At 46.5% G+C, this 57,421-nt stretch carries 61 protein-coding genes, 1 tRNA gene and 1 pseudogene (1 of these 63 cut by a window edge); 49 read left to right on the forward strand and 14 right to left on the reverse strand.

From position 1 onward, the window contains the following. The first annotated feature begins 711 nt into the window (after window positions 1-711). The 11 genes from guaB (at window position 712) to ACXX53_RS19265 (ending at window position 10,185) form a co-directional block, all read left to right on the forward strand. Window positions 712-2,175, forward strand: coding sequence for an IMP dehydrogenase (gene guaB / locus ACXX53_RS19215; protein ID WP_458570305.1), 1,464 nt, complete (start codon window positions 712-714; stop codon window positions 2,173-2,175). A gap of 109 nt (window positions 2,176-2,284) precedes the next feature. Next, the gene (locus ACXX53_RS19220) at window positions 2,285-3,703 is read left to right on the forward strand and encodes a D-alanyl-D-alanine carboxypeptidase family protein (protein WP_458570306.1); all 1,419 of its coding nucleotides are present in this window, start codon (window positions 2,285-2,287) and stop codon (window positions 3,701-3,703) included. Between the two features lie 110 nt (window positions 3,704-3,813). After that, window positions 3,814-4,695, forward strand: a complete 882-nt coding sequence (gene pdxS / locus ACXX53_RS19225) for a pyridoxal 5'-phosphate synthase lyase subunit PdxS (protein WP_458570307.1) — start codon at window positions 3,814-3,816, stop codon at window positions 4,693-4,695. A gap of 52 nt (window positions 4,696-4,747) precedes the next feature. Then, window positions 4,748-5,341 carry a pyridoxal 5'-phosphate synthase glutaminase subunit PdxT gene (gene pdxT / locus ACXX53_RS19230; protein ID WP_458570308.1) on the forward strand — a complete coding sequence of 198 codons (594 nt, stop codon included), beginning with the start codon at window positions 4,748-4,750 and terminating at the stop codon, window positions 5,339-5,341. Window positions 5,342-5,496: 155 nt separating this feature from the next. Next, complete coding sequence (gene serS / locus ACXX53_RS19235) at window positions 5,497-6,780, forward strand: serine--tRNA ligase (RefSeq protein WP_458570309.1); 1,284 nt, start codon at window positions 5,497-5,499, stop codon at window positions 6,778-6,780. Between the two features lie 64 nt (window positions 6,781-6,844). Then, window positions 6,845-6,933 (forward strand) — tRNA-Ser (locus ACXX53_RS19240). 139 nt (window positions 6,934-7,072) lie between these two features. Beyond that, entirely contained in the window at window positions 7,073-7,432 is a 360-nt protein-coding gene (locus tag ACXX53_RS19245) for a hypothetical protein (protein WP_458570310.1), read from the forward strand. Between the two features lie 25 nt (window positions 7,433-7,457). Beyond that, window positions 7,458-7,622, forward strand: a complete 165-nt coding sequence (locus ACXX53_RS19250) for a hypothetical protein (RefSeq protein ID WP_458570311.1) — start codon at window positions 7,458-7,460, stop codon at window positions 7,620-7,622. Window positions 7,623-7,657: 35 nt separating this feature from the next. After that, complete coding sequence (locus tag ACXX53_RS19255; protein ID WP_458570312.1) at window positions 7,658-7,816, forward strand: small acid-soluble spore protein P; 159 nt, start codon at window positions 7,658-7,660, stop codon at window positions 7,814-7,816. Between the two features lie 206 nt (window positions 7,817-8,022). Further along, window positions 8,023-8,946 (forward strand): YitT family protein, encoded by a 924-nt coding sequence (locus ACXX53_RS19260; RefSeq protein WP_458570313.1) that lies wholly within the window; start codon window positions 8,023-8,025, stop codon window positions 8,944-8,946. Between the two features lie 186 nt (window positions 8,947-9,132). Next, window positions 9,133-10,185, forward strand: a complete 1,053-nt coding sequence (locus ACXX53_RS19265; RefSeq protein WP_458570314.1) for a DUF6612 family protein — start codon at window positions 9,133-9,135, stop codon at window positions 10,183-10,185. Between the two features lie 82 nt (window positions 10,186-10,267). Here the strand turns inward: ACXX53_RS19265 and tadA are convergent, their stop codons facing one another. Further along, window positions 10,268-10,783, reverse strand: coding sequence for a tRNA adenosine(34) deaminase TadA (tadA, locus tag ACXX53_RS19270; RefSeq protein ID WP_458570315.1), 516 nt, complete (start codon window positions 10,781-10,783; stop codon window positions 10,268-10,270). Window positions 10,784-11,121: 338 nt separating this feature from the next. Between tadA and ACXX53_RS19275 the strand changes: the two genes are divergently transcribed. Continuing rightward, window positions 11,122-13,452, forward strand: coding sequence for an ATP-binding protein (locus ACXX53_RS19275; RefSeq protein WP_458570316.1), 2,331 nt, complete (start codon window positions 11,122-11,124; stop codon window positions 13,450-13,452). Between the two features lie 83 nt (window positions 13,453-13,535). On the opposite strand, the gene ACXX53_RS19280 is transcribed toward ACXX53_RS19275, so the two are convergent. Together ACXX53_RS19280 and motA are read right to left on the reverse strand one after the other, a co-directional pair. Next, window positions 13,536-14,360 carry a flagellar motor protein MotB gene (locus ACXX53_RS19280; RefSeq protein WP_458570317.1) on the reverse strand — a complete coding sequence of 275 codons (825 nt, stop codon included), beginning with the start codon at window positions 14,358-14,360 and terminating at the stop codon, window positions 13,536-13,538. After that, complete coding sequence (gene motA / locus ACXX53_RS19285; RefSeq protein WP_458570318.1) at window positions 14,353-15,147, reverse strand: flagellar motor stator protein MotA; 795 nt, start codon at window positions 15,145-15,147, stop codon at window positions 14,353-14,355. Before motA ends, ACXX53_RS19280 begins: the two co-directional genes overlap by 8 nt. Window positions 15,148-15,394: 247 nt before the next feature. Here motA and ACXX53_RS19290 point away from each other — a divergent pair, with 247 nt between their 5' ends. The 3 genes from ACXX53_RS19290 to ACXX53_RS19300 all read left to right on the forward strand — a co-directional run bounded on the left by ACXX53_RS19290 (window position 15,395) and on the right by ACXX53_RS19300 (window position 17,409). Next, window positions 15,395-15,694, forward strand: coding sequence for a hypothetical protein (locus ACXX53_RS19290; protein ID WP_458570319.1), 300 nt, complete (start codon window positions 15,395-15,397; stop codon window positions 15,692-15,694). A 33-nt stretch (window positions 15,695-15,727) separates the two neighbouring features. Beyond that, window positions 15,728-16,612, forward strand: coding sequence for a sulfurtransferase (locus tag ACXX53_RS19295; protein ID WP_458570320.1), 885 nt, complete (start codon window positions 15,728-15,730; stop codon window positions 16,610-16,612). Window positions 16,613-16,911: 299 nt separating this feature from the next. Next, entirely contained in the window at window positions 16,912-17,409 is a 498-nt protein-coding gene (locus ACXX53_RS19300; protein ID WP_458570321.1) for a DUF3267 domain-containing protein, read from the forward strand. A 161-nt stretch (window positions 17,410-17,570) separates the two neighbouring features. Here ACXX53_RS19300 and ACXX53_RS19305 read toward each other — a convergent pair whose 3' ends face one another. The 3 genes from ACXX53_RS19305 to ACXX53_RS19315 form a co-directional block, all read right to left on the reverse strand. Continuing rightward, window positions 17,571-18,569: a ketoacyl-ACP synthase III gene (locus ACXX53_RS19305; RefSeq protein ID WP_458570322.1), complete on the reverse strand. Its 999-nt coding sequence runs from the start codon at window positions 18,567-18,569 to the stop codon at window positions 17,571-17,573. 142 nt (window positions 18,570-18,711) lie between these two features. Further along, window positions 18,712-19,071, reverse strand: coding sequence for a hypothetical protein (locus ACXX53_RS19310; RefSeq protein WP_458570323.1), 360 nt, complete (start codon window positions 19,069-19,071; stop codon window positions 18,712-18,714). Window positions 19,072-19,758: 687 nt separating this feature from the next. Next, window positions 19,759-20,184: an exosporium protein C gene (locus tag ACXX53_RS19315; protein WP_458570324.1), complete on the reverse strand. Its 426-nt coding sequence runs from the start codon at window positions 20,182-20,184 to the stop codon at window positions 19,759-19,761. A 415-nt stretch (window positions 20,185-20,599) separates the two neighbouring features. Between ACXX53_RS19315 and ACXX53_RS19320 the strand changes: the two genes are divergently transcribed. From ACXX53_RS19320 to ACXX53_RS19345, 6 genes are all read left to right on the forward strand, one after another. Further along, on the forward strand, window positions 20,600-21,661 hold the full coding sequence (locus tag ACXX53_RS19320; protein ID WP_458570325.1) for a suppressor of fused domain protein: 1,062 nt from the start codon (window positions 20,600-20,602) through the stop codon (window positions 21,659-21,661). 25 nt (window positions 21,662-21,686) lie between these two features. Then, window positions 21,687-22,484 (forward strand): hypothetical protein, encoded by a 798-nt coding sequence (locus tag ACXX53_RS19325; protein ID WP_458570326.1) that lies wholly within the window; start codon window positions 21,687-21,689, stop codon window positions 22,482-22,484. Window positions 22,485-22,563: 79 nt separating this feature from the next. Further along, the gene (locus ACXX53_RS19330) at window positions 22,564-23,238 is read left to right on the forward strand and encodes a hypothetical protein (protein ID WP_458570327.1); all 675 of its coding nucleotides are present in this window, start codon (window positions 22,564-22,566) and stop codon (window positions 23,236-23,238) included. Between the two features lie 71 nt (window positions 23,239-23,309). After that, window positions 23,310-23,669: a hypothetical protein gene (locus tag ACXX53_RS19335; protein ID WP_458570328.1), complete on the forward strand. Its 360-nt coding sequence runs from the start codon at window positions 23,310-23,312 to the stop codon at window positions 23,667-23,669. A gap of 103 nt (window positions 23,670-23,772) precedes the next feature. Continuing rightward, entirely contained in the window at window positions 23,773-25,005 is a 1,233-nt protein-coding gene (locus ACXX53_RS19340) for a DUF1963 domain-containing protein (RefSeq protein ID WP_458570329.1), read from the forward strand. A 59-nt stretch (window positions 25,006-25,064) separates the two neighbouring features. Then, a complete protein-coding gene (locus ACXX53_RS19345) occupies window positions 25,065-26,732 on the forward strand; it encodes a DUF6138 family protein (RefSeq protein ID WP_458570330.1) in 1,668 nt (555 codons plus the stop codon). Between the two features lie 152 nt (window positions 26,733-26,884). Here ACXX53_RS19345 and ACXX53_RS19350 read toward each other — a convergent pair whose 3' ends face one another. Further along, complete coding sequence (locus ACXX53_RS19350) at window positions 26,885-27,361, reverse strand: hypothetical protein (protein WP_458570331.1); 477 nt, start codon at window positions 27,359-27,361, stop codon at window positions 26,885-26,887. Between the two features lie 62 nt (window positions 27,362-27,423). Then, entirely contained in the window at window positions 27,424-27,885 is a 462-nt protein-coding gene (locus tag ACXX53_RS19355; protein WP_458570332.1) for a hypothetical protein, read from the reverse strand. Window positions 27,886-28,112: 227 nt separating this feature from the next. Here ACXX53_RS19355 and ACXX53_RS19360 point away from each other — a divergent pair, with 227 nt between their 5' ends. Further along, complete coding sequence (locus ACXX53_RS19360; protein WP_458570333.1) at window positions 28,113-28,997, forward strand: YwqG family protein; 885 nt, start codon at window positions 28,113-28,115, stop codon at window positions 28,995-28,997. Window positions 28,998-29,037: 40 nt separating this feature from the next. Then, window positions 29,038-29,484: a DMP19 family protein gene (locus tag ACXX53_RS19365; protein ID WP_458570334.1), complete on the forward strand. Its 447-nt coding sequence runs from the start codon at window positions 29,038-29,040 to the stop codon at window positions 29,482-29,484. A 31-nt stretch (window positions 29,485-29,515) separates the two neighbouring features. Here the strand turns inward: ACXX53_RS19365 and ACXX53_RS19370 are convergent, their stop codons facing one another. Continuing rightward, complete coding sequence (locus ACXX53_RS19370) at window positions 29,516-29,980, reverse strand: DUF2691 family protein (RefSeq protein ID WP_458570335.1); 465 nt, start codon at window positions 29,978-29,980, stop codon at window positions 29,516-29,518. Window positions 29,981-30,115: 135 nt separating this feature from the next. Between ACXX53_RS19370 and ACXX53_RS19375 the strand changes: the two genes are divergently transcribed. From ACXX53_RS19375 to ACXX53_RS19405, 7 genes are all read left to right on the forward strand, one after another. After that, window positions 30,116-31,009 (forward strand): AraC family transcriptional regulator, encoded by an 894-nt coding sequence (locus ACXX53_RS19375; RefSeq protein ID WP_458570336.1) that lies wholly within the window; start codon window positions 30,116-30,118, stop codon window positions 31,007-31,009. Window positions 31,010-31,028: 19 nt separating this feature from the next. Further along, a complete protein-coding gene (locus tag ACXX53_RS19380; protein WP_458570337.1) occupies window positions 31,029-31,541 on the forward strand; it encodes an AAA family ATPase in 513 nt (170 codons plus the stop codon). Then, complete coding sequence (locus tag ACXX53_RS19385; RefSeq protein WP_458570338.1) at window positions 31,538-31,987, forward strand: GNAT family N-acetyltransferase; 450 nt, start codon at window positions 31,538-31,540, stop codon at window positions 31,985-31,987. The genes ACXX53_RS19380 and ACXX53_RS19385 overlap by 4 nt, the downstream gene beginning before the upstream one ends. Before the next feature lie 231 nt (window positions 31,988-32,218). Further along, a complete protein-coding gene (locus ACXX53_RS19390) occupies window positions 32,219-32,665 on the forward strand; it encodes a hypothetical protein (RefSeq protein ID WP_458570339.1) in 447 nt (148 codons plus the stop codon). Between the two features lies 1 nt (window position 32,666). Next, window positions 32,667-32,897 carry a helix-turn-helix transcriptional regulator gene (locus ACXX53_RS19395; protein ID WP_458570340.1) on the forward strand — a complete coding sequence of 77 codons (231 nt, stop codon included), beginning with the start codon at window positions 32,667-32,669 and terminating at the stop codon, window positions 32,895-32,897. Window positions 32,898-32,899: 2 nt separating this feature from the next. Further along, the gene (locus tag ACXX53_RS19400) at window positions 32,900-33,601 is read left to right on the forward strand and encodes a DUF4386 domain-containing protein (protein WP_458570341.1); all 702 of its coding nucleotides are present in this window, start codon (window positions 32,900-32,902) and stop codon (window positions 33,599-33,601) included. Between the two features lie 33 nt (window positions 33,602-33,634). Beyond that, window positions 33,635-34,552 carry an NAD(P)-dependent alcohol dehydrogenase gene (locus ACXX53_RS19405; protein ID WP_458570342.1) on the forward strand — a complete coding sequence of 306 codons (918 nt, stop codon included), beginning with the start codon at window positions 33,635-33,637 and terminating at the stop codon, window positions 34,550-34,552. Between the two features lie 403 nt (window positions 34,553-34,955). Here ACXX53_RS19405 and ACXX53_RS19410 read toward each other — a convergent pair whose 3' ends face one another. After that, window positions 34,956-35,984, reverse strand: a complete 1,029-nt coding sequence (locus ACXX53_RS19410) for a phosphotransferase (protein WP_458570343.1) — start codon at window positions 35,982-35,984, stop codon at window positions 34,956-34,958. Window positions 35,985-36,202: 218 nt separating this feature from the next. On the opposite strand from ACXX53_RS19410, the pseudogene ACXX53_RS19415 reads away from it, so the two are divergent. The 4 genes and pseudogenes from ACXX53_RS19415 to ACXX53_RS19430 all read left to right on the forward strand — a co-directional run bounded on the left by ACXX53_RS19415 (window position 36,203) and on the right by ACXX53_RS19430 (window position 41,068). Further along, a pseudogene (locus ACXX53_RS19415) lies at window positions 36,203-36,942 on the forward strand (Bax inhibitor-1/YccA family protein). A gap of 144 nt (window positions 36,943-37,086) precedes the next feature. Further along, window positions 37,087-39,828, forward strand: coding sequence for a DEAD/DEAH box helicase family protein (locus ACXX53_RS19420; protein ID WP_458570344.1), 2,742 nt, complete (start codon window positions 37,087-37,089; stop codon window positions 39,826-39,828). A 30-nt stretch (window positions 39,829-39,858) separates the two neighbouring features. Then, the gene (locus ACXX53_RS19425; RefSeq protein ID WP_458570345.1) at window positions 39,859-40,272 is read left to right on the forward strand and encodes an NUDIX hydrolase; all 414 of its coding nucleotides are present in this window, start codon (window positions 39,859-39,861) and stop codon (window positions 40,270-40,272) included. Window positions 40,273-40,288: 16 nt separating this feature from the next. Continuing rightward, on the forward strand, window positions 40,289-41,068 hold the full coding sequence (locus ACXX53_RS19430; protein WP_458570346.1) for a class I SAM-dependent methyltransferase: 780 nt from the start codon (window positions 40,289-40,291) through the stop codon (window positions 41,066-41,068). 521 nt (window positions 41,069-41,589) lie between these two features. On the opposite strand, the gene ACXX53_RS19435 is transcribed toward ACXX53_RS19430, so the two are convergent. Further along, window positions 41,590-42,552 carry a GNAT family N-acetyltransferase gene (locus ACXX53_RS19435; RefSeq protein ID WP_458570347.1) on the reverse strand — a complete coding sequence of 321 codons (963 nt, stop codon included), beginning with the start codon at window positions 42,550-42,552 and terminating at the stop codon, window positions 41,590-41,592. Between the two features lie 321 nt (window positions 42,553-42,873). Between ACXX53_RS19435 and ACXX53_RS19440 the strand changes: the two genes are divergently transcribed. The 12 genes from ACXX53_RS19440 to pheA all read left to right on the forward strand — a co-directional run bounded on the left by ACXX53_RS19440 (window position 42,874) and on the right by pheA (window position 52,657). Further along, window positions 42,874-43,932: a serine hydrolase domain-containing protein gene (locus tag ACXX53_RS19440; protein WP_458570348.1), complete on the forward strand. Its 1,059-nt coding sequence runs from the start codon at window positions 42,874-42,876 to the stop codon at window positions 43,930-43,932. Between the two features lie 203 nt (window positions 43,933-44,135). Continuing rightward, window positions 44,136-44,735, forward strand: coding sequence for an ECF transporter S component (locus ACXX53_RS19445; RefSeq protein WP_458570349.1), 600 nt, complete (start codon window positions 44,136-44,138; stop codon window positions 44,733-44,735). Between the two features lie 41 nt (window positions 44,736-44,776). Then, on the forward strand, window positions 44,777-45,544 hold the full coding sequence (locus ACXX53_RS19450) for an energy-coupling factor transporter transmembrane component T family protein (protein WP_458570350.1): 768 nt from the start codon (window positions 44,777-44,779) through the stop codon (window positions 45,542-45,544). After that, window positions 45,541-46,437: an energy-coupling factor ABC transporter ATP-binding protein gene (locus ACXX53_RS19455; protein WP_458570351.1), complete on the forward strand. Its 897-nt coding sequence runs from the start codon at window positions 45,541-45,543 to the stop codon at window positions 46,435-46,437. Before ACXX53_RS19450 ends, ACXX53_RS19455 begins: the two co-directional genes overlap by 4 nt. Then, a complete protein-coding gene (locus tag ACXX53_RS19460; protein ID WP_458570352.1) occupies window positions 46,430-47,236 on the forward strand; it encodes an energy-coupling factor ABC transporter ATP-binding protein in 807 nt (268 codons plus the stop codon). The genes ACXX53_RS19455 and ACXX53_RS19460 overlap by 8 nt, the downstream gene beginning before the upstream one ends. 130 nt (window positions 47,237-47,366) lie before the next feature. Continuing rightward, window positions 47,367-47,798, forward strand: coding sequence for an NUDIX hydrolase (locus ACXX53_RS19465; RefSeq protein WP_458570353.1), 432 nt, complete (start codon window positions 47,367-47,369; stop codon window positions 47,796-47,798). Between the two features lie 60 nt (window positions 47,799-47,858). Further along, entirely contained in the window at window positions 47,859-48,737 is an 879-nt protein-coding gene (locus ACXX53_RS19470) for a MerR family transcriptional regulator (protein WP_458570354.1), read from the forward strand. A gap of 30 nt (window positions 48,738-48,767) precedes the next feature. After that, complete coding sequence (locus tag ACXX53_RS19475; protein ID WP_458570355.1) at window positions 48,768-49,310, forward strand: AAA family ATPase; 543 nt, start codon at window positions 48,768-48,770, stop codon at window positions 49,308-49,310. Between the two features lie 197 nt (window positions 49,311-49,507). Then, window positions 49,508-50,041, forward strand: coding sequence for a sigma-70 family RNA polymerase sigma factor (locus ACXX53_RS19480; RefSeq protein WP_458570356.1), 534 nt, complete (start codon window positions 49,508-49,510; stop codon window positions 50,039-50,041). Continuing rightward, window positions 50,028-51,320 (forward strand): hypothetical protein, encoded by a 1,293-nt coding sequence (locus tag ACXX53_RS19485; RefSeq protein ID WP_458570357.1) that lies wholly within the window; start codon window positions 50,028-50,030, stop codon window positions 51,318-51,320. The genes ACXX53_RS19480 and ACXX53_RS19485 overlap by 14 nt, the downstream gene beginning before the upstream one ends. 33 nt (window positions 51,321-51,353) lie before the next feature. Next, window positions 51,354-51,767: a GNAT family N-acetyltransferase gene (locus ACXX53_RS19490; RefSeq protein ID WP_458570358.1), complete on the forward strand. Its 414-nt coding sequence runs from the start codon at window positions 51,354-51,356 to the stop codon at window positions 51,765-51,767. A 74-nt stretch (window positions 51,768-51,841) separates the two neighbouring features. Next, a complete protein-coding gene (gene pheA, locus ACXX53_RS19495; protein WP_458570359.1) occupies window positions 51,842-52,657 on the forward strand; it encodes a prephenate dehydratase in 816 nt (271 codons plus the stop codon). A gap of 101 nt (window positions 52,658-52,758) precedes the next feature. Here the strand turns inward: pheA and ACXX53_RS19500 are convergent, their stop codons facing one another. Beyond that, a complete protein-coding gene (locus ACXX53_RS19500; RefSeq protein WP_458570360.1) occupies window positions 52,759-53,184 on the reverse strand; it encodes an ester cyclase in 426 nt (141 codons plus the stop codon). A 217-nt stretch (window positions 53,185-53,401) separates the two neighbouring features. Here ACXX53_RS19500 and ACXX53_RS19505 point away from each other — a divergent pair, with 217 nt between their 5' ends. Further along, the gene (locus tag ACXX53_RS19505; protein WP_458570361.1) at window positions 53,402-54,043 is read left to right on the forward strand and encodes a TetR/AcrR family transcriptional regulator; all 642 of its coding nucleotides are present in this window, start codon (window positions 53,402-53,404) and stop codon (window positions 54,041-54,043) included. Between the two features lie 19 nt (window positions 54,044-54,062). Continuing rightward, window positions 54,063-54,587, forward strand: coding sequence for a DUF4188 domain-containing protein (locus ACXX53_RS19510; RefSeq protein ID WP_458570362.1), 525 nt, complete (start codon window positions 54,063-54,065; stop codon window positions 54,585-54,587). Between the two features lie 544 nt (window positions 54,588-55,131). Here the strand turns inward: ACXX53_RS19510 and ACXX53_RS19515 are convergent. Both ACXX53_RS19515 and ACXX53_RS19520 read right to left on the reverse strand, forming a co-directional pair. Next, window positions 55,132-55,797, reverse strand: a complete 666-nt coding sequence (locus ACXX53_RS19515; protein WP_458570363.1) for a hypothetical protein — start codon at window positions 55,795-55,797, stop codon at window positions 55,132-55,134. 302 nt (window positions 55,798-56,099) lie between these two features. Beyond that, window positions 56,100-56,819, reverse strand: a complete 720-nt coding sequence (locus ACXX53_RS19520; RefSeq protein ID WP_458570364.1) for a gamma-glutamyl-gamma-aminobutyrate hydrolase family protein — start codon at window positions 56,817-56,819, stop codon at window positions 56,100-56,102. A gap of 198 nt (window positions 56,820-57,017) precedes the next feature. On the opposite strand from ACXX53_RS19520, the gene ACXX53_RS19525 reads away from it, so the two are divergent. Continuing rightward, window positions 57,018-57,421: the 5' end (the start) of a helix-turn-helix domain-containing protein gene (locus ACXX53_RS19525; protein ID WP_458570365.1), read on the forward strand. Its footprint extends 1,867 nt past the window's final position; 404 of the gene's 2,271 nt are visible here — the first part of the coding sequence; its start codon is at window positions 57,018-57,020; the stop codon falls past the right edge of the window.

Genomic DNA, 57,421 nt, shown 5'->3' on the forward strand with positions numbered 1-57,421 from the left:
AGCCCTTCATCGCCGATGGTACTTGGACCGCAGGGTCCTGGGAGAGTAGGACGTCGCCAAGCTAACTAAAGCCCGCTGTTGATCTCGAATCGACAGCGGGCTTTTTCTATGTGCAAGGCTTGCGCCTCACGGGCTAGATGCATTTTGTGCATCTAATTGCAGGGATGATAGCCCTAGAACACAAATTAGATGCATTTCGGGCATTTATTTCGGTCGGAATCGGGCAATGAACCTAAAAGTAGCTGAAATAGATGCACATTATGCAGTAAGCACTCAGCCAACATACAGACACTACATACTAGCTGCACGAAATGCAGTTAATTCAACAGATACACGGCATATGAAACATGTCTGATGATATAACGATAGAGGAGTTCATCGAGCGCACTCGACCCCACTGTGGATCTTGAATCGACAGCAGGCTTTTTGCTGCAGTTCAAGCTGTATTGATAACCTTGTTGGTGAGCATATTAAGCTTGATTATGGTCTCCGCCACCCTAATAAAAGAATATATTACCAGAGTTTTTAAAAAAATTTCCCCCACAACCATATGTAACCGTTTACGACTGTTAGAGGGGGGCTCTCGTCCTTGACACCCCTTTTGGGCTCTGCTAATATTGGCATAATATCTAAGCGACAATAGACATTAGACTAGCTTTGTACATCATGAATAGACATGTACAAGCTCAATAGCTAAGGAGGAACACTCTGGTGTGGGAAAGTAAATTTGCTAAAGAAGGATTAACTTTTGACGATGTTCTGTTGGTACCTCGTAAATCGAGCGTACTCCCGATGGAAACCGATGTTTCCACGCGACTAAGCGACAAGGTCAAGTTGAACGTTCCGTTTATCAGTGCGGGTATGGATACAGTAACAGAAGCGCCGCTTGCGATTGCGATCGCCCGTGAAGGCGGTGTTGGTATTATTCATAAGAACATGCCTGTAGAACAGCAAGCTGAGGAAGTTGACCGCGTTAAGCGTTCTGAGAGCGGAGTTATTACCAATCCTTTCTCCTTATCACCAGCGCATACAGTAGCTGAAGCTGATAAATTGATGGGCAAATACCGCATTTCCGGTGTCCCGATTGTGGACGAACATAACAAGCTTATCGGTATCTTGACTAACCGCGACCTTCGTTTCGTACATGACTTCAACATTCAGATCCAAGAAGTCATGACGAAGGAGAACCTCGTTACGGCGCCGGTAGGTACAACGCTTCAACAAGCTGAAGTTATTCTTCAGAAACATAAGATCGAGAAGCTGCCGCTGGTTGATAGTGACAACACGCTTAAAGGACTTATCACTATCAAAGATATTGAGAAAGCTATTCAATATCCGAAAGCAGCCAAAGATGCACAAGGACGCCTGTTAGTTGGTGCAGCGGTTGGTATCTCCAAGGATACATCCGAACGCGTAGCAGCTCTCGTACAAGCAGGAGTAGATGTTATCGTTGTCGATTCCGCACACGGACATCACATCAACATCATTAACGCAGTTCGCGAAATTCGAAAAAACAATCCTGAATTAACAATCATTGCAGGTAATGTAGCTACAGGCGAAGCAACTCGCGACTTGATCGAAGCAGGCGCTTCTATCGTTAAAGTCGGTATCGGACCAGGTTCCATCTGTACGACTCGCGTTATCGCTGGTATCGGTGTTCCACAGATTACGGCCGTATATGATTGCGCAACAGTTGCACGTCAGTATGGCGTACCTGTTATCGCTGACGGCGGTATTAAATACTCCGGTGACATTACGAAAGCTATTGCAGCAGGGGCAAGTGCAGTTATGCTTGGCAGCTTGTTTGCAGGCACAGAGGAAAGCCCAGGCGAATCCGAGATTTATCAAGGACGCCGATACAAAGTATATCGCGGCATGGGTTCCCTTGGCGCTATGAAGCAAGGTTCTAAGGACCGTTACTTCCAAGAAAGCAGCAATGAGAAGAAACTTGTTCCAGAAGGTATCGAAGGACGCGTTGCTTACAAAGGGCCGCTTGCCGATACGATTCACCAATTGTTGGGTGGTTTGAAGGCTGGCATGGGCTATTGTGGAGCGGCTAGTCTGTCAGAGCTTCAGAACGATACAGAGTTTGTACGTATTACCGGTGCTGGTTTGCGTGAGAGCCATCCTCATGATGTACAGATCACGAAGGAAGCTCCAAACTATTCACTGTAATACCATAATATTGTATAAAACGAGACAGGGTTTATACCCTGTCTTTTTTTTGTCTAGCAGGCTATGGTAGAATAGCTTCATATGGTTTTACTAGGGAGGAATTATAAGAGTGTTTACGAATAAAGAAACAACTTCAGTGAAGAAAAATAAACGATCATGGAAACGTGTAGTCGCGCTTGTGACCGCTTGTAATATATTGGCCTTTACACTGCTGCCATCAACAGGAGTGGTTCTAGCAGAGGCAGCAACTCAGCAAACTACGAAAACAGAAAAACCTGCAGCACAGCCTGCTACTACACAGGCCCCAACTGCCTCACCGACTAAAGAGTCGCTAGGTCTTAATGGTAGTTCTTACATCTTAATGGAAGCGTCGACAGGTCAGATGATCGTTGATATCAACTCCCATGTTCCTTTGCCGCCAGCAAGTATGACGAAGATGATGACAGAATATATCATTCTGGAAAAGGTGAAGAGCGGCGAGATCTCATGGGAAGATCAAGTCACAGCAGGCAAGAATGCGTCCTTGCAGCAAGGCTCAAAAATCTACTTGGCGGAGAATGACAAGCATACGGTTAAAGATCTATACATCGCGATGGCGATCGGTTCAGCAAATGACGCAGCCGTAGCGCTGGCTGAGTACGCAGCAGGCGGCTCAGAGCAGGAGTTCGTCAAGCTGATGAACGACACCGCTAAACGATTAGGAATGGAAACTGCTCATTTTATTAACGCAACGGGACTGGATTCCAGCGATATGCCTGAAGAGTTCCGTCCAAGCGGCGATCAGGAGACACAGATGTCAGCTCAAGACGTCTCTAAGCTAGTGCGCGCTATCGTTGTAGATCATCCAGAATTCAGAGATTTTACGACGATTCAAAAATATAAGTTCCGTGAACGCGACACAGCTTCGATTGAGAACTTGAACTGGATGCTCGAAGCGAACAAGGATGTTCCTAACTTCAAGCGCTACGCTTATGATGGCCTGGATGGCATGAAGACGGGCTTTACGGATCAAGCTGGATACTGCTTCGCGGGTACGGCGGAACGTGATGGCATGCGTCTGATCTCCGTTGTTATGGGCACAGACTCCAAAGAGCAGCGCTTCTTGGATACTGCTAAGCTTATGGATTATGGTTATACTAACTACGAAGTAAAGCAAGCGATCGCACCTAAGCAAACCGTTGCCGGCCATGAAACGGCTCCTATCGTTAAGGGTGTATCCACTACAGTGCCAGTGGTAACAGAGAAGAACGTATCTTTCGTTGTGGATAGAGGATCGAACTTTGACGAGAGCAGCTTGACTTCAGATGTGAAGCTCACACCTGAGGAAGAACTGGTCGCTCCAATCAAGAGCGGTCAGAAGGTTGGCGAGATTACCTACACGTATAAAGGCAAGAGCGGCGAACAGAAACAGACGGTCAATCTGATTGCATCGGAAGATGTAGAGAAGGGCAGCTGGTGGAGACTATTCCTTCGTGGTATTAAGGAATTCTTTGTCGATTTGTTTTACTCAATCGGAGATTTGTTTTAATTCATAGAATTCCGACAAACACAGTTGCCTATACAAATTCATTCATGTACAATAAACGGGTGAACTTATAGGAGCTCTAAAAGAGCTTGATATGGCAGGAGGCTAATAGGATGGAAACGGGAACATCTCGAGTTAAACGTGGTATGGCTGAAATGCAAAAAGGCGGCGTCATTATGGACGTCATGAATGCGGAGCAAGCTAAGATTGCCGAAGCTGCTGGCGCAACAGCAGTAATGGCGCTGGAGCGTGTACCATCAGATATTCGTGCTGCTGGCGGCGTAGCTCGCATGGCAGATCCGACTATTATGGAAGAGGTCATGAAGGTTGTTTCAATCCCAGTAATGGCGAAGGCACGTATCGGTCATTACGTGGAAGCTAAAGTATTGGAATCCATGGGCGTGGACTATATTGATGAATCCGAAGTACTAACTCCTGCTGATGAGGTTTACCACATCGACAAGAATGAGTTCACTGTTCCATTTGTATGTGGAGCGAAAGACTTGGGCGAAGCGCTTCGCCGCATCGGTGAAGGTGCAGCTATGCTTCGTACTAAGGGCGAGCCGGGAACAGGAAACATCGTGGAAGCAGTTCGTCATATGCGTCTGATCAACGGTCAGATTCGCAAGGTGCAGAACCTGTCCAAGGATGAACTGTATGCGGAAGCGAAGAACCTCGGCGTAGCTTACGATCTGCTGGTTCAAGTCCATGCAAGCGGCAAGCTGCCGGTTGTTAACTTCGCTGCTGGTGGTGTAGCAACACCTGCTGACGCTGCGCTGATGATGCATCTTGGCGCTGACGGCGTATTTGTCGGCTCTGGTATCTTCAAGTCCGACAGCCCAGAGAAGTTTGCCCGTGCTATCGTGGAAGCAACAACACATTTTACAGACTACGAATTGATTGCTCGCGTATCGAAGAACCTCGGAACTCCGATGAAGGGCATCGAGATCTCCAAGCTGTCACCATCCGAACGGATGCAAGATCGAGGCTGGTAATCATATAGATTCGGTATCTATAGAAGTATAGATTAGAAAGAAGGTTAGCTGCATGAAGATCGGGGTACTGGCGCTGCAAGGTGCAGTTGCTGAACATATCCGGAGCCTGAATGCCGCGGGTTCAGAGGCTGTTGCGATCAAGTGGCCGCAAGAACTGGAAGGCGTAGAAGGTCTCATCATACCTGGTGGGGAAAGTACTACGATTGGCAAGCTGATGCGAAAGTATGGTTTTATAGAAGCCATTCAATCGTTCTCAAAGCAAGGCAAGCCTATATTCGGCACTTGTGCCGGACTCATCGCGCTGGCTTCTCATATTAACGGCAGTGAAGGACCGGAAGAGCCGCATCTTGGCCTAATGGACATGCAGGTTCGACGCAATGCCTTCGGACGTCAACGAGAAAGCTTTGAGACGGATCTGGACGTGTCAGGAATCGATCAACCCGTGCGGGCGGTATTTATCCGGGCGCCGCTGATCGAAGCTGTTGGTGGGGCTGTAGACGTGCTCTGTGAGTACAATAAAGAGATCGTCACCGCACGCCAAGGGCATCTGTTGGCCTGTTCATTCCATCCTGAGTTGACGGATGATATGAGCTTGCATCAATACTTTGTAGAGATGGTTCGCGAGCACGAAGCAGCTTCTCGTTAAATAGAATACATCCGTTAACGGTTTTAATTGTATATGACTTAACGCCTTGACCCTTTTTCCCATATGGGATAGGGTTAAGGTGTTTTTATTTGACACACACTTTATAATAGATTATTAGAGGAAAATAGCCTTTTCTATTTGTAGGGGGGATACCCATGTTGGATATCAAAAATTTACGCAACGAGTTCGGAAGTGTGGAACAAGCACTCAAGAACCGTGGGAAATCGCCGGAGATGATTGCCGCGTTCCCAGAACTGGATACGAAGCGTCGGGAGATGCTGCAAGAAACCGAGCAATTGAAGAGTCGACGCAATACGGTATCGCAAGAGGTAGCCAAGCTTAAGAAAGCAGGTCAGCCTGCTGACGATGTGATTGCTGAGATGCGTCAAGTAGGTGATCGCATTAAGGAGCTGGATGACGAGATCCGTTCCATTGAAGAGCAAATAGACGAGCTTGTGTTAGCGATTCCAAACATTCCGCATGAGTCGGTGCCGGTAGGCTTGTCGGAGGACGAAAACATCGAGGTGCGACGCTGGGCAGAGCCGAGAGAATTCAGCTTTGAGCCGAAGGCGCATTGGGATCTGGCTGCCGATCTGGACATTCTGGACTTTGAACGAGCAGCTAAAGTAACAGGTTCTCGCTTCGTGTTCTATAAGAAGGCGGGTGCGCGACTTGAGCGTGCGTTGATCAGCTTTATGCTGGATGTACATACAACTGAGCATGGTTATGAAGAGCTGATGACGCCTTATATCGCAAACCGCGACAGCTTGTATGGCACAGGTCAACTGCCAAAGTTCGAAGAGGATCTGTTCAAGCTGCAAGGTACGGACTATTACCTCATTCCTACGGCTGAGGTTCCGGTAACGAACTATCACCGCGATGAGATCATAACCGCGGAAGAAATGCCGCGCAATTACACAGCATTCAGCGCCTGCTTCCGTTCAGAAGCTGGAGCTGCCGGCCGTGACACGCGCGGATTGATTCGTCAGCACCAATTCAATAAGGTGGAGCTGGTAAAGCTGGTGAAGCCAGAGGATTCGTATGAGGCTCTGGAGAGCCTTACACGTCAAGCAGAGCGCATCTTGCAGCTGCTGAAGCTCCCATACCGCGTTATGACGCTCTGTACGGGCGATATTGGCTTTAGCTCCGCTAAGACGTATGACATCGAGGTATGGTTGCCAAGCGGCGGCACGTACCGCGAGATTTCCTCCTGCTCGAACTTTGAGGATTTCCAAGCTCGCCGTGCCAATATTCGTTTCCGCCGTGATACGAAGTCGAAGCCTGAATTCGTGCACACATTGAACGGCTCAGGACTGGCGATAGGCCGTACAGTAGCTGCCATTATGGAGAACTATCAGCAGGAAGATGGATCAATTATTGTCCCTGAAGCGCTACGTACATATATGGGTGGACTAGAAGTTATTACAAATACCAAATGAGTGCTTGATTACATGAGGTAAGCATGCTATAATCTTGATTGTCGACTTTGGTCGACGATCATATGGAGAGGTACCGAAGTGGTCATAACGGGGCGGTCTTGAAAACCGTTAGGGTGCAAGCCCACATGGGTTCGAATCCCATCCTCTCCGCCATATTGCGAATGAACAAGCCATATCACTTAGTGATATGGCTTTTTTGGTATTTGTTCGCCGTTCCTTTCTGCTCTCAACCTGCATAAAAGCAGCGCACCATCCGCACACTGTAATTGTGAACAGTGGAGGTGGTGATTTCATGTATAACCATAGTGAAGATACTCTTCAAGTTGATCAGCAAACGCTGGTTCAGGCCTGGCAGGAGACGCTCCCTGAGAAGTTGGAACCATGGGATAAGGCGACCATTTTGACAGATGAAGCTGTTCCAGAAGGATTTCGCATTCATATCGATAATGCGGGGCGCCAGATGTACTCCTTTGATTTTGCGTGTGCTTATGTAGATTCTCGTGAGGTAAATGTACAACTGGTCGATGTTGAACGGGATGGCCAGACGGTAGATGAGCGTACCGAGGTCATTCAGGAAATGACACAGAACTATATTCGACATATTCATGAATGTGCACAGGCGCTGCAGAGCGTGACTCATAAGCAATCGTAGCGTCTCCGCAAGAGGAGGATGAAGCATGACTCAAGCTAATGGAAAAGATAAGAACTTATCGAACGTCGCAAAACGATTGGATGAACAAGCCGTTAATTCGCATCATGCACAGCAGCTGCAGCAGGATCATAATGATCGACGCCATCAGGATGCGCTGAACCACGATCATCCGGCATCAGATTCGGTATAGAGTTGTATAGATTGCATTGAAAAGGAGATGAGCAGATGGCAAAGTCTAAGGCGGTGCCAGTTCCAGAATCTAAAGCGAATCAGGGACAACGGCACCATGCAGGCGATGATCGAGGAGCTCAGCAGGAACCGCTGTCAGGTTCGAAAAAGGTTAAGAGCAGGAACCACGTGGATCATCATAATCCAGAAGGCTGAGTAATATTGTACACAATTTAGTAACGTGGTAAATCATGTGAATGCAGAAGACTTTCTTTCCAACCACAGCAATAACTTCAGCTGATCGGGAGGTATAAGGAGGTCTTCTATTTTTACATTTAAAGGATTTGGTACGTGCCATGGGCTGCGAAATCCGATATAATAGATAGAGATAGTGTAATAATAATATCCAGAGGGGGAATTTGATGACAGAACAAAAACAAACCAACATGAAAGCAGCAGAATCAGCAGTCCCTGCATTCGCTCCACTCAAACATGGTAGATTGAGATGGACGAACATTATTAAGCGAGTATTTTTCATCTCAGTAGGCGCCATATTGATGGCAGTAGGACTTGAACTATTTCTCGTTCCGAACCAGATGACGGACGGAGGCATCGCAGGTATCTCCATTATCCTGTCACATCTCACGGGATTGCCGCTTGGAGTATTTTTATTCTTGTTAAACTTGCCGTTTCTTATCATTGGCTATAAGCAGATCGGAAAGACGTTTGCATTGTCTACGCTGCTGGGGATAACCGTTATGTCCATTAGTACAGCTTTATTGCATCCGGTTGACCCATTTGTTACGAATAGCATGCTTGCCGTAGTGTACGGCGGGTTTATACTTGGTATTGGTGTTGGTATCACGGTCCGATTCGGCGGATCACTGGACGGTACGGAGATCGTCGCGATACTGTTCTCGAAGAAGTCTCCATTTTCTGTTGGTGAGTTTGTGATGTTCTTTAACTTATTTATTATGACGATCGCTGGATTCGTATTTGGCTTTGAAAAAGCAATGTTCTCACTTATTGCTTATTACATTGCCTATAAGGTGATCGATATCACGATAGAAGGTCTGAATGAATCCAAGTCAGTCTGGATTATCAGTGATAATTACAAAGATATTGGCGATGCGCTCCTTAGCAGATTAGGACGCGGCGTGACATATATGAACGGTGAAGGCGGTTATTCAGGTGATGATCGCAAGGTTATTTTTACGGTTATAACTCGACTGGAAGAATCTAAATTGAAATCGATCGTGGAAGAGCATGATCCGCATGCCTTCTTGGCTATTGGCAATATTCATGATGTTAAAGGTGGACGCTTCAAGAAGAATGCGATTCACTAATTTCGTAAGGATATGTTTACTTTCTGTAAAAAATTAAATATTCCCCTCGTTTTCATAGGGCGAGAGTCTCATATTTTCCTATATCCGACAAATATTATTACTTATTAGCTATTTCCAAATAAGAATAGATAAGGTAATATCAATTGGGTATGGGTAACAAAAAGGAATTTGATGGGGGAGAATACTTTGAAGAAGAAATGGATGAAAGGCGCCTTGGCTATGATGCTTGCATCAGTACTTGTAGTCACAGGTTGCGGTGCTAAGCAAAGCTCGAAAGAAGCGGTAGAGAGTGCATTTAACAAATCTCTTGAGATGAAATCATATGCATTCACATCCTCAGTTGCTGTGGATGACCTCCAATTGAGCGGTGAATCGTTTGCTGGCGAAGATATCGGCGCTATGCTCACGATGTTCAAGAATGCTAAGCTTGATATTTCAGGTGCAATTCAGCAAGAGCCTATGCAAGCAGATATGAAGCTAGGCGTTGAGATTCCTGGCGACATGGCTCTTAAATTCGAACTTCCGATGATGATGGCTCAGGATAAGCTGTATGTTAAAGTACCGAATATCCCGATGCTGCCAATGCCGGCAGAAATGGTTGATAAATTCATTGAACTTGATATGAAGCAGCTGGCTGAAGAGAGCGGTCAAGATATCTCGTTTATGACGAATATGGAAACAACGCGTAAATTCAGCAGTGAATTCTTCTCTAGTGTGGTTAGCAAGTTCGATGAGAAGACATACTTCAAGGATATCGCTGTGAAAGATGCAGGTCTTCCTGAGGATGTGAAAGCAAAGCAGGTTGTTAAGTTCGCAGTTACGAAAGACAACTTCGATCAAGCGGCAACTACATTCGTGAAGGATGCGCTGCCAGCATTGCTGGATCTGATGTCGAAAGAGGAATACCGCAGCTACTTCCAGCTGGAGCAAGCTGATATCGATACGCTTAAGTCGGAGCTGACACAAGCAGACAGCGATATTAAGCAAGGCTTGGATGAACTGAAGCAAACCTTGACAGTTAATGAATTGAGCATGACGACTGGTATTGATAAGGATGGATATCCAGTTTACCAGAAGCTCGTAATTGATATTGATGCAAATGATGCAGGCGACAACATCAAGTTGAAGCTGAACTTTACGAATAAGATGTCCAACATTAACGGTGAGCAGAAGTTCAGCAGTGTCCCAACTGATGTTATTACAATGGATCAGCTCGGAGAAATGATGGGCGGATTCTAATTGGCAATAGGTGAACCGTATAATTGTGACTAAGATAAGAGGCTGCCTCCTTGTGGAGGCAGCCTCTTGTGTTAGTGCGAGACTAGGATGACGTCTGCGTCTTAGACCTCGTGCGCAGCTTCTTGAAGAAATCCTTCAACAGCGCGGCACACTCCTCCTGCAGGACACCTTCCACAATCTCGGTGCGATGATTGAAGCGATCTTCTTGCAGCAGATTCATGAGCGTGCCAGCGCAGCCTGCCTTAGGATCACCTGTTCCGAATACAACCTGCGGCACGCGGGATTGAACGATTGCCCCTGCGCACATAGGGCAGGGTTCTAATGTAACGTATAGCGTGCAATCTAACAGCCTCCACGCTTGCAGGTGCTGGCTCGCCTCGCGGATGGCGATCATTTCCGCGTGAGCAGTCGAATCTAATGTGGTTTCGCGCAGATTATAGCCTCGGCCGATGATTTCACCTTTGTGGACAACTACAGCGCCGATCGGAACCTCGCCAATGGCTTCGGCTTTCTTCGCTTCTTCGATGGCTTGTCGCATCCAATGAGCATGTATGAGCAATGGATTGAGCTCATTGTGGCCCGATAATTCTTCGTTCATGCGGCACTCCTTCCAGATTATTTCCTGTATTTATTCCCCGAACAAATATTCGTTGTTAACATACTGTGTACAACGATGTGGATAAGTTGGAGGTTATACACAGACTTGTGCACATATTATCCATATATGCACACATATTGTGCATAAGTTGTTGATAACTATATATTGTAGGTATAATAAGTAGTAAAATCAACTGTTTTATGACATGATCCATCCCTTTACCCTGAATAGGTGGGTTACAATTGAATAGAGAATGGACAATTCTAGATGAAGTAGCTATGATCAAAACAAGGCTCCATCATAAACCAACATCAAGATGAAGAAGAGGAGTATAATGGATGCGTTTATCGATCAAAAGCAAAGTCTCTTTATCCATAGCATGCACAGTATTACTCGTCTTTTTTGTTTATATCGTACTTAATTATTATATGACAAAGAGTAAGCTTGTATATGAAATGGAAGAACGAATGAAGGTCATTACTCAGCAGATCTCCATCACCATGCAGCAATCTTATCATGTGGATGAAGCTATTGAGAATATGCTTGCAGAATGGCTGTATAATACCTCTAAGGTAGCTGCGAAGAGACTGCCGCTCGAGTATGAGCGGATTACGAATAATGATCTTGTCGATCTAACCCAGGATCTTGGAATAACCCACATTGCTCTACTTCAATATACGGAGAACAAAGAGGATATTATCGTCAGTCGTTCAACAGACAAGAACATAGAAGGATTATCGACTAAAGAGTGGGACATATGGGACACGGCTCTTAGGCAGTTGATGGATTCCGGTGAAGTGACGTTACCGCAGGGAGTGAAGAAGGATAACTTTTGGTTAGGACCATTTGATAGATCAGCGTCCAATCCTGATCATATGGACAAATGGGGATACTATTACGATGGCAAACGAGATTACATCATTAGCGTTGGCCTTCAGGACAGTATGATCTTGGATACGTTTTATACGGCGAAGCCTGACCAGATGGTTGAACAAACACTGAATCTGCAGCCAACCGTTCTGGAAATTACAGCTTTCAATCCTCATATTGTTGACTGTTATGATGTGATTCCGACCAGCCCAACTATAAATAAGGTTGAATTCCAAACCAATCGACCTATCCTGTATGGCTCCTATCAATACCAAACGGAACAGGATAAGGAGAATATCAGGAAAGCCGATCAAACAGGACTTCCGGTATTTACAGAAAGCGAGTCCCATGGCCAGAATCTATTGAAGAGCTTTATACCGATCCGAGATGAAGCGAATAATTATGTGTTAAGTATAGTCGTGGATGCGCAGCCGATGAAGGCGACACTTAAAGACCAGCTTCTATCCAATATTATTATCGGGTTAGTGACGCTTGAGATTGTATTTATGATCAGCTATATGCTGGCTGGACGGTTCATCAGGCCGATCCAGGATATATTGCAGAAGGTTAATATGCTGGCGATTGGGCGATTCCACACACCGTTGATCGTTATGCGCAAAGATGAACTAGGGACGCTCGCAGAACGGATTAACCTGATGGGCGACAGCTTGTACCAATCTACCACCCAGCTTCGCAACTTATATGAAGAGAACCGCTCGATGAAGGATCAACTGGAATCATTTATTAATCAATCTACGGATGCTATTCATGTAACGGATTTGCAGGGAAGAGTAGAGCGGGTCAATCAAGCCTTCGCGGATATGTTCGGATGGACAGAAGAGGAGATCCGGGGGAAGCAGCTGCCGATTATTCCTGACAACTTAAGTAAAGATATTCAGGAGATCGAGGATCTGCTGCAAAGCGGCAAGGCAGGAGGAGCGCTAGAAACGATTCGGTTGACGAAGGATAACCGACTGCTTGATGTCAGCGTGAGCACCTCGCCAATCATGGACGATTCGGGCAAGCCTTCTGCTTGGGCCAGCATCACACGAGATATAACGAACCGCAAGCAAATGGAAGAACTGCTGCGCCGTTCCGAGAAGTTGACTACAGTAGGGCAATTGGCGGCAGGGGTTGCTCATGAGATTCGCAATCCGTTGACCACCTTGAAGGGATTCATTCAGCTTCAACAGCGGACAGGAACCTATAATCCAATGCACACCTCCATTATGCTGTCTGAGCTGGATCGCATTAATTTAATCGTCGGTGAGTTTCTAGTGTTGTCCAAGCCGCATGCGGCTCGCTTTGAGGAGAAGGATATTCGTCAAGTGCTGCAAGAGGTGCTCACACTTATGGACAGCTTGGCGCAGCCGGATGGGATCTACTGTGTGACTCGTTTCGCGGATGAAGTGCCGTCTGTGATGTGTGAAGAGAATCAATTGAAGCAAGTGTTCATTAATATTATCAAAAATGCGATCGAGGCGCTGCCGCAAGGTGGTACCATCGGACTGACTGTAGATACATTGGATAATGGCAGAGTGAGGGTTCAAGTGCAGGATAACGGGGTGGGTATATCCCCTAACGACCTTCCCAAGATCGGAGATCCCTTCTATACGAATAAGGAGAAGGGGACAGGGCTTGGACTTATGGTATCCCAGCGTATTATATACAACCATAAAGGGACCTTTGATGTACAGAGCAAGCTGAACGAGGGAACTTTAATTACGATTACTTTGCCTGCTATGGAAAAAGCAGCTTCCGAGCCGAATGATCATGATACGAGAATAGACGTACGTTAATGGCATAATAGATGAAAGGGCTGTCGAACGTGAATAGGTATTCTGCAAAGAGTACCATTCATCGTATCGACAGCCCTTGTTGTTTAAGGCGTGATGGTTGTTTCAGGAGTGTTGACCGCGTACTTGCGCAATATAGATACTTCTACACGGCGGTTCTGCGCTCTGCCTTCTGCTGAATCATTCGATGCTATAGGATGGAATTCACCCATTCCTACTGCTTGGAAATCCTTCGGATCCAGTCCCGATTGTTTCAGAACGATCTTCATAAATGTCAGTGCTCGTGCTGAGCTAAGATCCCAGTTGGACTCGAACTTTGAATTCTTGATCGGCACATTATCGGTGTGACCGCTGATGACAATCTGATAGCCCTGATAGTTCTTGATCATATCTCCTATGGTTAGGGCAAGCTTCTCAGCTTCTGGTTTAAGTGAAGCAACCCCAGAGTCAAACAGGGCGCTGTCTTTAATCGTAATCTTCAACTCAGAGTGGTTCAGCTCGGTGTTTAACTGGTCCGATAGTCCATTCTGCTTAATATACTGCTGTATGTTCTCCTGCAATTCCTCCAGCTTCTGCTGTTCTTGCTGCACCTGTTTGGTATAAGGATCCTTAGTTTCCTTATCAGCAGTCTTATCCTTGCTCTCAAACGCTTCGCTTAACGTATCAGGCTGGCTTCCGCCCTTAGGCATGAGGGAATTCTGATCCAGAATACTATCACCTGCACCGCCGCTGCTGCTAAAAGCTATGCTGAAGGCATCGCGCATCTGTTCGAATTTCTGCGAGTCAATCGCAGACATAGCGTACATAACGATGAACAACGCCAGTAGGAGCGTAAGCAGGTCAGAGTATGGAAGCAGCCAAGATTCGTCGGCATGTTCCTCGTGATGCTCTGAACGCTTCTTTTTATTCACCGCTCATATCCTCCTTCTCAGTCAAACGAGTGCGTTCCGCAGGCGTTAAGAAGACAGAAAGCTTCTGGCTAATCGCGATTGTGGATACACCGGATTGAATGGATAAGAGTCCTTCTACCATCATTAAACGAATCTGCATCTCACTGCTGGACAAGCGTTTCAGCTTGGTTGATATCGGGTGCCACAAGACATAACCTGTAAATATACCAAGGAGCGTAGCGATAAACGCAGCCGCGATCGCATGAGTCAAGGCTCCCATATCGGACATATCCGCGAGAGCGGCAATCAGACCGATAACTGCGCCCAATACCCCTAGCGTTGGCGCGTACATACCGGCCTGCGAGAAGATCAACGCGCCAGCGCGATGTCGCTCTTCCGTAGCGTGGATATCTTCCAATAGGACATCACGCACGAACTCTTGCTCGTTGCCGTCAATAATCATGCGCATTCCGCCGCGCAGGAATTCATCTTCGATCTCATCAATGCGGGATTCAAGCGCGAGCAACCCTTCACGGCGAGTAATCGATGCCCACTCCATAAATAGTTGAATTAATTGAACTCGATCCACTAATTGCTGCTTCACGAACAGCATCTTGAATAGCTGCGGCAGCTTCTTCAGCTCTTTGAGCGGGAAGGCAACAAACAGGGAAGCAGCTGTACCTCCAAAAATAATAATATAGGCTGCAGGGTTATTCACCAAGTTGATCAACGGCGCTCCCTTAAAATACATCCCTAGCAAAAGGGACGCTAACCCCAGCACTATGCCGATTAATGTTGATTTCTCCATGTCGAACATCCACCTCATCCATGAGTATAATGTTGCTTCCGTGCGTCATCCAATGACTAGTGGCCGCTATCGGCAAATAGCGGCGCTTCATCCTATTTATCGGCATGAAATATGCTAAATGTTAGATGTAAATGAAATACGGGTTGTCCCAATTACGTCCATTGCGCATTGGTGAAGAGATGGGGTTGTGCTACAATACGAGTAACTTGAATATTTACTGTATGCGATAGAGGAGTGGATGGTTGAGATGGCTGTAAGATTTACGAGACCTTATAAAGAGATATTGTTGGATATGGCAGGTGCGCTAGGTCGAATTGAGGATAGCTACACTTTCTTAGACATTGAAGCGGGTGATTGGGAGCAGATGACGCCGGAAGATCGTTACGAAGTGCTGGAAGCGCTTGCGGATGACCTGTTCTACGGTCTGGGACAAGAGAATATCTTGTTTGTGGGAAGCGGAAGCATTCGATATGATCGCGAGTTTCATAACTTTGAAGTATCGAATGAGCATGAGGCTGTAGGCGTTATCGCATTGCTGGATGCTTAGAGCGGCATAGGCGAGAAAAGGGAGAGATACAGGATGGTTAACCGTAACACGTTCACTGTAGTTATGACACCTGACGAGCTTGAAGCACGATTGAAACATGCAGCGGAAGGCGATGGGAGCGTAGTAGCGGCAGACTGTCGCTTTTGGCTTACTGAGCCGCAGCGCGGAAGAGAAGCATACCTAGAAGGTCATATTCCTGGAGCCGTGTACTTCGATATGAATCAGGATCTATCATCAGCTGTTAAAGAGCATGGCGGACGGCATCCGCTGCCTGACCCTGCGCGACTCGCGGACAAGCTGACGGAAGCGGGTATTACTCGCACAAGTACGATCGTCGCCTATGACGAGCAGGGCGGCTCTGGTGCCAGCCGCTTGTGGTGGTTGCTGCAGTGGATGGGCCATGAAGGCGATGTGCTGCTGCTCGATGGCGGTTGGGCGGCTTGGCAGGCGGCAGGCTTGCCTGTGGAGCAGGGAGTGGCAGCGGCGGCTAGCGTGGATGGAATGCGTTATGAGCCTAACGTGCAGGTGCAGTTAGTGCTCGGCATGGACGATGTGAAGGCTAGGCTTGGCCGCAGCGATGTCGTGATCATTGACTCCCGCGACGGGCAGCGTTATCGCGGCGAGGTGGAGCCGATGGACCGCGTGGCGGGACATATCCCGGGCGCGGTGAATCAGCCGTGGCAGCGGAACTTGGACGCTGCAGGCGCGTGGCTTGCGACGGACGACCAGCGGGAGCGTTGGTCGGAAGTGGTGGGTGACGCCGCAGAGATCATCGTATACTGCGGCTCTGGTGTTACCGCGTGCCCGAACATTCGCGGCTTGTGGCAGGCGGGCTACCGCCATGCGAAGCTGTATGCGGGTAGCTGGAGCGATTGGAGCTCGTACGAGGAGAACCCTGTAGCGACGGGTGAGGAGTAAGGTGAGAGGCCGTTTCGGACGCGGGTTTAGGGGCTGTGACAGGTTGCCAATGGGCAGGCTGTTGCGGCCCTATTTGGTCTTTCCGTTCAACAGGTCGCAAACAAGAGGTCGAGGAAAGCAGTTGTAAGACCCCCGGAGCCAGCCATAATAGGGCTACTGGAACAGTTGGTTCAGAGATGGATGAAAAAACACCGATGGATGGCGGAATTGAGAGTGCTCATATACAATAGTTGTAAATTATTTCAGAGAGGGCGAGGGTAGTTATGATCTTGTGGTTTCGACATTTGCCACATAAAAGTATGGATATGTCAGAATGGACCCCTTTCATTCAAAATGATTGGTTTCGAGAGCATTATATGAAATTTGTTTATTTATTGATGGCTATTTTTATATTATCACCCATGTGTTTTGAGGGTGGGTTCACTTTTCTCGCCAATATCCCCCTTATCCCCATTGTTGTTCTTGTTTTTATTTTACATGAAATCAATCACATTCTTGTTGTATACACGAAAGGCGATATTAGCCTAACATTCAAAGGAATATTCTTTTGGCTTAATACAAATGCAACGCTATCCAAAACGAGATTTTGGGTCTTTATGAGTTTGCCATTTATCGTATTATCGGTAGTACCGGGGATTGCTGCGTTCTTTGTCTCAGAAGGTACGATCAAATCACTCCTTTTCTTTATTTGTTGGATAAATTTAATCTTCTCTTCCTCCGATGTTATAAATTCTTTATTAATTCTAATCAAACCCAATCAATCTGTATTCTGCAAAGGTTATTATCGAGTAAAATAGTAAGGCTGGGAAGCTGCGACGGACGCGGGCTGGAGGGCTGTGACAGGTTCGGAGCAGAGCACACTAGTGGGAAAGTTGGAAGTATGCATGGGTGTAATAAAAGTAGGGGAGCTATTTTGCTCCCCTTTTTGGTGTTGCCATATGCTAATGCTGCGTTATGACTAGAGTCTCCACATGGTAGCACAACTGGTAATTCCCGCACCTGTCGACCATATAAAGAACAAGTCACCTTGTACTAAGGTACCAGCTTCAATTGCATGATGAAGTGCGATAAACGGACTGCTTGTGCCTGTGTAGCCATAGAGATCGCCGGTGTATGGGAATTTATCTACATCTTCCCCTAACGCATCGGCAGTATCTTTAAGTAAACTCTGACGTATTTGACTAATATAATAGTGCTTAACATCACTTTTCTCATATCCATGTCTCTGCAGCAGCATCTCAATATTGGTTACTGCAGTCGGGAAAGCCAATTTGAAGTTATACTCCGGCTTTAGATCGATCATCTTCTCTTCAAGCGTCATATGATCGCCGTACATTTGCGTCATGCCCTTGGCAGGGAACAGCATATCCTTCGCAGTCTGCGTATTCGTATAGTAAGCAGAATCGATAAGACCATGCTCACCATCCTCCACTCGCTCCAGTAACACCGCACATGCCGCATCTCCGCTAATTCCCTTTGTGGATAAATTCTTATCTTTGTAGAAACGGGAAAGCTGTTCTGACCCGACAAGAAGGGCATATTTCACTTGGGGATTCGTGGTCATCGAACGGGCTGCTTGGTCAGCAGCAACAACCATCCCTACGCAGTTCGCATTACTATCATAAATGATACACGTATCTTTGCCCTCTAAAGCTTGATGCACCAAGGCTGCATCAGTAGGTACGCTGTATTCATGTGTGCCGGAGGAGAATACGATCATATCCAGATCGCTTCCTCGGAGGTTATTTTTGGCTAGCAGTGCTTTGGAGGCTTCAATAGCCATATAGACACTGTTCTCTTCATAGGTAGAAGCATAATAACGTTCCTTGCGGCCAAAGTGTGCCCAAAGACCAAGCAGTCTCTCTGCCGATTCCCCGGCATGCTGAGCTAACTCTTCATTGGTTACTTTTAATGATGGGTGGTACACTTCAGTACTTACTATCCTTACGTTAGCCAATATGATCCCTCCTCTGCAAGTGGATTACTATTCATACGGGAGTTCTAAGGGATTCCACGTACAAGTGCATAACTTTTACGTCGTTATTATGTATGCAGGACAATGTCTGCTCACTTAGTGATAAGACTTATCAAGATTCATCCTACGATTTAGCAATTGCCCAAGCTTCTTCCACGGTGTCGACAAAGTGTCCTGTGAACCCAGCAGTAGAGGCTACTCTCTGCAATTGGGATCTGGCCACCATTTTCGTAGGGTTAACGAGAACCGCATGCTTAAACCCGTTGTACAACCCATAGCAACGTTCCAGCATAGGCAGGATGTCCTGCTTAAATGGCGCCATATCATTGCAGTCAATGATCAAGGACATGTCACGGATAGGTAAAGTTCCAAGCATGACCTCGAGTCTATCTACTTGTGCGACTGTTTCTTCTACGTCGGCAAAGCCATGCAAGCTGACGAACAGTGTGTTGGATTCTGGATGCATCTTAGATTCAGCTATCATTTGTCAAAAACCCCTTTTCTGCATATTATTATTGCGATTGCAAGTAACGATACATGAACATATATTTAATTATTTATATATACCGTCTCTATCAATATCGACAATATTCTCCCGAGTTTTGATATTTTACAACAAAGTTTTTTATATTTCACTTACTATTAGAGGTTCCTAGTCAGAATACCTGTCGTTTCTATACGTTAACCCGATAGCCAATGAAGGAGAACGAACGCAAAAAGCCCGTGTGGGACACGGGCTTCTTTCACGGTGTTACAGTATGGGGATTAAATAACAAAACTTCATTCCCGAAGCACTTCGGATCACCCGTAAGCCGAATAACACAAATGTATTCTAATGCTGCTAACTGGTGCTTTGGAGTACACCATCAAGCTGTAGTGACTGGAGCTCGTACGAGGAGAACCCAGTGGCAAGGGGAAAAGAGTAAAAGCCGTGAGGCCGCGTCGAGTGCGAGCTTGGAGCCGTAACAGGTTGCCGGAGGGCATGCTGTTGCAGCCCTCTTTGGGCTTGCTGTACAACAGCATACAAACAAGAGGTCGAGGAAATTAGCTGCAGTAGCTGTGAAAATGAAGTTGCCGTTCGACAGTCGGGATACTGTGTCCGCGTCCCTGTGGGGTGCTAATTAAGGGGCTCTCTATTCAGATGTTGAATTGAGAGCCCTGCAAATCGATTTTATGTTCTTGTTTGAACAGCTAACCCACTGAACGATATAGGGCCGACAACATCGGCTCTTGTACCTGCAGTGCGGTTCTCTGCTGTAACTGTGTAAACATGAGAACCCGTTCTTACATTTCTATCTTCTGCCTGGAATGTAACGGCATAATTTTGTTCAGAACCAGCAGACTCGATACCTTGCTGTGTGTTGAAAATCTCCCTTCCATCGCGGAAGACTCTAAAGAGAATCTGTGCAATGCCAGTGACACCTCGAACGCCCACGGTTGTTACCAAGTCTACCCGATTAGGTTGAGAATTCGACGGAATCCGTAAAGTGATTGTGGCAAGGGTAGTTCTTGATGGTGAACGTCGGATCGTAACTGAATTTGACAAGTTGAATCTACTGCGCGGCTGGGCGGCAGCTTTATCGAGAATACGTACCAAAATATCAACTCCTCTAGATTGATATCCTCAACATATTCTGGGTGAACAAATAAAGATTGGGCAATTGACCAATTTGCTTTGAATTAGGCAAATACAATGTGTTCAATGGTAAAGAGCAAGTTACAGATTAACAGACATGACGCGGTCTTTTTGTTGGATCGATTGTGTCCGATACGCCTGTATGGGAATAAAGACTTATCAAAGTAGGACGTAGGTACGTTTTACCATCAGATTGAGGTTAAAAGGTTGATTGTAGACTTTCTGTGATCGTATACTAAAATCAATCAGGCAATGGAATCCCTTCCTTCTACTTCATCTACCAATGGAAGATAGGATCTCTAATCTCCTGATTTTTTTGTTTTTTACAATGGAATTGATAGAAGTAGATGGGTAATGATCATTGGAGGGAGAATAAATGAACGAGGAAGTTGTTACAACCGGATGGGATGCCATTGAAGAGCAAATGGTCAAGATCTACGGTGCACAGGAGCCTAAACACTATGGGACGATGATCTCTTATATGCTGGGAGGCCCTGATCCGCTGGATGGCATCAGCGCTTATAAGGCGGAGAAGCCGCTCCCTCACTGGCATTTAGTCACTTTTGGATTCTCTGAGCTTTATGAAAAAGAATCAGAAAATACTGATTACAGCGGTTATGGATTCGAACTTACTTTTCGGCTTGCACGCGAGGAAGACGAGGAGGAGCCCCCGGCTTGGGCGCTGAACCTGCTCCAGAACATGGGGAGATATGTATTTAATAGTGGGAATATTTTTGCTTCCGGCGATTATTTGGATGCCAATGGTCCGATCTGTCTCGAGTCTGACACGAAGTTGACCGCGCTTGCTTTTATAGAAGATCCGCAGCTCCCTGCCGTACACACACCGAACGGACGGGTTGAATTTTTACAAATGGTTGGTATTACCGAGGATGAACTGGAAGCGATGAAAACCTGGAATACGCTGGGGGTGTTGGAAGCCTGCCATGAGATGCTGCCAGGGTATATCACCAATTTGTCACGGGACTCCATGCTGGAAGTTGCAGCTATTTCTGAAGCCGTCCAGAGGGGTATAGAGTGTGACGGTTCAAATACCGGATTTTTATATGTAGATCAACTATCATGGGAACCGGGCAAGAACCGTTTATTTAGCAAGACGCCGGCAGTGCTCACCTTAGGGGCCAAGCAGGCCGGAACGGTGTGCAAGCTGCTTCGCGGCCGCCTTCTGAAAGGAAAGAATCTGACTCTGGCAACCCAAGACTTGCGAGTCGTTCTAGAGCCGGGAGAGGAAACCAGTTATGAGGCGGGAGAGAACGAAGTGAGGTTGAAGCTGGATGCAGCGGCTACCACTGAGCTCATGCAAAAAATGCAGCCGAAGGAAGAAGAGATCAAGCTTTCTACTTATAAAGGAATGATCATTCAAATTGTAAAAACCCATATCAAGGATCAGGACGGAAATGTCGTATCCACGATAGGATGAAGATGTAATCAGGAGGCGGAATTAGATGGATTCCAAAGCCAAAAAAATATTGATGAACTCGTTTTGGAGCTCCGGGCGCTGGAGAGAGGGGGGATTCTCCTGCTCGGATGAAGACTTTCAATATGCGAAAAGCAAGGGGTTGATGTTCGACCCGGTGACCCTGTCGCACGATGAATGTGTTCTAAAGTTAAAAGAACTGCACAAGCAAACAATCACCAAAGAAAAAGCGGTACGCGCCTTTCTGCACAGTCTGTCCACGCGCAAGGTTTATTTGAGAAGCGCTTTGTCCAGCTTTGCATTGACGCATGATTTACCGATACATACATTTGCCCAGACGCCGGCAGAGAAACTGACCTACTGCGCTTGCGGCGATTGCAATGACAGGAAGCTGATCGTGAATGAACAATATGTCGACGAGGACTTGAATGTACTTAACTTTGAACGGATCAAATGGGGTGGCGTCCGCTTGAACTGGCTGATCTATTGCCTGATGGATCTAGAATTCCTCAGCGAGGAAGAGGAGTTTGAAGTTAGAAGCGTAGATATTGCTATCCTTAAGCAAATGATTGAGGCCGTAGAGGCCTGCGCGGAGAAGGATGCAGCCCGACAGCTGGAGAAGCGCTGGAAGGATATTTTCCCCGCCAACCAGTATGAACGAGATTTCGTGCTTGAAATATGGGGGTACGCCGGTCTGCTGCAGTCCCAAAACGATTACCGCAAAGAGCGCGGCCGGGGAACCGACTTTATGTCGATGGCGACCTGGAGAGGCGAGGATGGATATTCCGCGGAGAAGCTGGAGTTCTATTTCGGGGAGTATTTATAGTTCCCTGCGAATATGCGCCTAAAATTTAAATCGGTATGTAGAAGTGTGGCCTCATTTGATTTGAAAGGAGAGGGTACATATGGAAAAGCAGGCGTACGCAAGATATATGCTCAGTCTTATGGATGAGGAAGTAGATTCTGATGAAGTAGACATTGAGGATAATGAGTTTTATGGATATTTTCAAATGTATATGCCTAGCGGAAAAGGGGTGGAAGCCACCTTTGAGCCGCTTGAAGATGGAGACGCTTATTTGCAGCGGATTGTCCGGGTCTATGAGGTGCTGGATCCGAACGATTTTGGTGGAGAAACGGTACCAGGCTATTTTAACAGCAAAGTTGAAGTGGTGCCTGAAGACGTATTGAAAAAGTATGGTGAGCAGCTTATTTATGGGCTGAAGCAATTGCTGGACGAGTACGCTGAAGGGGATGGCGGAGTGGAAGAGTCAGCATACCTGGCAGGAATCGAACAAATTGAAGTTCTGCCTCGCGGGAAAATAGGCACCATCCGAAATTCATGCGATCCTGGTGTTTATGAGGCGCTGTTTGAAGTGATTCATGAGCACAAGAATTATGATGAGCCTATTGAGATTCTGGATGAGGCCTATTACTCGATTACCTGCGATTACTGGATTTCCTATTACCTGCAATGGCACCGATACGGACTTAAGGGTGATCCATTTGCACCGTACTTTGAGCTGTATAGGCTCGGATATTCGGCGATCTTCTCAGAGGGCAAGCTGTATATCGGCGCCTGATCTGAAGGTGACTCATTTTTAATGAAGTGCTATAAAGAGAGGCTTTTATAATTGAAGGGGGCAGAGCTTCATTGCTAACAGCGAGTGAATTATTATCGATCATCCGTAATGATAGCTTTTTCGAAAATGTATTCAATATAGAGGTTGATTGGGACGCTGAATTAGACGACAGGGATGCTGCCCCATTTGATACGGCATGGAATTCTAGTTACGAGAAAGTGAATGCAATGGCCCCCTCTGAAAATAACGTGATCAGCGATATTAGGGAATTTGCGTTCAAGCAAACTTTTCGGATAACTCAGATTTCTGAACTGGCGGGGTATGTGTCGGATGACTTCGGCCTCATTTCCAAGGCGTTTGAAAACAAGATTGATATTGAATTTATTAATAGCCTATGGGATTCCTACCTGCAGGGGACGTTCCCAAAATGAATCTGGGAATGAAAGAACATCATCATTACGGAGGTGAGCAGCCATGACGGAGCGGATTCCATGCAAAACGGAAGGCTGCAGGGCGACGATCCTGCCGACCACAGTGGCTAAAACAGGCGGTTACTGCATGCCCTGCCATCAAGAGCAGGAACGGCAGAAACGGCAAGCGTTTATTGAGCAGCACCGCAGAACAGTGAATTTGTATGACGGCTTGACGGACCCGGTGGACATTCTGAAGGTCATGCATGCACCGAGGCAGCGTGACCCGCTGATTCAATATGTACCGTACCCGCTCGGCAAAGAGCAGATGTACGTATCATTAACGGCTGAAGAGGCAGGCCGAATGCTGAAGTATGCGCTGGAGCTTTTGGCTGTGGGGGATGAGAGCCAAGCCGACCATATCTTATTGTCGCTAGTGTGTTACCGGAATGACAACATCGCCATAGCTCTGCCCGAGCTCATGGAACGCGGCATGTACCATAACGGCATATTATTCAAGGATGCCCCATCCGACATCCGGGACCGCCTGCTGCAGCAGGTAGAATGGGACGACGATAACCGTAATCACCTCCTGCTGATTCTGAGTTGGATTGGAGATCCCGTAGTTGTCGAGCGGTTTCGGGAATGGAGATTACATCCACCGGAATGGGCGGGCCAACTGTTCGTCGGGCCCGAAATTTACGCTCTCGAGGGGGGCTGGGAGCTCACAACGAACGGAGAACGACGCGAGTTGATCCACAGTTTGAGCTATGCGATTCGGGCAACGGGAGAGCAGTGTGATTCTGCAGCCGAAGTGTCGTCCACCGCCCGTTTCTTGCAAACGAGCTCCTCTGATTGCCCATGGTGCGAGGGGATGCTGACTATCTTGATGGATGCAGATACCTCCCATCCTTCCTTGGCGTATCTCGGCCTACCTCTGGAACGCCTGCAAGTCGAGACCTGCGAGCGCTGTGGCTGCTTCGGCACCATTTACATGGAGCTGGATCGTGAGGGAGTGCCAGTCTGGAGCGGGTTTAACCGTAAACCTGAGTATTTGCCGAGTTTTGATTCAGAGGACAGCAGCAGTGTGGACGTCCCAAGGCTAATCCTTTCGGACAAGCCACACTCCCCGTACTATACGTCGAATTGGAGCTTGTCTCAGCAGGATTCGCAGATTGGTGGACACCCGAGCTGGGTGCAGGATGCCGAGTATCCGGTTTGCCCTTGCTGCGCCAAACGCATGCGGTTTATCGGTCAGGTGGACTGGGCGGATTTCGACAATTATGGGGAAGGTGTTTTTTACATGTTTGTTTGTCCGGAGGACAAGGTGACGGCTTCGTTGTATCAGCAAAGCTAAGCTACGGCCGGCGTCCTTGTAAGCTGCAATGCAGAATACGAGAATGGGGGGGGAAACCGTTGAATCAGGCTGTAGAGGCTTTTCTGAACGAGGTATGGCAGGAAGTCACGGCGATTTACTTAAAAGAAAGCAAGAGGATCAATGAGTTTAAGGATCATAGCAGGTTGCAGGCAGGAGTCATGGACTACCTTCGAGTAGCATGGCGAAAAGGCAAGTTTGCTTGGGCAAATGGGAACATCCATATTGATATATATGAGCCATTCTCTTGGAGCGACAGCTCGTATAAAATTAAAGCTGGCTCCTATATTACGGAGTTGACCGATGAACTTTTGACCGAACAGTTTTTTCCTGCCTTGTGCGAACGTATAGATCACTTGTTCCGCTCTGAGGAACTTGGTTCTCGTTTTTTTGATTACCGGTTTGAAATCGTATTTGAGTTTGAGTGGGAGAAGTTGACATTAACCCTTAACCAGCAGCTGTTTAATGAGCCTAAGTTGATTCAACTCCAAAAGTCGCTGGATCAATTTATTCAAATTAAGATTCTCCCTGATCCGCCCGTATTGCCAAAAGAAAAGGATATGTTCTTCTTCGCCTACCATCTGGTCAATCCTGATCTGGTGGAACAGAAGGCGGAAGAGATCGAGCCTCTGATCCGCCGCCTCTCTGACAAGCTAAATAAGAACCAAGAGCGCAAAAACGAGTGGATTAGACGTTATACTTCGGCCTTCAACAGTTGGGTGAGAGATCACTTTTTACCGCAACATTTTACCCGATCAGGTGATTATGGAGACGATTGGAATTTGAAGGAGGAGCAGGTTCATCCTTCTGTAGATGCTGGAGAAATGGATTTCTTTCTTTATGCAGCCCTGCAGATTGGCTTCACCGAGCCGGATACTCGGCAGAAGTATCTGGAACTTGCGGTGCAATTGGGTTCCAAGCGAGCAGCGGATTATTTGAAAATAGGCAGCGGAAAATTTGAGAGTACCTATCGTGGAGAGCGGGTGGAGGCCCGAAACAATGACGTGACGCAGACGATTGAAATCCGAATCCTCTCTGAAGAAGAGGCGGCTTACGGAGAGGCGCTCGATTATATCATCCATCTTTTGCGACAGGATTTCCCGAAAGGCTACAATCTAAAGCTGAAAAGCAGCCAAAAGCATTTTCTTCCGTTTAAAAAACTGGCGAAGTCCAAGCTGCATCAGTTTTTTGCCAATGCGCTCAGCTACTCGACGTTGTTCCCAAAAATTGCAGAATATGCGGATACGGCGATGGAGGAGTTCGCATGGTACAACGATGTGGAGCCGGGAGAGAAATCGGTCATGCCGGGCACCTATGCAGCTCTGGGTCTTGGTTTGTACAGCGAAGCCTATTTTCCGTTGGTATGCCGTTATATGGAGCTGGTGGATACGGAGCATCAAAGTGTGCAGGATGGCTATGCGGAGGCATTTATTGAGGCGCATGGCGTAAAGGCGGAGCATATGCCCGTGATCGTATCGATTTTACTGGGAGGGATTGACGAAGGAACACGTGTCAAGAATCTAACAATCGATCGTCCTGAGCTTGCGGAGGCGCTTATCGAGGCGCTGAAAGACAAAGAGATTTATGAACGCGAAATGGTACTGTGTCGGACCTTCGGGAGCGTGAAGAAACTGGAAGGCGTAATACGAAAAGCACAGCCGCCGCTAAAAGAAGGTCTGGAGCAGCTGTTGGCGCTGAATGGCGGATGAACCGGTAGAACAGTTGCCCTATAACGCCGTCGCACTGGGGAGCCACGGAGTATCTGGTCTCAATAGATATAAATAGAAGAAGAGCCCGCGTCGAACGTAGGCTCTTGTCGTTGCTTGCATGATCCGGGTCGGCCCTTTAGGGCTTCTCGCTGCTATTTGTCCTCAATAATTCGTGCCTGATCCAGTACCACCCATTGATTCATTTCATCATAACCATTTACAATGGCCATCATCTTATGTCCGGAATACATCCATTCCGGAGGGGTTGTTTGTCTTAAAGATGTGGTATCGGTCAATCCTGTCGCCCGTTCTTCTACCAGGTTAATCAACGTGCCTTGTGGAAAAAAGGCCTCAATTACACCCTCTACCTTGGTGCCGATAGGAAGACTCTGCTTTATTTGATTCCATTCATCCATTGTTGTTTGTAGGATGCGAGACCATAGTTCTTCGAACCTGGCTTTGGGAATTTTCTCATAGTAAGTATCTTCGAGATCAATGGGATGTTCGGCCAACATGTAATGGAATTGTTCATGCTTCCGATGGGAAGTAATCCAGCTTCCGTCTTCTTGAATAACGATTTGCCTGTAGGCGATACCTTCCTGATCGGTTTCAAAATACCAGTTCCCCATTCCCGGTTCAGGACAAGAGCTGAAGTATATCATACGAATCTACCTTTCTTTTTTAGTTGGGGTTACATTGACGTCAGCCACGCGGCGCTGCCACCCGCGATCGTTAATATTACTCCAGCCGATATTCCCCAGATATGTTTTTTATCTAATATGAGATCACCAAATATACTAGGCAGCAGCCATTTAAAAGCAAAGAGCGAGAAAGCACCTTGTGCGGTTCCTAGAAGTACTAGCTTCTTGGCCTGACTCATGTAGGTATCGATTGGAACAGAGCGGGAGAACGCCAATGTTCCCCCAATGCGCGCGCTCCAGTATGTAATCACCATATAGATAATCAAAGTTAGCAAAGTTAAAAAGACCGTGAATATAAATTTGATCAGGGTGGGCGATAACCATGTTTTTGAGGACTTAGATGTAGGGAATCCGATCAGGGAGAACAAAACGCCTACAATAACAACGCCCCCCGCGATGGCACACAAAGCGACATTCACGACGGCTCCCGCCATCAAAAGCATAAATATCATACGTTCCTCCGTAGCTTGGATAACGATTGGTATCTTCTACCTTTATCAATAGTAACATCGATAAATGGTCGTGTACATGAATAAGAGAGTGACCTCGGAGAATAAGCCATTTAAGATTTTCAAGAATTACTCTCTATTACCTTATGTTACAATTGAATTGCTTTTGTATATGACAATCCAGAATTTCGTTTAGATAACATACCCAGATAACAAGGAAGGTGGAGGCAATGTTAAGCGAGAACAATCAGAAACAGCTTGAGCTCATTGTTCGGGAACATCAGTTTGAACACGTAATGGATTATTTGAAGGAGTCTGTACGCCAAGGCATTCGCTTGTCCAAGAAAGAGATAGAGAATTACAAGGATATTTGCTCTTCTCGCATAGGGGGCGATCCAGATCTGCTTCCTAGCGTGGAATGGCCGTTGGATTCTAACGGGACCCCCATGACGTTCCTGGCTCAGCTGCGTCTGCATGAATTGGCGCCTCATGATGTGTCTTCTCTGCTTCCAGCGGGAGGCATGCTTTATTTTTTCGTTGGGGTAGATGAACCTGCTTATCATATTGAACACAAGGTGCTGTATCTACAAGAGGAGAAGCTGCAGGAAGCCCAGCGTCGCCCTTCGCCCGAAGTAACCGCTCTCGAGGAGGAGTTTACCGGATACCGGGTGACTGCCAGAGCCACGATTGAGCCGCCCAATTACGGCTATGTGGATGATGAGCAGGTGGAGGATGGTGAGCATGATTACGAGGAATACGAAGATTTATGCTTCGAGTTGACTGGATACAATTCAAGCGACCTTGCGGTCCTGTTCGGTTATCCGGCAACGCAGCATGGAGATTGTGAATATAAAGCGGCGCTTCGGCTGTTGACTGGTAAGGAATACAACTATTCCGTGAAGACGGCCATGGAGCAGATAACGGCGCATTTGAACGGCGATTCTGACAAGGCGGAGCGGGAAGTCCGCGATACGCTTTTGCTGTTGGCGCTGGATTCGGATCAGGAGGTCGGATTTTGCTGGTGGGATGCTGGAGAACTTCAATTTTATATTCGGAAGGAAGATCTGCTGGCGGGGAAATTTGAACACACCTATTGTTCCTTGTATTCTAGTTAGTCATCACTAATGACTTTCATACATCGAGGGGGAGTACAATTTGAGTGAGATTGATATAAGCGACCTATGGTTCGATTATGCCGGAGCCTTTGTGGATAAAAAGAATGCTTCGGGCTGGGACAAGCTGACCCCGCAGGAACAAGAGATTGTCGCCTTATGGCTGCTGGAAGCCGATGTGTATAACGGCGGGTTTTTGCAGTTTTTTTGCAATTGGGGAGAAGGGGCATATATCCACGCGTTACGGGCATTACAAGCCATCGGGGCGGTCCATGCGCTCGAAATCGTCCAATCCGGATATGCCTGCATCGAGCATTTATCAGAAGATAACCGCCTCACTCAGCTCTGGGATATTCCAAAGTTTCTTACTGATGAAGAGTTAGATAGGATGGACGAGCTTGATACGAGATTCTGGGAAGACCAGGATCGCATTGCGGAAAATGCACATCGATATTACGTGCAGCAGTTGGGAATGACCGCTCTATCATAAGGTGATAGAGTGGCCAATACCAATTATTTCATTACCATGCTGATAGCCTTGTTCTTGAATCATTTTCATCGGTTATATATTCAACATCTTCAAATCCACAATCGATTGCATTTTTATATATTAATTCGATTGCCTCCTGATTTTTGCAGTATATGGCGACATAACAGCAATCGATTACTAATAGAACTAGTTCGCAATTACTTTCAATAAACTCTTCATAGGTCGCAATATGGGGATTTTCATCTTTTGAAAATGCTTGTAAATCAGCGAAAATAATATAATATTTATTGGTTTCTAATAGATTCTTGAGTTCTGCACCCTCAATAATATCTCTATCTTCCGAGAAAAGTTCTTTATCTAATTGGTCATTAACTACCATATACGACTCGCCACTGCCAATTCGCCAATTAAAAGCAGTAATATCAATAGGCTTCAGCACTTCTCCAAGTAAACCTCCATATTCATTTGGAGTTTCAAAGCTGATTCCTCTCCTCATAAAACCACACCCCCATTTTACATACCTTTTTCAGAGTATAAAATGACAGTAGGAAGAGTGCAAAGCAAGATATTAGCAATTATTATCAGGACAAACTTCGATCAGATCCGTATCATTCTTAATAAGAGGTGATATATGGGATATTACAAATACATTCGGGAAACCGTCGATTATATCGAAGAGCATTTATGCGAGTATCTGTCACTGGATCTTATTGCAGGCAGACTATCATTTTCATCGTATCACTTCCATAGAGTGTTCCACTATGTAACCGGTATTACGGTCATGGAGTATGTCAGGAAGAGGCGATTATCGTTGTCGGCGGAACTTCTGGCGGATTCGAGATTGAGCATTACTGAAATTGCTTTGAAGCTCCAGTACCAATCACCTGAGGCATACACAAGGTCATTCAAACGGTATTTCGGGTTAAGTCCTAGTGAATTCAGAGCGAAGAGGGCGAATTTGACTACATTTGAAAGATTGGGGGAGCACCAATTGACGGCAATGGAGTATAAAGGAGATATAGAGTTACAGCCGACTATCAAATTTAAGAGTGAATTTAAAGTGATTGGTTATGAACTCGATACTTCTAAAAGTAATATGACCATCCCTGAGTTCTGGAACACCTACCTTAGTAATGACTGGCCGAGTACAATTCCAAACTGGATAGACCCCAACAGATGGGTTGACTTTGGAATCTGTTACGATTGGAGAGAAGATGGGAGCTTTAAATACCTTCTTGGAATGGAGGTAACGAGCTTTGACAACGCTCCAACTGACAGTATTTGCAGAGTATTCCCTTCCTTAACCTACGCTGTTTTTACAACACCAATAGTCCCTCGGGATGTATTTGTATCATCGATCGGCAAATCGTGGGATTACATCTTTAAAGTGTGGCTGCATCAGTCCGATTATGAAATCGCGGAAGGCCCACAGTTTGAGCTGTATGATGAGCGCTGCCAGGCACATATCGATAGTCAGATTGATATTTATATACCTATCCAAAATAAAACCAAGTGCAACCATTGATACAGAGCAGGGTGGAACAATGAAAAAACTAATCATGATAAATGGAACTATGGGGATTGGGAAAACAACGACCTGCAATGAGCTGCTAAAAATAACACCCAACAGCGTGTTCTTAGACGGTGATTGGTGCTGGAACATGAATCCGTTTATTGTAACGGAGGAAACCAAGGAAATGGTTGTAGACAACATTACACACATCATTAGAAATTATTTAAGTTGCTCCGTCTTCCAAACGGTTATTTTCTGCTGGGTTATGCATCAGAGCCGTATAATAGACGAAATCCTGAATGCCTTATCCGATTGTGAATATGAGTTGCATCTGTTTACCTTAGTTTCATCACAACAAGCTCTAGAAACAAGGCTAATGCGTGATATTGAAGCGGATATTCGAACCATTGATGTTCTGGAGCGCAGCTTATCTCGATTAAGTTTATATGATGACATGGACACTGTGAAAATTGATGTAACGCACATGAATGCTAATCAAGCTGCACAGCAAATAGTGAAATGTATAGAAGGTGACATCAATTGAACTATCAGATCACGGAAGTGACCGCAGATAATTATCATTTATTCGATGACATGGTTTATTGGCGAATTCATGGTAAGGAGAGAGAACATAAGACAACCGATGCGGTTAACCCGGCTATTATCAAAGAGTTAAATAATGAAAACCTCTATGTATATGCGATAGAGACCGATGCTAAATATGTAGGGTGGATCTCGTTAATATATCTCCCTAAGGTAGGAAAATATAATGGACGTGGACATATCTACATAGATGAACTATGGATTGAACCTAGTTATAGAAGACTAGGGCTGGCCAAACTACTGCTTAAACAAGCCGACAAACTTGCGGAGTGCAAGAACGCTTCTGGTATTCGCCTGTATGTGAATCCTGATAATACGAGTGCAATGGATCTATATAAAAATGATGGTTTCCATCCATCAAGTTCAGCTCTGCTAATGGAGAAGTAAGGTCATTACGGAAATCAACAAGTTGTATGAACGGAGTACACTACGCAAGTTTACGATTAATTGCGGTGAACCTTATCACAAGTATGGCGAAATTTTCGCCCCCTGTGGCCGGACACTACCTTATCAGGTAGTGTCCGGCTTTTTTTGTGTAAAATTAATTTAACTTTGTGTAAAGTTTTCCTTACATATTGCATACAATAATTTACATCTATTTATAAAGGGGGGGCGATAATGACTTATCAAGAAAAGAAGAGCATCGTATCGCTAATCAGCGCCATACTCATTTTTGCAGTTTATTGCCTATACAAGTACCCGCAGTATCCCGAAGCAGCGCTGGATTCAACGGAAACCTATCATTACTGGGGATCCTTCGTCCTCGTTTTGACCGTGGTCTCTATCGCAGCGCATATCGTGATCAGCATCGTTTTTAACATCGTCTTCCGAATGACGACGGGTGAAAAGGAACCTTCATTTGCGGATGAACTGGATAAGCGCATTGACTTATTAGCCTTCCGAAATTCATTTGCCGTGTTTGTCATCGGTTTTCTTCTGGCTATGGGTTCCCTGGTTATGGATCAGCCCTCGAAGGTGATGTTCATCATCCTAATCGTTTCCGGATTCCTCTCTGACGTAACCGGATCGCTATCGAGACTGTACCACTACAAGAGAGGAGTCTAAGATGGGTAAAAATATTGTCAGCAATCATATCAGAAAATTACGATTTAACCACAATGAGATGACCCAGCAGCAGTTGGCTGACAAGGTGGGTGTAACCAGACAAACGATCGTGGCCTTAGAAAAGGGCAACTACTCGCCGTCTTTGGAATTGGCTTTTCGAATTGCTCATGCTTTTAGCTTGCCGGTGGAAGCAGTATTCTTCTACGGTGAAAATACGGAAGAGGGGCGATGAAAATGGATTTCTCAACGAAGACAGCATCAAAAATCATAGGTGTTCTGTTTATCCTTGCGGCCGTTACATCAATCATAGGAGGGCTTATTTTATACAAACCAATCCTATATGATCCCGATTACCTGGTACAAGGTTCCGCACACGCCAACGAGGTGGTGCTCGGTGCGATCATGGAATTGATCCTTGTCGTGTCGGCCGTAGGTACTGCAACCACCATGTTTCCTTTTTTGCGGAAATTCAATGAAACGATTGCTCTTTGGCATGTTTGTTTCCGATTTTTGGAGGCTGTTATGATTACGGTTGGTGTTATCAGTGTACTGTCCCTGTTAGCCTTAAGCCAGGATTATGTAGCAGCGGGTGCCCCGGATATCCCTTCTTATCAAGTTTCGGGTACATTGCTGAAAGCAATGCATGACTATACGTTTTTGCTTGGACCTAATTTTTTTCTAGGCATCAATACGATGATGTATAGTTATATCTTTTATAAGTCGAAGCTTGTTCCCAGGTTCATTCCCATATTGGGTTTGACAGGGTCAACATTGATCTTTCTTGCAGCCTTATTAGAAATGTTCGGGGTCATTGATCAAGTCTCTGCTTGGGGGGCGATCTTGGCGCTTCCGATATTCGCCAATGAAATGACCCTTGCGGTGTGGCTCATCGCGAAAGGGTTTAATGGATCTGCAGTCCATTCAAGCAAACACTAGAGTGGAAAATAGGATAATCAAGGAGGGGCAAGGATGAGAGCAATTGTATATGCCAAATACGGATCGCCCGATGTTCTTCATCTGAAGGAGGTAGGGAAACCAACGCCCAAGGACAATGAAATACTGATCAGAATATATGCGACAACGGTAACCGCGGGGGACTGGCGCATGCGAAAGGCCGACCCATTCCTTGCAAGACTGTACAATGGTCTCTTAAGGCCCAGAAAAGTAACGATATTGGGGTTCGAGTTAGCTGGGGAAGTTGAAGCCGCAGGCAAAGATGTAACACGATTCAAGATCGGTGATCAAGTATTTGCGTCTTGTGGTTTTGGCTTCGGTGCATATGCAGAATACAATTGTTTGCCTGAAGATGGATTGGTGGTCAGCAAACCGGCCAATGTGAGCTATGAGGAGGCTGCCGCTGTTCCCATCGGGGGAATAACGGCGTTGAATTTTCTTAGGAAGGGGAATATCGCGAGCGGAATGAAGGTTCTTATTTATGGAGCCTCTGGAAGCGTGGGTACTTATGCGGTGCAGCTTGCCAAATATTACGGGGCAGATGTAACAGGGGTATGTAGTACCGCCAATCTTGAGATGGTGAGATCTATAGGAGCCGATCGAGTCATAGATTATACGAAACAGGATTTCACGGCGCTTGGAGAAAGCTATGATATCATCTTTGATGCCGTCGGGAAACAAATATCGAAAATCAAAAAATCGACATTCAAGAAAGCACTGCGTGCGAACGGAGAATATGTAACTGTGCATATGTCACAAAAGCCTCGCGTTGAAGATCTCATTTTCCTCCAAGAGCTGCTTGAGGCCGGTAAAATTAAACCGGTCATCGATAGACGCTATTCTTTGGAGAAAATTCCGGATGCCCATCGCTATGTCGAACAAAAACATAAGAAGGGGAATGTCGTCGTAACTGTGAGAGAAACTTGCCGTTAGTGACAGCGCGGAGAACCGTATCATAAGTAAATGAGGTTTTAATAAATGACAAAAAAAGTGTAGGACTATATGGAATCGTAGTCCTACACTTTTTTTATTAAACTGTGAGGGCTAATTATAATATGAAACATTATTCGCATTAGGAAGAATGCGAAACATATGGTGTCGGATTAAATGTGATAATGTATGTACATGATTTAAATTTGATAAATGAGGGATAATCATGTCAGTAGTGAACCTGTTAGCTCCTCAACTAAAAAGAGTCAAAAAAATCTATAAACCATTAGAAGCTTAATTGAAGGACATTTTGAGGTGATCGTATGAAAGAATATAAAAAATGCCAAAGTTGTGCGCCTTGCTGATCGATCTTGGAGCCATCTCCACACAAGGCGCGCTGGACAGTCTATACACTTACGTTACCTCCTAATTCCGCCTGATGATTGGTCCATTCATCTAATACATCCATTGCCTTGAATCGGAGAAGCCATGTTTGTTCCATAATGTTCAACATATTACGGCTTCCTGGGCGATTGGGGAACTGAGCGGCATGCCAAGCTTCCCGAGGCAATCGATACAAGGCAGAAATCAATTGGCGTTCGGTTCGGTTTAAAGGACGGAGTTCTTCGTACCCTTTTAACAGCGAATGTATGAAAACGGGATTAAAACAGGTCGTGTTCATGAGGGCGGTTGCTACGTCAACATAGATAGATCCTGCCTTAATGCGGTCCCAATCAATGATGAAGAGTTGGCCGTCGTCGGAAATAATGACGTTCTGTGAAGTGATATCACTGTGTATTAATGCAGGATGGGTCATTTCCTTACCTAAGAGGTCTACTATCTCCGGGCGCATTAATTCGGTCCAGGTCCGATCCGAAAGTTGGTTACAGGATTCTCCGAACCTTTTATACCATCCGCGTGTCCATTTATTTGTTCGGTTTGCTTTTGACATTCGTCTACGAAAGAGATGGTCTTGGTTCTTCCAGAATCGGAATTGATCATGAAAGGGATTGTTAATGGGAAGGGAAAGACAGGCTGTTGTATGCAAGGAGGCAAGAGCTCGGCCAAGCTTTTCGAAATCTTCTTGATTCTCCAGCTTCCTTCCATTTATCCATATGGTAACGTAGAAGGGCCTTCCTTGGTTTAAAGTCCATAGCTTTCCGGAGTTGCTCGTGAGCCATGTAGGCATATTACTGAAGCCGCTATTCATCAAAAGTCGTATATGGTCTGCAGTTGTTTTCATTTGATCGATGGTACCCGCGCGGAATAGAATACTCCGAAAAAAGGGCTTCATAGCATAGGTTCCACTTTCTGTTTGTACTCGGATGATAGCGTTTTTCCGGGAAAAGGACGCGATCGAATCTGATCTCAACGGGATCAGGCCGAAGCGGCGGACAATCTTGCGGACTTGGCTCTTTGTATAGGAATTTGCCATGGGCAACCTCGCTTCTTTCAAGATGGGGGACAGAACATGATCGAGAACAAAGCTATAGCTAGGTTATTCACTGCGGGGGTTATTGTGATTTTACTAGGGTGTTGAGCTGATAATAAGCACAATTGCTGACGGTAGATAAAAGAACAACATTTTTGTAATGCCTAAATTATCCCAACATGTGCTAGAATGGTAATAAAAAAGTTGGGGAGGCAATTAATGTGATAGGTCGCAGCGGAAATCCAACGCTCAACGAAAAGACATTTGAAAAGAGCGGATATTACAATGACCGAGAGACGATGACGATCGGCGGAACGGTGAATAAATCGTTCATGATGCTAGCGCTTCTAGTAGGTGCAGCTGTTATATCCTGGCTATGTTCTTCAATGGGTACAATACATACCCCTATATGATCGGTGGTGCGATTGGCGGCTTCATATTGGCGCTGATCATCAGCTTTAAGCCAACGGCAGCAGCGTATTTGGCGCCGATCTATGCGATTGCAGAAGGTTTATTTCTAGGGGCGCTATCGGCTGCCTACGAATATGTATATTACGGTATTACCCTTCAGGCAGTCTTGCTGACCATGTGCGTATTCATGGCTATGCTGATCGTTTACAAAACGGGTCTGATCAAAGCGACTGAAGGCTTCAAGCGAGGCGTCTTCGCAGCTACGTTAGGAATTGCGCTTGTATATCTGTTGAGTTTTGTGCTTGGCTTGTTCGGAGTGACGGTGCCGTATTTGCATGATAGCACTCCGCTCGGGATAGGGATTTCGATTATCATCGTTATTATTGCTGCCCTGAACTTCGTGCTGGACTTTAACTTCATCGAAGAAGGAGCTCGTCGGGGCGCACCTAAATATATGGAGTGGTACGGCTCCTTCGGTTTGATGGTAACCCTCGTATGGCTGTACATCGAGATTATCCGTCTGCTTTCGAAGCTGGCAAGCCGGGATTAATCCCAACTCTTGCACACCATATAGAAGGCTATCGAGAAAGCAAACTGCACCCCAATTGCTTAGATACAACTAACAATTGGAGGTGCAGTTTTTTTGTGGCGATGTTCACTAGGAGAAAAGTCGAAATTGGGGAGACGGAATGACATGAAGCAATTTCCTTCAAACATCTCATTTCGCCATTCGTGGCGTTCCTATCAAAAAAGAATATTGGACGAGCTGGATCACCATTTAGATAACCGCCATCTCCATCTTGTCGCCCCTCCTGGATCCGGCAAAACCGTGCTCGGGCTGGAAGTGATGCTTCGGGTGAATGGGCCGACGTTTATTGTAGCACCGACGCTGACGATTAAGAACCAATGGGCAGACCGCTTCAAGGAGCTGTTTCTGCAGACAAGCCAGATGCCGGAGTGGGTGTCCACCAACCTGAAGAAGCCGGCTTTTGTCACGATCACGACCTATCAAGCTTTGCACAGCTTATATAAGGCTGTTGATGGAGCGGATGAAGGGACGGAGGAGCATGCGGCGGCAGATCTTCATCCACACGAAGCATGGGAAGGGCACGATTCTGGGATGGAGAGGGAGGAAGAGTCGGAGGCGGAAGAGATCCGGGATAAGGGGGAAGCGGGGAGTATCATGGAGGCCTTGGCCAGCTTGTCCTTCACGACGCTTATTCTGGATGAAGCGCATCACCTCCGCTCCTCTTGGTGGAAGAGCATGATCCATTTTCGTTCCGGATTAAAGAAGCCGACGGTCATTGCGCTTACGGCCACTCCACCGTATGATGTCCAGCAGACCGAATGGCTGCGCTATATCGAGCTGTGCGGACCGATTGATGCGGAGATCAGCGTTCCGGAGCTGGTGCGGGAGTCGGAGCTTTGTCCTCATCAGGACTACATCTACCTGTCCGTTCCCGAGAGGGCGGAAGTTGAGCCGCTGCGTAAATTTCGGGCAAATGTCCAAGAGCTGAGGCAGGAGCTGCTGCAGCATGCCGCACTGCGGGAAACGGTGGAGACCCACCGGTGGATCGTAGAGACGGAGAAGTATCTCGAAGAGATCCTGTCGACACCTTCGTATTATTCCAGTATGGTCATTTATATGAAGGCGATCAGTCATCCCGAATGGGAGCGGGCCGCTTCGGTACTAGGCGTTGAAGGAGAGACGGTACCGCCTCTTAGCGCCGAGTGGCTGGAAGAGCTGTTAACCTGGCTGTTGTATAAGGAGGAATCGGCGGATTCCAACAGAGAGGAGTTTGACGAGCTGCGCCGTAGACTCAAAGGCATAGGAGCCGTAGAGAAAAGAAAGGTTTATCTGCGCTCTACCCCTGAGTTCGATAAGATGCTTGTTCAGAGCATCTCCAAGCTGCACAGCATTCAACACATCGTATCCTTCGAGAGAAGCATTCTGAAGGAGAATTTGCGGATGGTCATTTTGACCGACTATATCCGGAAAGAGGTATTTCCGAATAAACAGGGCGAAGGCAAGCCGTTAAACCGTCTCGGTGTCGTTCCCATCTTTGAATCATTGCGCCTCCAATGGGGCGATGAGCTGAAAATTGGAATTCTGACCGGATCGCTCGTCGTGCTTCCGATCTCGGCGTTGCCCCTGGTTGGGGCCGAAGCTGAACGGGTCGGCGTGCCGCTGGACAGCAAGCCGCTCCTTCATGACGAACGCTATGTTACGGCCGAGTTAAAGGATTCCAACCGTTCCGCGCTGGTAGCCGTTATCACGAAGGTGTTCTCTCAAGGGGGCGTGCAGGTGCTGGTAGGAACGGCTGCGCTGCTAGGCGAGGGCTGGGATGCGCCCTGCATCAACTCTCTGATTATGGCTTCCTATGTGGGCTCCTTTATGCTGTCCAACCAGATGAGAGGCAGAGCCATCCGGACCGAAAGAGGAAATCCCGATAAGACGGCGGGCATATGGCATTTGGCTTGCGTCGATATGGAGCAATACAAGGGAGGACGCGACCTTGAATCCTTGAGCAGAAGGTTCCGGTCACTGGTTGGGTTGGCGGTCGACAGAGAAACGATTGAGACGGGAATCCGGAGGACCAATGTCCTTGTAGACCAATATACGAGCGAAATCATAGAGGCCAAGAACCAGAACACCTTTACCGAAGCGCGAAACCGGCATATGCTGCATGAGCGCTGGAGGAAGGCCATCGTTCTGCATGACCATATGACAGAGGAACTGGTGACCGACGGGGAGGTGGTGCCCCGGCCGATTTATTTTACCCATACGATCAAAAGGCTGCTAATATGGGGAGCCTGTGTCTTTGTGTACTTGTTTATCGAGGTCCTTCTTAAACCGAGTGTGCTGTTCGGAGACTACCCGTTCTGGATGAAACTAATGCTCGCAATGCTTGTAGCGGGTATTCCGGCCGGCCCTACCATCTACAAAGCCACTGTTATGTATCTAAAGCATCGGTCCTTAGAATCAAGCATCTGCGAGGTGGGCCAAGTGGTATATGAGACCCTGCACGGCATGAAGCTTGTTCAGCCGGAGCCGAGCAAACACCGAATTCAGGCTGAAGAGAGCGGGGGAACCATCGTCTGCTGGATGGAAGGGGGTACAACGCAGGAGAAGGCGCTCTTCTTGAATGCTCTTCAGCAGGTTCTGGAGCCCGTAAAGAATCCCCGTTATCTGCTGTACCGTGAATCTCGGTCGAGGTTGACAACCCGAAGAGACTACCACGCACTGCCGGAGGCCATTGACCGGAAGAAGGAGGATGCGGAGCGGTTTGCCGCCTTATGGCAGAAACACATCGGTCCCGCCGAGCTCGTATACACTCGAACTACGGAGGGGAGAAAGGTACTGCTATCTGCGAGAATGAAGGCCATGTCGGCCCGTTTTGTCGATAAATCCGAACGGATCAGCGCATGGAGATAAGACCATCCTTGGAAGTTAGGGGCTGAATTTATGCAAGGCTATAATGTTATCATGGTTTACAACAAGAGCTTAGACAAGCTATTGATGTGCAAGAGATTAAAAGATCCGTATAAAGGATTAAGCAATCTAGTAGGCGGCAAGATTGAAGATGGCGAAACAGGTATAGACAGTGCTTACAGAGAATTATATGAGGAAACAAGCATCGCCCAAGAGGATATAACCTTGCATCATTTGATGGATTTTACATATTACGTTCAGAATTGTTATGTCGAAGTATACGTTGGGAAATTAAAACACGACGTCCATGCTTACGGTGATGAGAATAAACTGTACTGGTCGGATTTAACGCCTGATTTCTTTGATATGTCTTTGTATGCCGGCGAAGGAAATATAGGGCATATGGTGGCGCAGGTTAATATGTGCAAGGATGCAGTTTTAAGCTGAAAAGGGGGAGAGCGGCTTGGATTGGAAAAGGGAAAGCACTATGTTTGACCAAACAGCAGATTATTATGATCGATTCAGACCCAGCTATCCGCAACAAATAATGGATTCATTAGTCAGCAATGCAGATATAACTGATAAGTCGAATGTTCTTGAAATAGGTGCAGGCAGCGGAAAAGCAACAGAACTGCTCCTTCCTTACCATTGCAATGTACTGTGTGTGGAGCCTGGCTCTAATCTGGTCAGAGAAGGGAGAAAGAAATTCTCTGACTATCTCTCTGTCAGGTACGAGGAAGCGCGATTTGAAGAATATGCGGTCACAGAAGCTGCATACGACGTCGTATTCTCATCACAAGCCTTCCATTGGGTTCCGCAGCCGATTGGGTTCGAGAAATGTGCAGCTGCACTTAAGGAAGACGGATATCTCGCGTTATTATGGAACATGTATATTACGTATGACAATGAACTGGATAACGAACTCGTAGCATTGTCCAATCAATATGGCGGCATTGCGGACTTTCTGTCAGAGGAAGGCTGCGAATCTCGAATTGCTTCCATCAGCTCACAAATCGAACATTCTGGCCTTTTCAACAAGCCGCAGATTTATCGCTGTCTATGGAGTCAGAGGTATTCAGTTGATGAATATTATGGGTTCATGTTAACCACTAATATCTTCGTGCAAAAGTCAAAGGAAGAGAAAGAAAAAGCGTATCAAGATCTAGTGGCCTTAGCCAGCAAGCATAATGGAGTTATCGAGCGGCCTTATCTATCCGTGCTGTATCTAGCACAGAAGAAGTAAAATCATTAGTAGCAATCGATTGGCTGCGTGAAAAAAAGCAAGGGGCTGTCCACTTTGGGGAAAGCCCCTTGTTTTTCGGCTCGCCGATACGGATGTGGCGTCTGAGACGTCATTTTTTAGCATCTCAGCTCTCACATGAGCTGAACTTGTGGCCGGGAGCGGACACAGGAGCCGCTATTTGCAGCAAACACCACTAATTCGCCATACTAGCGGACCGTAGAGCCGTTATTTCACCAAAATTAGCAGTTTAGTGCTAGTTTTGAAGCAAATAGCGTCATCTGTGTCCGCAAACCCTCAAAAAATACCCGGAAATCATGAAATAGCGTCCCCTGTGTCCGTTCAAGCGCGGGACATACAGGCTTGCTGTCACCGTATGTGCTATCGGATAAAAAACCGCTGATCCAGTATCATCGACTAGGTGAGCGGTTTCTTATTGGTGTAGAAACAAAGAAGGGTTGTCCCAAAAGACATCAGAAAAATGACTTTTAGGACAACCTCTTGTCTATGTAGTTAGCGACCACCTATGGATGAGACGTAACGTCCACTGTAGACGCAGGAATATAGCAGTGTTGCACTTCTAACGGTCCAGGTATAAACCCTAGATTATAGTAAACCGACTCCGCATGGTTTCCTTGCATAACGTAGAGACGAAGGATAGGGTAGTTCAGTTCCTTCAATACGCTCAAAGCTCTCTTCAGCATTCTTGTTGCTATCCCTTTTCCAGAGTAGGAGGGTAATACGGAGATGTCGTATATGGCTGGTAGATTATCCTGCATGGAGACGAGGCAAGCGCCGATCAGTTGATTGGACTCGCTGTCGTATACAAGTGTTGAAGCGCTTAGCAATTGTTCATTTGATTCCGCTGGATAATCCCTTATCATAGCGGTGAAAGAATCTAATGAATCCCACTTTCTTCGTATTTGATCTATTTTGTTCGAGAAGCCTCTATAGAAAAATTCAGCCATTTCTTCTTCATTAACAAGCCGCTTCCGGTCACCCTCATAGGAAAAGTCGGGAGACGCAATCCTGAACTGCTCTTCCCAAGTCATATGAAATGTCTCGGTTGGTCGCTGCATCCATCGACATCTATATTCCCCTGGCCAGAACCCCGCTCTCGAAAATAGTTCGATCTGATCAGGCAATATTTCGAATGCTGTTATATTCTTTGTCCGATCTGACCAGTGAAGAAGAGTGTTCTTCAGCAGCTTCATTACCTGAGATTGTTCGTTAAATGGCGGAATAAAAAACAACCCGAATATTAGATTTGGCGCAATGACAACCCCGCCTATTTTGTTAGGACCTCTGTATATCCAGAACTTCTTTCGCCAATGATTCATGGTCAATCCTTGATCTTTGAAGAAGCCGTTGTACTCCATGTTGTAATAAACCGAGTAATAGATACCCCATTCTTCCGAGTTAGCGTGATGCAACGAATATTCATCGGATAGCTCATAAACCTCAATATGGTCTGACCATTGCTCCATGTTGATCTCCCCCGTCTAAGTATTCCTTATCTCCATCATACATAAAGAAAAAATATACAAAAGGGAAAGAATGGATAAAGTTAATTGATCCGCAGGCATTCATCCTGTACATGACCGGCAGAATAGGAAGTCAGACTCCATGGAACTAAGGGGTTTCGCTCGCAATCCGGACAATTTCTGGTCAGATATGGATATTTTTAAATACATAGTTAGTTTGCTAGATTTTAATTGCCGAGTTTAGTTATAGATGAACATTACCAATAAATTGTATGAGCAAATAGTAAAATGAAGTAGGGATTGGTACTAAGAGGAGGAACATACATGGAAAATGAGCTAGTTTCTTTATTTGAACAGTATTATGAGGAGCATCATTTCGCAGGAGCGGGTTTGATCAAGAGAAGTGATCATATCTTATTTGCGGGTGCATATGGATTAGCGCATAGGGGATTCAAGGTACCTAATCATATGGATACGATGTTCGATACAGCGTCGATCACGAAGCTGTTTACTGCAGCAGCGATCTTACAGCTTGTTGATAGGGGGCTGATCAGACTTGACGACCGGATAACGGATATCATCGATTTATCGGGTACCCGTATTCCAACTGATGTTACGGTAACGCATTTACTTACTCATACATCTGGTATAGCGGATGATGCGGATGAGGAACTTGGGGAGAGCTACGAAGAGCTGTTTATCAACAAACCCAATTATTCAATCCGAAATTGTATTGATTTTATCCCGCAGTTTGCCTATAAGGAGCCGAAATTCAAGGCAGGAACAAACGTCAGCTATAATAACTGCGCCTATGTATTGCTTGGACTTGCGATTGAAAAGGTAACCCATGAAAGCTATCGAGATTATGTCGTACATAACATATTCCGCACTTGCGGGATGCATAACACGTCATTTGCTTCTAAAGAGGAGAGTGATGCTCCAATCGCAGAAGGATATGCTGCCGTATATAACGAGAATAATGAAGTAGTATGGAAAAAGAATATTTATTCATTTCCGCCGATAGGTACTTCTGATGGAGGTGCCTTTACTACAGTCGGTGACCTTGATTTATTTATGCGCGCATTAATTAACGGGAGACTGCTGTCCCCAAGCATGACTCAGGAGATCATGAAGCCTCATTCTACATTCGAGCGGAAATATGAATGGGGGAGAGTTATTAATGGGTATGGTTTTCATTTTACGTACAATCTTGAGGGCGATCTGATTCGGATGTATAAAGAGGGCTCCAACGCAGGTGTGGCGGCAATGCTGGCTTACTATCCGGGGATAGATACGACCAATATCATACTAGCCAATCAAAGCTGCAATGTATGGGAGCTGCACAAGAAAGCGGAACAACTAATATTTGCATCGTACAGATAGCGTTAGGTGGTCAAAAACAACGCGTTGGATACGGCTAATTTTATTAGATTGGATAGTGAAATATTTCCTCAGGTGTGCTAGCCTGTATATGGAATAAAGTGGCTCGATTAGTCATGCGAATAAGATGCAGGAGGTGGCGAGTCGAACCGAGGCTCTACTGAAGTAGAAACACCATTCTATCTCATGTTCGAGGAGGAAGATTAATGTCCAAGCGTAGTATGTGGTATTTCTCTACAGCGTCACTTGTGTTGATTCCAGTAGCTGTGGGCATCAATTACATCGGAAAATTGTTCGCGGGCGTACTGAAGCTGCCATTATGGCTCGATGCTATCGGGACAGTGCTGGCGAGCATGCTAGCTGGCCCGATCATAGGCGGCCTGTCGGGATTTATCAACAATATCATCTACGGACTGACAATGGATCCGATCTCATTCATCTATGCGCTGACTAGCGTATTCATCGGGCTTGTTGCCGGTGTAATGTCGTATAAAGGATGGATCTCGAGCTGGGGCAAAGCTGCCGTCGTTGGTCTTGCCGTGGGAGTAACGGCAGTCATTATCTCTACACCGCTTAACGTCTGGTTGTATGGTGGACAGACGGGCAATGTGTGGGGCGATCTCTTGTATGTCTACGTCCTTAATGCGACGGATTCCATGTGGCTTGCTTCCTTCCTGGATGAGCTTGTCGTTGACCTGCCGGACAAATTGCTCACGGTGCTGGCTGCTTACGGCATATATCGTGTACTGCCTAAGAATCTGATTCACATGTACAAGAATAATGACAAGATTGATTCCCTCGAATGAAATTACATTCCTGATTTATCGATGAGAAAGGACAGGATAGCATGAAGCTAATGAGCTTGTATGTCGAACGGGAGTCTATGGTGCATCACATCGATCCCATTACGAAACTGGTTTACATCGCCACAATCATTGCGCTGCCCATCGTCTTGCCTTCTATACATACGGCCTGGATATGCATGCTTATTAGCTTTGCTATACTTGGAGCAGCCGGCGTAATCAAGCAGTCGCTGCCCATATTCGGCTTTGTCGGCTTCGTGCTGTTGACGGTCGTGCTCATTCAGGGCTTCTTCTATGTAGGCAATGAGACGGTGTTGTTTCACCTTGGCTCTTGGCCGTTCTATGAGGAGGGGCTGCTGTTCGCTCTAGGTATTGCTTTCCGTGCGCTGAATATCGTGGGGGCCTTCTTAATTCTCGTCTTGACGACGAAGCCTTCCGACTTGGTTGATTCGCTGGTGCGGAAGGGGCTGTCTCCTCGGATCGGGTATGTGCTTAATTCTGTGTTTCAGATCATCCCGCAGATGATGTCTACCGTTGATACGATCATGGATGCGCAGCGATCAAGAGGCATGGAGACAGAAGGGAAGCTGATAACGCGTATAAAGGCGTTCCTTCCGCTCATTGGCCCTGTTGTTCTTAGCTCGCTTATCGATACGAAGGAACGAACGCTGGCGCTGCAGGTACGGGGGTTCAATGTGAAAGGCGCGAAGACGTTCTTGAATGAAGAGAAGAAGTATAGACACGGATTGCTTCTGCGCTGGTTCATGCTGGCTGTCCTAGTCGGAGCCGTGATATGGAGGTTGATCGCATGAGTCTCATCGAAGTGGAACATCTCAAATACCGCTATCCGATGACGGACAAGCTGGCCTTGAACGATATCTCGCTGACGGTGGAAGCGGGAGAATTCATAGGCGTCATCGGCAAGAATATGGCGGGGAAGACGACCTTCTGCCAAGCGCTTGTCGGTCTGGTGCCCCACTTCTATAAGGGCGCATATGGGGGAAGCATCCGGATCGGCGGCCTGGACGTCAAGGAGAACGGGGTGGATGAGACGATTCGAAAGGTCGGCATCGTCTTCCAGAATCCATTTACCCAGGTGACGGGCTCGAAGCTGACGGTGTATGAGGAGGTTGCCTTCGGCTTGGAGCATCTGGGGGTATCGCGGCAAGAGATGATCGAACGTGTTGATCATGCTCTCCATCTTCTTGATATATATGCCTATCGGGATCATGCTCCATTCGATCTATCAGGCGGTCAGATGCAGCGAATGGCGATAGCGAGCGTGATCGCGATGCGGCCGCAGGTCATCGTGCTCGACGAGCCGACGTCGCAGTTGGATCCGCAAGGCTCGGAGGAAGTGTTTCGCGCGATTCAGAGCTTGAGCCGTGAAGGCATGACGGTCATCTTGGCTGAGCACAAGATGGAGAAGCTGGCCGTCTATGCCGATCGGATCGCGCTGCTCCATGAAGGAGCGCTTATCGCCTACGATACGCCTGCTCGCGTGTTCTCCCGCGAGGATCTGGCGGAGTATGGCGTCGAGCCACCCGTGTATACACGGGTGTGCCGTGAACTCGGCTTCCGCATGCCGGATACAGGGGCGTACCCTGTAACGTTGGAGGAAGCGCAGATTGCACGTATGGCAGTTGATCAAGGCGCTCAGGGTGAGGACCCGACTCCACCAGAGGAGGAGGTTCGTCATGATTAACATACAGGACTTATGCTTTGGATACCGTGAAGGGCAGAACGTGCTGCATGGGCTGACCCTCCATCTTGATCAGCGTACGACGGCGATCATCGGCCAGAACGGTTCGGGCAAGACGACGCTCGTCAAGCTGTTGAAAGGGCTGCTCAAACCTTCGAGCGGGGAGATATGGGTTCGCGGGATCCATACGAAGAGCGTTACGGTAGCGCAATTGGCAGGCAAGGTCGGACTCGTCTTTCAGAATCCGAATGATCAGATCTTTAAGCGTACGGCGTTAGAGGAGGTCATGTTCGGACCCTTGAATCTGAAGATGGACGCCTCGACCGCGAAGGAGCGGGCGCTGCAGGCGCTCGAGGTCGTGGGCATGAGCCATCGTGCGGATGCTAACCCGCACGATCTGGGTTTATCGGAGAAGAAGCTGATCAGTATAGCGTCTATTCTCGCTATGAATACCGATATCATTATTCTGGATGAGCCGACTATCGCGCAGGATGCCTCTGGAAAACGACGCATCGCACAGATCGTGGAGCAGCTCAAACGGGAGGGCAAGCTTGTCATCTCCATCCTGCATGACATGGACTTCGTCGCTGAACACTTCGAACGAACTATTGTGATGAACAAAGGACGAGTGCTGCTGGATGGCGAAACAAGAGAAGTGTTCTCCCATCAGGAGCTGCTGCGAGAGGCTGCGTTGGACACGCCTTATGTGACGCAGCTTGGCAAGCAGTGGGGACTGCCGGAGACGGTGCTGACCGCAGAGCAGCTGATACATTCATTTGCACAAACTAGAAAGCATTCGTAAATTGAATGAGCTCATAGAGCGGAACATAAATGGACTATAAGTACAGAGCGGGAGAGGTATGATCTCAGTTGCTCTGTACTTTTTTTACGCTGGGGCTTAATTTTCAACAAAATGGGTTGAGGTGATACTATTGTCGAATAAGTTAATGGGTGCGGCTGCAATTATATTGGATACCGAGGGAAGGGTGCTGTTAGTAAAGCATAGCTATGGAAAATGCAACTGGGAGATACCAGGGGGGAAATCGGAACAGAACGAGTCCGCACAAGATACTGCGCGCAGGGAAGTTGAAGAAGAGATTGGGCTTCATGTTCAGGTGGGTCCGTTGACAGGTGTATATTATGACCCGCAGTATGATATGCATCATTATGCCTTTATCTGTACTCTTTCGGAAGAGCAAATGCCTCAGCCTACCTCACCTGAGATAATAGAGTGCGGGTATTTCTCCATAGATGACCTGCCAAGGCCGTTAAGCGACTTCACGTATCAGCGTATACAAGACGCGTTAAATCGCGGTAATCCGAATCTGTTCCATACGATCGGTCCTAGACAGTGGCTAGAGTAAGGATCTTGCTATTGACTGTAACCTTGGGGATTGGCTTATGATCGTGTTGGGGTGATTCAAATGTTGATCAGTGAAGTGATGAAGATATGCAATCTGACGAAGAAAGCCATAAGCTATTATGAGCAGCAGGGACTGATTGAAATATCGTACAATCACAACGGCTACAGGGAGTTTAGTGCACAAGATATCACAACACTGAAAGAGATATCCGCACTGCGTAAACTCGGCATGAGCGTTGCGGACATCAAGTCATTCTTAGCCAGCGATGATAGACATGCGGCGCTGCAAGATCATAAATCAAAGATAGAAGCTGAGATTCAGCAGATGAGGGCTCAATATCATTGTGTGAATTATTTGCTGGAAGGAAACTGTACGCTGGCAGAGGCATATAACGAGATTGACGATCGATTAGATGGAACGATGATTATTAAGGATAAGATCATTCAAGCATTTCCGGGGCCGTATGGTGAGTATCTCTATATACACTTTGGAAAATACCTAGATGGGAAGCTGGATAGCAGGGAAAAGGTTGAGGCTTACAACCGCATAGTGGAGTTCCTTGATAATGGAGTCCATATGGAAATGCCGGAGGATCTGCAGCAGTATATGGCGGATTCATTTGCCTCGTTAAGTAAGATCAATCTGCAACAGCTAGATGAAAACTTGAATTCCATGGTCAATAACTATGAGCAATACATGGATGATAATAAGGATTCAATAGATGCGTACATAGCGTATCGCAATTCGGAGGAGTTCAAGGCAAGCCCGGCCTATAGGATGCAGCAGATTCTGTTGGAGTTCAATAAGTCGAGCGGTTATGACGAGATCTTTATCCCCAATATGAAGATATTGAGCAGTTCTTATCAGCAGTATCATGATAAGCTGCAGGTTGCCAATGAGATGCTCTTGGCTGAGTATCCGCAGTTGAAATCCTTATGATTAGACAACCTGAAAAGGAGTGAAGGCTCTATGCCTATAACAGGTCCGGCCGTTATCCTCGTGACAGGAATAATGGCAAGCGGCAAATCGACAGTAGCCCAATTACTTGCCGAGCGCTTGGAGAGATCGGTGCATTTACGAGGAGATATGTATCGGAAAATGATCGTCAACAACCGTAAAGAGGTACAACCAAACGCAGGAGAGGACGAATTGGAGCAATTGCGGCTCCGATACCGACTGGCTGCACAATCTGCGGATACCTATGTTCAAGCTGGATTTACCGTTGTTGTTCAGGATATTGTAGTCGGTCCGATGCTTAACGAATTCGTTGCTTTCATCCAGAGCAGGCCCTTCTATGTCGTCGTACTATGTCCAGATCCGTCAGTCGTGGCACAGAGGGAAGCGGCTCGTCCCAAGAAAGGATATGGGATCTGGTCTGTGGAAGAGCTGGACAGTCTGCTGCGGAATGATACCCCACGAATCGGAATGTGGCTGGATTCATCTGAACTGACACCTGAAGAAACCGTTGAAGAGCTGTTAGCGAGGCTGCAGGATGAGGCACTGATAAAGTAAGGAATAATAAGACGATGCTGCATAAGGCTCCAGTGGGTCTATTGACTAAGGCAGGTTACTTCGCGAGAAGGGCCTGCCTATTCTCTTTACGGTGATAAAATAATTAAAGTTAAGGTAAGGTGCACATTGTAAAGCCAAAGCTCATCTGGATACGTCTAATATATATAAGCTCATGAACATGTGAAGCGGGTGATGGAATGGGGATTGCTCAACTGGTGAAGAGAGCTCAGAAAGGTGATGAAGCCGCATACTTAACGTTATTTCAGCAATATGAAGAGGACTTATACCGTGTGGCATACGTCTATCTGGGCAATCAAGAAGATGCGCTGGACGTTGTACAGGAAACAGCTTACCGCTCCTTCAGATCCATCGCTAGCTTGAAGGAACCGAAATACTTCAAGACATGGCTTATTAAGATAGCCATTAGCTGCTCGATAGATGTGTCCCGCAAACGTAAAAGAGAGGTTCAATGGAAGTCGGAATACTTCGATTCCATAACAACAGGAGACGAGAGTGATCTCCCGCTGTCCATATCGCTAAAGGATCTAATCGAATCACTAGATCTGGAGGAGAAGCACGTCGTCCTATTGAGGTTCTATTATGATCTAACGATCCGTGAAGTATCGGAAATACTGAACATACCGCTAGGCTCTGCAAAGACTTTGCTATATCGAGCATTGAGGAAGCTAAGAAAACGGGTAGAGGAGGATGACATCTATGGATACCAATAATCTGAAACAACAGATTCATGATATCGTCATTCCGTCCGAGGTTCGTCATAGAAGTGAGTTAGGTATTCGGCAAGCAGTGTTGGAACAGCAGAAAGAGGAACACGGTCGTCGGGTGAGACAGCGGAATAGAACAAGATTCACTGCAATTGCTGTGGTATTAGGACTAGTACTGTTGTCTGCGGTGCTCCTCAATCACACGAAGGTATGGGCAGCTATACAGAAGGCGCTGCAATTCGTACCGGGTATAGGGATTGTGAAGGAAGAAGAGTCCCCATTGGAGCGATACATCTTGAAGCAACCGATACACTTGGAGGTCGGAGACGGGACTATCGTCATAACTGGTATTCTATCGGATGAAGAAATGACCTATATTACGATGACAGGTGTTGATACACCTAGACTGGATAGTATAATGTTGGTCAATGGACAGGGTCTAGAATATACCATAGATCGGTCCACGTCTTCATGGAGCTCGAAAGAGTGGACAGCTTCTTATTGGCATAAGGGACAATTAGAGATTAACGGAGACATCAAGCTAATCCTTAATCTGGACCCTCCAATCGAAGTGCTAGCACACTTGACAAGAGCAGAGACCTATTCCAGCTACTCCGATCTCGGCACCACTTCAACAGTGAATGGACTATCCATTACGGCGATTACGGATCGGGTAGGGGATAAGATGCGAGTTTCGCTGGTTACTCCTCCGAAGAAGGATTATACCATTAGCGACTATGGGTTATACGGTGTGTACCTACATGATGCTAGTCGTAAATTACATGTAGTAGACAGTAAGGGCAAGCAATTAGGAATCGAACATATTCGAGGGATGAGCAGTCCAGCGAGTGATTTCTACTTTCAACTATCGGACAATGGGGATAACGGATATACGCTCACTATACCTGAGATCAGCGTCACTTATCAGGATGAGGTCTACGTCAAGATCCCGACAGAAGCGCAAGAGCAGATGAATCAATCGATCGAGATTGCGGGGTATCCTGTGACGATAACGAAGATTGAGCGAATTCAGTCAGACGTCCTCAGGGTTTACATGGATTTACACTATAACGAGCAAGCAACTGCTTCTCTTTATAGTTTTGGCATTGAAGCATTAAGCTCCATGGCTCAGCTTCATGAAGAGTCCGGTGCCATTCAATTCATTGAAATTCCAATTGAACCAGATAGTAAGGATGTTAACTTGAAGCTGATTAGACCGGAAGTCGTCATGAGAGGACCTTGGAACTTCACATTGCCTGCGGTCAATCAGATGGTTGAGGAATGAGGCTAGTACAGCAACGATTGAGGAGGAGTTCGTATGAACAACATTATCGATGTCATTTATCAAGCCCCAGACCCAGCGGAATATATCGCATTAAGAATAGCTGCCGGTCTAAGTTCCAAAGATCTCTCTGGCGCCAAGATCGCGATGAACAACTCTATCTTCGCTGTTACTTTAAGAAATCAAGATAAGCAGCTTATCGGAATGGGCAGAATAATAGGAGATGGCGGCTGCTTCTATCAAGTTGTTGATATTGCAGTAGATCCTGCCTATCAAGGCAGAGGATTCGGTAAGCTGATCATGTCGGAGATCATGGATTACCTAGAGAACAATGCGCCAAAGGATTCTTACGTCAGTTTAATTGCGGATATCCCAGCAGACCAATTATATAAGCAGTACGGCTTCGACTACACCACACCTAGATCGGTAGGGATGTACAAGAGATACTAATCAGCTTGTTAGCTGTAACTATACATCAGTATGAGAGGTCTGTATAATCGTGATAAAAATGAAGGGGGTTGAATATGGTCAAAGTAGCTTATTTAGGTCCCAGGGGTACATTTTCAGAAGAGGCTGCCCATCAATACTTCGTTGATCACACCAACTGGGTGATGTATGACTCTATATTGGACGTGTTAGAAGCCGTCAGTAATGAAGAAGTAGATAAATGCATTGTTCCGATTGAAAATTCGATCGCAGGCAACATTCATATGACGATAGACGGCCTCTTGTTGTATAACCTGCATATTGAAGCGGATCTGATCTTTACGGTGTCCCTTCATCTGATTGGGAGTTCGAATGCGGATATCCGTCAGATCACGACTGTAAGATCCATCATTCCAGCGGTGAATCAATGCAGAGAGTACATTAAGCGCAACCATTTTACAACAGAGTATACGGACAGCACAGCGAAGGCCGCTCAATCTATTCAAGACTCGTCTACGGTGGCTGCGATAGCTTCGAAGATGGTGGCAGAGGAATATAATTTGAAAGTGCTCGATAGCGAGATTCAGGATCATTCCGCGAACCACACGCGATTCATCGTAGTCGGCAAGACAATGCCATTAGGAACCGATCAGAAGAAGACAATGCTGTTAATAACGCCAAGCAATGAATACCCTGGTGTATTGTCCTCTATCCTAAATGTGTTCGCTGCGCTCGGAATCAACCTGACATGGATTGAATCAAGGCCGACGGGCAAGAAGCTGGGTACCTATCGTTTCTTAATGGAGACCGAAGCGGGTCAGGACGATCAGCGTATGATCAAAGCGATAACAATCTTTGAAACGTTAGGACATCAGGTTCATGTGGTGGGAAGTTACTCGACAGTTGTACTGTAGTTAAATAAAAGACCGGTAATCTCACATTTGAAGGTGGAGGATTACCGGTTTTATTATTGCTATGAATGGCTCCTAATCGTGCTGTAGCTTTATAGATAGGGCTATTCAGACTGTTTGTTGTTCTCTAACTGAATACGAATTCCCTCGCGGTCGATCTGAATCCAATATTCTGCGATTTTATTCTGTTCCACACGGTAGACTGCACTGGCGATTTGAACTACAGGTTTGCCTGTTGGAGCATATCCATCAACATCTCCCACATGTGTGCCGACCTGCTTCCAACGCACGTAGACACGATCATCCTGCTCGATAAGTTCTTGTATCGTCAGACTAAACGAACCATAAACGTCGATCATCTCACGAACATGATCAGCATAGTTGGCAGGACTCCGCTCTAAGGTTTCCTCATTTTCCGCTGTTACTTGGTGAGCCAACACGCGTTCTGTCATCAGTTCATGTGCCGCATCAGGGTCTTTCCCGGAACGTACTTTTTCAAAAAACAGTTGTACAACCTCTCCTGCAGTCATTCGAATCCTCCAAACGATAATATGCAATATTCTACTATAATAGGGTGCGAGATAGCTATACAAGAATGGTAGAGCAAAAGACGAAAACTATATACACAGTAGAATAGCAGGTACGGAGGGGATTGTGAGTGTCTATTTGCTTTATCTTGACAAAGTAAATTAACGTGAGTTAACATATCGGTAGTGGTAAAATATAGTACTCAAAGGTTGGATCAGTATGAATCATCCAGATATATCCCTAAGGGAGCTAAATAAGGCGAGAACGAAAGTGGCATTATATGAAGCCTGTCTGTCCTTAATTGAGGATAAGATGTTTCGAGAGGTAATGCTTGATGATATATGTCGTGAAGCAGAAGTGTCGCGGGTAACGTTCTTTAAGCTGTTTCAGAAGAAGGAGGATTTGCTCGTCTACTTCATGCGGATCTGGTTAACGGAGCGTATGATCGAGATCAAGGTGGAGGGGAAGCAAGGATTCGCGGCTGTTCGTCACCTTATGAGTAAAGTAGCGGAGCAGGCGAATGAAGCAGAGGGATTAATGCCAAGCCTCATATCATTTCTAGTGGAAATGAAGATGCATCCCTGCATGCCAGAGCTTAGTAAAGCAGAGGTGCGGCTGCTGTTCCCTGATCATGAGGAATTGGGCGCACAAAGTCCGAACATGTTCGAACTGTTCACACGATGTATGGAGGAAGCGCGCTCGCAAGGCAATCTCAGAACAGACGTCACAGTGGACATGGCTGTACAGGTATTATTCACTGTATTTTATGGGGCATTTTTAACAGCGCATCTGTATGCTTCTTCAGATATAAATGCCTTCTACGAGTCTCATCTCCAATTGCTTGAGAATCAACTGAAATGATAAAGGAGCGATACAGTTCATGAGCAGCGTAATCCCGGGGCGATATACAGCCCACATAGATGGATCTTTCGTGGTGTTTATAATCGGTATGCGAATCAACAAGCTGTGGGCCGTACACCGATGGCTCCCGGTATTCATGGCTATGAATCCTATGATGCAAGAGCTGTACCGCAACCGTGATCTAGGTTTCCTGGATGCTAGCTTTCATTTCTCGTGGCGCGGAGTGTCGGTCGTTCAATACTGGAGGTCATTCGAGCATTTAGAACAGTACGCTAGGCAAGGGGCAGTCCATTTGGAGGCTTGGCGCAGCTTCAACCAGAAGGTTGGAACGAGCGGAACTGTCGGCATCTATCATGAAACGTATCTAGTCCCTGAGGGGCAGTATGAATGTCTATATAACAATATGCCTGTATATGGTCTTGCGAAGGCAGGGAGCCATGTTCCGGCAATCGGTAAGCGTGAGACAGCGGGCAGAAGGCTGGGCCGAGACAGCGATCCCGCTGTTCCAACGCCGGCAGCACCGGAAGTGAAATACCACGATTGATGAAGGGCTGCTGTTGGCAGCCCTTATAGGGATAAGCTCCACTTTGATGAAAATGTTGTACAGTATGCAACAATAACTCGAGGAGCTGTTGTTGTGAGGGTAAAATGTTGTGCAAAGTACAACAAACCTAGCTATAAACATAGCAAAATGGCTCGATTTAAGGCGAAATGTTGTATGATGTACAACAATTTGAGCAAAATGAGCGATTTGGTTGCCAATTGTTGTATAAAGTACAACTTGTGGGCCATGATCCAGGGATCGGTAAGCGTGAGACAGTGATCCCGCTGTTGGCAGCCCTTATAGGGATAAGCTCCACTTTGATGAAAATGTTGTACAATATGCAACAATACCTCGAGGAGCAACTGTTGTGAGAGTAAAATGTTGTACAAAGTGCAACAATCCAGCCGTGAACATAGCAAAATGGCTCGATTTAAGGTGAAATGTTGTACGATGTACAACAATTTGAGCAAAATGAGCGATTTGGTTGCCGATTGTTGTATAAAGTACAACTTGTGGACAAGATGACCATGTTCCAGCGATTGGTTTACAGCAGCAGCTCCGCAATACCCTCTTTCATCTCATAGTAGCAAGTGTATTTACCCTGATCTATCGGGCGCAGCAGCCCTTTCTCGACCATACTCTGAAGCCATTTGCGTGCTGTGCGGTAATTGACTTTGTAATGGTCGATGACGTCCTTGGGGCGAATGGGTCTGCCTAAATTCCAGGCTAATCGCAGCACATCCTGCTCTGCAGATGAGACAGTGGTTGCCGCCTGGCTTCGAATCAGATAGGGACTTATATTGAGCTGCAGCAGCATGCGGCACACTTCGGGCCGGTGCTTCACGTCGTCAAAGGAAAAGTGAATCATCTTCCATCCCATTCCTGTTAGAAAGGTATCACGGTTCAAGGCATAGCTGAATGCCTCGCGATCCATGTCCTTAACGTGACTCTGGAACCCGTCGCATTCAATGCCGAATTGGCCAAACGACGGAAGAAAGGCGAAGTCTAGAAATTGTGACTTGCGATTCCAGTCGTATACCTCATACTCCGGGTGGAGGTGATCCAAGTTACCGAACAGCGGCCACCATACATTCTGAAGCAGCAGCTTTTCAGCATATTGATGCCCCCTTAACAGCCGACCTTTCCTTTCGCCACTGCGAGAGGCCAGATGACGCTCAAGAAACACTTGATGGGCTTGCTCAAAGTTCAATCCTACTCCCTCCTTCTCATTAAAAACAAAAAAACGCCCTAATGCCGAGAGGCATAAGGACGTTCTTCGTCTACAACAATTATATCATCGCAAGTTCCAGTTACGCTATCCTATTGTATATCCGAATTATATTATTCTATGCTTCAATAGCACTGTAGTTTGGCTCACCATGTTTATGATCTCGAAGGTACTAGACTAGTACCACTGTAAACATATTGTCTCGTACGTAGGCGATAAGAAGCGGATCTGCCGCAAGGCTACTGGCAACATAATCAGTATACGAATACTGAACTTATCACAGTCTACCCTCGGCACTCATCCACAAATGCGCGGAACAGCCCGGCAGAGCGATCATCGTGCCTGTGCATCATCTCTGGATGCCATTGGACGCCTACGACGAAACGATCGCCGTTCCTCTCGATGCCTTCAATAATTCCGTCCTGAGCGACTGCGCTCACGCTGAAGTCCGGACCCGTCTCCTTCACAGCTTGATGGTGAAAGCTGTTGACGGGAATCGCATCTTCGCCGTATATGTCCATCAGTCGCGAGCCTTGCAACAAGAACACCGTATGGACGGCGACATGCTTAGGAGAAGCATGGGCATAGCCATGTCTGTCGCTGTCGGGACGTTCGCTCGGCAAGTCTTGATACAACTTGCCGCCCCCCGCCACGTTCAGCAGCTGGCAGCCTCTGCAGATCGCGAGGATAGGCATATCCGTATCCTGCAGCACCTTCTTGACTACCGCGAATTCATGCGCATCGCGCACAGCATTAACAGCGCCCAGCTTATCACTTGGCTGCTCGCCATAATAGCTCGGATCGACATCGGATCCGCCGGTGAGCAGCAGGCCGTCAAGCCGTTCAATCAGCGGATACAAGTACTCTGGACGCTCTGTCACAGGCAGCATGACAGGAGTTCCTCCCGCCTGCTCAATCGCTTTGACATAATCATCATCTAGCTCTTGAATAAGTGAGTCCGGACGTGCCGAACAATTAGCAGCTATGCCTATCAAAGGTCGCATCATGATTCCTCCATATGTTCTTCTTCCTCCGCTATTCATTTAACTCGAAGGACGTCATCCTACCAATGACCATCATAACAAGAGATCCCATCTTTAACCAGTGTAAACAAGCGTGTATAATGAACAAAAAAACCATATTTTGGGCAGTGGTCAAATGAATCAACTAAATCGAGTACAACGTTACAATCCGGAGGCGCCATGAAGAAGAACTGGCTTAATCGCTTGATCGTTTCCTACCTGCCTATTTTCATTATCATCAATTCACTGCTGATCTTTATCTTCTTCTTAGTTCTTAGCGATCAAGCTAAGAATCAAGCGTACAAAGCCAATCATGCTGCGGCTGGGCAGGTCATGCAATCTGTTGAATACAAGTTAGAATCGATTCATGAATTAGTCTTAAAGGAATTGCGCAGCAATGAGTACCTGAGGCCGTTCTTCAATGAGAGCATTCCGTCGAGCCCGCTTGTGAATGCCAAGGTGTCTTCCTTGTTGAATGGCATCCTGCTGTCTAATAACCTGATTGACAGTATCTATTTCTATCGTGATTACGACGGAATGGTGCTGACGAACCGAATGATGATAGGTATCGACCAATTCGGAGA

The organism is Paenibacillus marinisediminis (assembly GCF_054343325.1).

Excerpts from the sequence above, each read along its gene's own strand:
- pdxS (WP_458570307.1), top strand. The coding sequence starts at position 3,814 with ATGGAAACGGGAACATCTCGAGTTAAACGTGGTATGGCTGAAATGCAA.
- pdxT (WP_458570308.1), top strand. The coding sequence starts at position 4,748 with ATGAAGATCGGGGTACTGGCGCTGCAAGGTGCAGTTGCTGAACATATC.
- serS (WP_458570309.1), top strand. The coding sequence starts at position 5,497 with ATGTTGGATATCAAAAATTTACGCAACGAGTTCGGAAGTGTGGAACAA.
- ACXX53_RS19245 (WP_458570310.1), top strand. The coding sequence starts at position 7,073 with ATGTATAACCATAGTGAAGATACTCTTCAAGTTGATCAGCAAACGCTG.
- ACXX53_RS19250 (WP_458570311.1), top strand. The coding sequence starts at position 7,458 with ATGACTCAAGCTAATGGAAAAGATAAGAACTTATCGAACGTCGCAAAA.
- ACXX53_RS19255 (WP_458570312.1), top strand. The coding sequence starts at position 7,658 with ATGGCAAAGTCTAAGGCGGTGCCAGTTCCAGAATCTAAAGCGAATCAG.
- ACXX53_RS19260 (WP_458570313.1), top strand. The coding sequence starts at position 8,023 with ATGACAGAACAAAAACAAACCAACATGAAAGCAGCAGAATCAGCAGTC.
- tadA (WP_458570315.1), bottom strand. The coding sequence starts at position 10,783 with ATGAACGAAGAATTATCGGGCCACAATGAGCTCAATCCATTGCTCATA.
- ACXX53_RS19275 (WP_458570316.1), top strand. The coding sequence starts at position 11,122 with ATGCGTTTATCGATCAAAAGCAAAGTCTCTTTATCCATAGCATGCACA.
- motA (WP_458570318.1), bottom strand. The coding sequence starts at position 15,147 with ATGGAGAAATCAACATTAATCGGCATAGTGCTGGGGTTAGCGTCCCTT.
- ACXX53_RS19290 (WP_458570319.1), top strand. The coding sequence starts at position 15,395 with ATGGCTGTAAGATTTACGAGACCTTATAAAGAGATATTGTTGGATATG.
- ACXX53_RS19295 (WP_458570320.1), top strand. The coding sequence starts at position 15,728 with ATGGTTAACCGTAACACGTTCACTGTAGTTATGACACCTGACGAGCTT.
- ACXX53_RS19300 (WP_458570321.1), top strand. The coding sequence starts at position 16,912 with ATGGATATGTCAGAATGGACCCCTTTCATTCAAAATGATTGGTTTCGA.
- ACXX53_RS19310 (WP_458570323.1), bottom strand. The coding sequence starts at position 19,071 with ATGATAGCTGAATCTAAGATGCATCCAGAATCCAACACACTGTTCGTC.
- ACXX53_RS19320 (WP_458570325.1), top strand. The coding sequence starts at position 20,600 with ATGAACGAGGAAGTTGTTACAACCGGATGGGATGCCATTGAAGAGCAA.
- ACXX53_RS19325 (WP_458570326.1), top strand. The coding sequence starts at position 21,687 with ATGGATTCCAAAGCCAAAAAAATATTGATGAACTCGTTTTGGAGCTCC.
- ACXX53_RS19330 (WP_458570327.1), top strand. The coding sequence starts at position 22,564 with ATGGAAAAGCAGGCGTACGCAAGATATATGCTCAGTCTTATGGATGAG.
- ACXX53_RS19350 (WP_458570331.1), bottom strand. The coding sequence starts at position 27,361 with ATGGGGAACTGGTATTTTGAAACCGATCAGGAAGGTATCGCCTACAGG.
- ACXX53_RS19355 (WP_458570332.1), bottom strand. The coding sequence starts at position 27,885 with ATGATATTTATGCTTTTGATGGCGGGAGCCGTCGTGAATGTCGCTTTG.
- ACXX53_RS19360 (WP_458570333.1), top strand. The coding sequence starts at position 28,113 with ATGTTAAGCGAGAACAATCAGAAACAGCTTGAGCTCATTGTTCGGGAA.
- ACXX53_RS19370 (WP_458570335.1), bottom strand. The coding sequence starts at position 29,980 with ATGAGGAGAGGAATCAGCTTTGAAACTCCAAATGAATATGGAGGTTTA.
- ACXX53_RS19375 (WP_458570336.1), top strand. The coding sequence starts at position 30,116 with ATGGGATATTACAAATACATTCGGGAAACCGTCGATTATATCGAAGAG.
- ACXX53_RS19380 (WP_458570337.1), top strand. The coding sequence starts at position 31,029 with ATGAAAAAACTAATCATGATAAATGGAACTATGGGGATTGGGAAAACA.
- ACXX53_RS19390 (WP_458570339.1), top strand. The coding sequence starts at position 32,219 with ATGACTTATCAAGAAAAGAAGAGCATCGTATCGCTAATCAGCGCCATA.
- ACXX53_RS19395 (WP_458570340.1), top strand. The coding sequence starts at position 32,667 with ATGGGTAAAAATATTGTCAGCAATCATATCAGAAAATTACGATTTAAC.
- ACXX53_RS19400 (WP_458570341.1), top strand. The coding sequence starts at position 32,900 with ATGGATTTCTCAACGAAGACAGCATCAAAAATCATAGGTGTTCTGTTT.
- ACXX53_RS19405 (WP_458570342.1), top strand. The coding sequence starts at position 33,635 with ATGAGAGCAATTGTATATGCCAAATACGGATCGCCCGATGTTCTTCAT.
- ACXX53_RS19410 (WP_458570343.1), bottom strand. The coding sequence starts at position 35,984 with ATGGCAAATTCCTATACAAAGAGCCAAGTCCGCAAGATTGTCCGCCGC.
- ACXX53_RS19420 (WP_458570344.1), top strand. The coding sequence starts at position 37,087 with ATGAAGCAATTTCCTTCAAACATCTCATTTCGCCATTCGTGGCGTTCC.
- ACXX53_RS19425 (WP_458570345.1), top strand. The coding sequence starts at position 39,859 with ATGCAAGGCTATAATGTTATCATGGTTTACAACAAGAGCTTAGACAAG.
- ACXX53_RS19435 (WP_458570347.1), bottom strand. The coding sequence starts at position 42,552 with ATGGAGCAATGGTCAGACCATATTGAGGTTTATGAGCTATCCGATGAA.
- ACXX53_RS19440 (WP_458570348.1), top strand. The coding sequence starts at position 42,874 with ATGGAAAATGAGCTAGTTTCTTTATTTGAACAGTATTATGAGGAGCAT.
- ACXX53_RS19445 (WP_458570349.1), top strand. The coding sequence starts at position 44,136 with ATGTCCAAGCGTAGTATGTGGTATTTCTCTACAGCGTCACTTGTGTTG.
- ACXX53_RS19450 (WP_458570350.1), top strand. The coding sequence starts at position 44,777 with ATGAAGCTAATGAGCTTGTATGTCGAACGGGAGTCTATGGTGCATCAC.
- ACXX53_RS19455 (WP_458570351.1), top strand. The coding sequence starts at position 45,541 with ATGAGTCTCATCGAAGTGGAACATCTCAAATACCGCTATCCGATGACG.
- ACXX53_RS19460 (WP_458570352.1), top strand. The coding sequence starts at position 46,430 with ATGATTAACATACAGGACTTATGCTTTGGATACCGTGAAGGGCAGAAC.
- ACXX53_RS19470 (WP_458570354.1), top strand. The coding sequence starts at position 47,859 with ATGTTGATCAGTGAAGTGATGAAGATATGCAATCTGACGAAGAAAGCC.
- ACXX53_RS19475 (WP_458570355.1), top strand. The coding sequence starts at position 48,768 with ATGCCTATAACAGGTCCGGCCGTTATCCTCGTGACAGGAATAATGGCA.
- ACXX53_RS19480 (WP_458570356.1), top strand. The coding sequence starts at position 49,508 with ATGGGGATTGCTCAACTGGTGAAGAGAGCTCAGAAAGGTGATGAAGCC.
- ACXX53_RS19485 (WP_458570357.1), top strand. The coding sequence starts at position 50,028 with ATGGATACCAATAATCTGAAACAACAGATTCATGATATCGTCATTCCG.
- ACXX53_RS19490 (WP_458570358.1), top strand. The coding sequence starts at position 51,354 with ATGAACAACATTATCGATGTCATTTATCAAGCCCCAGACCCAGCGGAA.
- pheA (WP_458570359.1), top strand. The coding sequence starts at position 51,842 with ATGGTCAAAGTAGCTTATTTAGGTCCCAGGGGTACATTTTCAGAAGAG.
- ACXX53_RS19500 (WP_458570360.1), bottom strand. The coding sequence starts at position 53,184 with ATGACTGCAGGAGAGGTTGTACAACTGTTTTTTGAAAAAGTACGTTCC.
- ACXX53_RS19505 (WP_458570361.1), top strand. The coding sequence starts at position 53,402 with ATGAATCATCCAGATATATCCCTAAGGGAGCTAAATAAGGCGAGAACG.
- ACXX53_RS19510 (WP_458570362.1), top strand. The coding sequence starts at position 54,063 with ATGAGCAGCGTAATCCCGGGGCGATATACAGCCCACATAGATGGATCT.
- ACXX53_RS19520 (WP_458570364.1), bottom strand. The coding sequence starts at position 56,819 with ATGCGACCTTTGATAGGCATAGCTGCTAATTGTTCGGCACGTCCGGAC.